The organism is Halomonas sp. ATBC28, from assembly GCF_005937175.1.
GTDB lineage: Bacteria > Pseudomonadota > Gammaproteobacteria > Pseudomonadales > Halomonadaceae > Vreelandella > Vreelandella titanicae.
Genome location: NZ_VCQL01000014.1, coordinates 1 through 57,519, shown reverse-complemented (window position 1 = coordinate 57,519; position 57,519 = coordinate 1). Strand labels below are relative to the sequence as shown.

General features: G+C 53.1%; 54 protein-coding genes (1 of these 54 only partly in view). 32 read left to right on the top strand and 22 right to left on the bottom strand.

Annotated elements, in window-relative coordinates; genetic code table 11:
- Together E0L35_RS16365 and E0L35_RS16360 are read right to left on the bottom strand one after the other, a co-directional pair.
- Positions 1–1,348 carry the 5' portion of a sugar ABC transporter ATP-binding protein gene (locus E0L35_RS16365; RefSeq protein ID WP_212751695.1) on the bottom strand. The gene continues 140 nt to the left of window position 1, outside the view, so only the first 1,348 of its 1,488 coding nucleotides appear in the window; it begins with the start codon at positions 1,346–1,348; its stop codon lies beyond the left edge, outside the window.
- A gap of 76 nt (positions 1,349–1,424) precedes the next feature.
- Complete coding sequence (locus E0L35_RS16360) at positions 1,425–2,408, bottom strand: substrate-binding domain-containing protein (protein WP_039857817.1); 984 nt, start codon at positions 2,406–2,408, stop codon at positions 1,425–1,427.
- 300 nt (positions 2,409–2,708) lie between these two features.
- Between E0L35_RS16360 and E0L35_RS16355 the strand changes: the two genes are divergently transcribed.
- The 3 genes from E0L35_RS16355 to E0L35_RS16345 all read left to right on the top strand — a co-directional run bounded on the left by E0L35_RS16355 (position 2,709) and on the right by E0L35_RS16345 (position 6,182).
- Complete coding sequence (locus E0L35_RS16355) at positions 2,709–3,725, top strand: substrate-binding domain-containing protein (RefSeq protein WP_009286319.1); 1,017 nt, start codon at positions 2,709–2,711, stop codon at positions 3,723–3,725.
- A gap of 105 nt (positions 3,726–3,830) precedes the next feature.
- Positions 3,831–4,709, top strand: coding sequence for a YicC/YloC family endoribonuclease (locus E0L35_RS16350; RefSeq protein WP_138800879.1), 879 nt, complete (start codon positions 3,831–3,833; stop codon positions 4,707–4,709).
- Positions 4,710–4,838: 129 nt separating this feature from the next.
- Positions 4,839–6,182 (top strand): site-specific integrase, encoded by a 1,344-nt coding sequence (locus E0L35_RS16345; RefSeq protein ID WP_283241542.1) that lies wholly within the window; start codon positions 4,839–4,841, stop codon positions 6,180–6,182.
- Between the two features lie 103 nt (positions 6,183–6,285).
- On the opposite strand, the gene E0L35_RS16340 is transcribed toward E0L35_RS16345, so the two are convergent.
- The 4 genes from E0L35_RS16340 to umuD form a co-directional block, all read right to left on the bottom strand.
- A complete protein-coding gene (locus tag E0L35_RS16340; RefSeq protein ID WP_138800878.1) occupies positions 6,286–7,197 on the bottom strand; it encodes a Kiwa anti-phage protein KwaB-like domain-containing protein in 912 nt (303 codons plus the stop codon).
- A 1-nt stretch (position 7,198) separates the two neighbouring features.
- Complete coding sequence (locus E0L35_RS16335) at positions 7,199–7,735, bottom strand: hypothetical protein (RefSeq protein ID WP_138800877.1); 537 nt, start codon at positions 7,733–7,735, stop codon at positions 7,199–7,201.
- A 143-nt stretch (positions 7,736–7,878) separates the two neighbouring features.
- Positions 7,879–9,177, bottom strand: a complete 1,299-nt coding sequence (locus tag E0L35_RS16330; RefSeq protein WP_138800876.1) for a Y-family DNA polymerase — start codon at positions 9,175–9,177, stop codon at positions 7,879–7,881.
- Positions 9,174–9,620: a translesion error-prone DNA polymerase V autoproteolytic subunit gene (gene umuD / locus E0L35_RS16325; protein ID WP_138800875.1), complete on the bottom strand. Its 447-nt coding sequence runs from the start codon at positions 9,618–9,620 to the stop codon at positions 9,174–9,176. The genes E0L35_RS16330 and umuD overlap by 4 nt, the downstream gene beginning before the upstream one ends.
- 155 nt (positions 9,621–9,775) lie before the next feature.
- Here umuD and E0L35_RS16320 point away from each other — a divergent pair, with 155 nt between their 5' ends.
- The 5 genes from E0L35_RS16320 to E0L35_RS16305 all read left to right on the top strand — a co-directional run bounded on the left by E0L35_RS16320 (position 9,776) and on the right by E0L35_RS16305 (position 12,884).
- The gene (locus E0L35_RS16320) at positions 9,776–10,114 is read left to right on the top strand and encodes a hypothetical protein (RefSeq protein ID WP_138800874.1); all 339 of its coding nucleotides are present in this window, start codon (positions 9,776–9,778) and stop codon (positions 10,112–10,114) included.
- A gap of 81 nt (positions 10,115–10,195) precedes the next feature.
- Positions 10,196–11,164, top strand: coding sequence for a DUF932 domain-containing protein (locus E0L35_RS16315; RefSeq protein ID WP_138800873.1), 969 nt, complete (start codon positions 10,196–10,198; stop codon positions 11,162–11,164).
- Positions 11,165–11,285: 121 nt separating this feature from the next.
- Positions 11,286–11,456 (top strand): hypothetical protein, encoded by a 171-nt coding sequence (locus E0L35_RS26300; protein WP_171051175.1) that lies wholly within the window; start codon positions 11,286–11,288, stop codon positions 11,454–11,456.
- Positions 11,457–11,479: 23 nt separating this feature from the next.
- On the top strand, positions 11,480–12,235 hold the full coding sequence (locus E0L35_RS16310; RefSeq protein ID WP_138800872.1) for an ERF family protein: 756 nt from the start codon (positions 11,480–11,482) through the stop codon (positions 12,233–12,235).
- A gap of 37 nt (positions 12,236–12,272) precedes the next feature.
- The gene (locus E0L35_RS16305; RefSeq protein WP_138800871.1) at positions 12,273–12,884 is read left to right on the top strand and encodes a lambda exonuclease family protein; all 612 of its coding nucleotides are present in this window, start codon (positions 12,273–12,275) and stop codon (positions 12,882–12,884) included.
- 381 nt (positions 12,885–13,265) lie between these two features.
- On the opposite strand, the gene E0L35_RS16300 is transcribed toward E0L35_RS16305, so the two are convergent.
- The 8 genes from E0L35_RS16300 to E0L35_RS16265 all read right to left on the bottom strand — a co-directional run bounded on the left by E0L35_RS16300 (position 13,266) and on the right by E0L35_RS16265 (position 25,703).
- The gene (locus E0L35_RS16300) at positions 13,266–14,783 is read right to left on the bottom strand and encodes a DNA cytosine methyltransferase (RefSeq protein WP_138800870.1); all 1,518 of its coding nucleotides are present in this window, start codon (positions 14,781–14,783) and stop codon (positions 13,266–13,268) included.
- A gap of 368 nt (positions 14,784–15,151) precedes the next feature.
- Complete coding sequence (locus E0L35_RS16295; RefSeq protein ID WP_138800869.1) at positions 15,152–17,254, bottom strand: AIPR family protein; 2,103 nt, start codon at positions 17,252–17,254, stop codon at positions 15,152–15,154.
- Positions 17,255–17,266: 12 nt separating this feature from the next.
- Positions 17,267–18,241, bottom strand: coding sequence for a PD-(D/E)XK motif protein (locus E0L35_RS16290; RefSeq protein WP_138800868.1), 975 nt, complete (start codon positions 18,239–18,241; stop codon positions 17,267–17,269).
- The gene (locus E0L35_RS16285; protein ID WP_138800867.1) at positions 18,234–20,996 is read right to left on the bottom strand and encodes a Z1 domain-containing protein; all 2,763 of its coding nucleotides are present in this window, start codon (positions 20,994–20,996) and stop codon (positions 18,234–18,236) included. Before E0L35_RS16285 ends, E0L35_RS16290 begins: the two co-directional genes overlap by 8 nt.
- Positions 20,993–22,489 carry an ATP-binding protein gene (locus E0L35_RS16280; RefSeq protein WP_212751694.1) on the bottom strand — a complete coding sequence of 499 codons (1,497 nt, stop codon included), beginning with the start codon at positions 22,487–22,489 and terminating at the stop codon, positions 20,993–20,995. Before E0L35_RS16280 ends, E0L35_RS16285 begins: the two co-directional genes overlap by 4 nt.
- 351 nt (positions 22,490–22,840) lie before the next feature.
- Positions 22,841–23,500 (bottom strand): inovirus Gp2 family protein, encoded by a 660-nt coding sequence (locus E0L35_RS16275; protein ID WP_171051174.1) that lies wholly within the window; start codon positions 23,498–23,500, stop codon positions 22,841–22,843.
- Positions 23,501–23,810: 310 nt separating this feature from the next.
- Complete coding sequence (locus E0L35_RS16270; protein ID WP_138800864.1) at positions 23,811–24,008, bottom strand: AlpA family transcriptional regulator; 198 nt, start codon at positions 24,006–24,008, stop codon at positions 23,811–23,813.
- A 78-nt stretch (positions 24,009–24,086) separates the two neighbouring features.
- Positions 24,087–25,703: a hypothetical protein gene (locus tag E0L35_RS16265; RefSeq protein ID WP_171051173.1), complete on the bottom strand. Its 1,617-nt coding sequence runs from the start codon at positions 25,701–25,703 to the stop codon at positions 24,087–24,089.
- Between the two features lie 176 nt (positions 25,704–25,879).
- Between E0L35_RS16265 and E0L35_RS16260 the strand changes: the two genes are divergently transcribed.
- The 4 genes from E0L35_RS16260 to E0L35_RS16245 all read left to right on the top strand — a co-directional run bounded on the left by E0L35_RS16260 (position 25,880) and on the right by E0L35_RS16245 (position 29,497).
- Entirely contained in the window at positions 25,880–26,596 is a 717-nt protein-coding gene (locus tag E0L35_RS16260; RefSeq protein WP_138800862.1) for a hypothetical protein, read from the top strand.
- A 655-nt stretch (positions 26,597–27,251) separates the two neighbouring features.
- The gene (locus E0L35_RS16255) at positions 27,252–27,404 is read left to right on the top strand and encodes a hypothetical protein (protein ID WP_249362154.1); all 153 of its coding nucleotides are present in this window, start codon (positions 27,252–27,254) and stop codon (positions 27,402–27,404) included.
- A 64-nt stretch (positions 27,405–27,468) separates the two neighbouring features.
- Positions 27,469–28,509 carry a zinc-dependent alcohol dehydrogenase family protein gene (locus E0L35_RS16250; RefSeq protein WP_138800861.1) on the top strand — a complete coding sequence of 347 codons (1,041 nt, stop codon included), beginning with the start codon at positions 27,469–27,471 and terminating at the stop codon, positions 28,507–28,509.
- Between the two features lie 112 nt (positions 28,510–28,621).
- Positions 28,622–29,497: a pirin family protein gene (locus E0L35_RS16245; RefSeq protein ID WP_138800860.1), complete on the top strand. Its 876-nt coding sequence runs from the start codon at positions 28,622–28,624 to the stop codon at positions 29,495–29,497.
- A 3-nt stretch (positions 29,498–29,500) separates the two neighbouring features.
- Here E0L35_RS16245 and E0L35_RS16240 read toward each other — a convergent pair whose 3' ends face one another.
- On the bottom strand, positions 29,501–30,127 hold the full coding sequence (locus E0L35_RS16240) for a DNA-3-methyladenine glycosylase (protein WP_138800859.1): 627 nt from the start codon (positions 30,125–30,127) through the stop codon (positions 29,501–29,503).
- A 150-nt stretch (positions 30,128–30,277) separates the two neighbouring features.
- Here E0L35_RS16240 and E0L35_RS16235 point away from each other — a divergent pair, with 150 nt between their 5' ends.
- From E0L35_RS16235 to E0L35_RS16220, 4 genes are all read left to right on the top strand, one after another.
- The gene (locus E0L35_RS16235; RefSeq protein WP_138800858.1) at positions 30,278–31,621 is read left to right on the top strand and encodes a HipA domain-containing protein; all 1,344 of its coding nucleotides are present in this window, start codon (positions 30,278–30,280) and stop codon (positions 31,619–31,621) included.
- Positions 31,618–31,938 carry a helix-turn-helix domain-containing protein gene (locus E0L35_RS16230; protein ID WP_022521088.1) on the top strand — a complete coding sequence of 107 codons (321 nt, stop codon included), beginning with the start codon at positions 31,618–31,620 and terminating at the stop codon, positions 31,936–31,938. The genes E0L35_RS16235 and E0L35_RS16230 overlap by 4 nt, the downstream gene beginning before the upstream one ends.
- A gap of 158 nt (positions 31,939–32,096) precedes the next feature.
- Positions 32,097–33,308: an MFS transporter gene (locus tag E0L35_RS16225; RefSeq protein ID WP_022521089.1), complete on the top strand. Its 1,212-nt coding sequence runs from the start codon at positions 32,097–32,099 to the stop codon at positions 33,306–33,308.
- A 121-nt stretch (positions 33,309–33,429) separates the two neighbouring features.
- A complete protein-coding gene (locus E0L35_RS16220; protein ID WP_022521090.1) occupies positions 33,430–33,681 on the top strand; it encodes a hypothetical protein in 252 nt (83 codons plus the stop codon).
- 15 nt (positions 33,682–33,696) lie between these two features.
- Here the strand turns inward: E0L35_RS16220 and E0L35_RS16215 are convergent, their stop codons facing one another.
- A complete protein-coding gene (locus E0L35_RS16215) occupies positions 33,697–34,392 on the bottom strand; it encodes an extensin family protein (RefSeq protein ID WP_022521091.1) in 696 nt (231 codons plus the stop codon).
- A gap of 148 nt (positions 34,393–34,540) precedes the next feature.
- Between E0L35_RS16215 and gmk the strand changes: the two genes are divergently transcribed.
- From gmk to E0L35_RS16195, 4 genes are all read left to right on the top strand, one after another.
- The gene (gene gmk / locus E0L35_RS16210) at positions 34,541–35,173 is read left to right on the top strand and encodes a guanylate kinase (protein WP_022521092.1); all 633 of its coding nucleotides are present in this window, start codon (positions 34,541–34,543) and stop codon (positions 35,171–35,173) included.
- Between the two features lie 118 nt (positions 35,174–35,291).
- Positions 35,292–35,549 (top strand): DNA-directed RNA polymerase subunit omega, encoded by a 258-nt coding sequence (gene rpoZ / locus E0L35_RS16205; protein ID WP_007112267.1) that lies wholly within the window; start codon positions 35,292–35,294, stop codon positions 35,547–35,549.
- A 32-nt stretch (positions 35,550–35,581) separates the two neighbouring features.
- The gene (locus E0L35_RS16200) at positions 35,582–37,726 is read left to right on the top strand and encodes a RelA/SpoT family protein (protein ID WP_041157433.1); all 2,145 of its coding nucleotides are present in this window, start codon (positions 35,582–35,584) and stop codon (positions 37,724–37,726) included.
- 97 nt (positions 37,727–37,823) lie between these two features.
- Entirely contained in the window at positions 37,824–38,213 is a 390-nt protein-coding gene (locus E0L35_RS16195; RefSeq protein WP_022521094.1) for a RidA family protein, read from the top strand.
- On the opposite strand, the gene E0L35_RS16190 is transcribed toward E0L35_RS16195, so the two are convergent.
- Positions 38,210–39,091, bottom strand: coding sequence for an SDR family oxidoreductase (locus E0L35_RS16190; protein ID WP_022521095.1), 882 nt, complete (start codon positions 39,089–39,091; stop codon positions 38,210–38,212). The two genes, E0L35_RS16195 and E0L35_RS16190, sit on opposite strands and share 4 nt — an antisense overlap.
- 217 nt (positions 39,092–39,308) lie before the next feature.
- On the opposite strand from E0L35_RS16190, the gene E0L35_RS16185 reads away from it, so the two are divergent.
- Together E0L35_RS16185 and recG are read left to right on the top strand one after the other, a co-directional pair.
- Positions 39,309–40,238 carry a hydrogen peroxide-inducible genes activator gene (locus E0L35_RS16185; RefSeq protein ID WP_022521096.1) on the top strand — a complete coding sequence of 310 codons (930 nt, stop codon included), beginning with the start codon at positions 39,309–39,311 and terminating at the stop codon, positions 40,236–40,238.
- Entirely contained in the window at positions 40,235–42,313 is a 2,079-nt protein-coding gene (recG, locus tag E0L35_RS16180) for an ATP-dependent DNA helicase RecG (protein ID WP_027958725.1), read from the top strand. The genes E0L35_RS16185 and recG overlap by 4 nt, the downstream gene beginning before the upstream one ends.
- A gap of 9 nt (positions 42,314–42,322) precedes the next feature.
- On the opposite strand, the gene yccS is transcribed toward recG, so the two are convergent.
- On the bottom strand, positions 42,323–44,527 hold the full coding sequence (yccS, locus tag E0L35_RS16175) for a YccS family putative transporter (RefSeq protein ID WP_089691108.1): 2,205 nt from the start codon (positions 44,525–44,527) through the stop codon (positions 42,323–42,325).
- Between the two features lie 171 nt (positions 44,528–44,698).
- Here yccS and E0L35_RS16170 point away from each other — a divergent pair, with 171 nt between their 5' ends.
- The 5 genes from E0L35_RS16170 (at position 44,699) to E0L35_RS16150 (ending at position 49,720) form a co-directional block, all read left to right on the top strand.
- Positions 44,699–45,517 carry a DUF3100 domain-containing protein gene (locus E0L35_RS16170; protein ID WP_027958724.1) on the top strand — a complete coding sequence of 273 codons (819 nt, stop codon included), beginning with the start codon at positions 44,699–44,701 and terminating at the stop codon, positions 45,515–45,517.
- Entirely contained in the window at positions 45,504–45,998 is a 495-nt protein-coding gene (locus E0L35_RS16165; RefSeq protein ID WP_027958723.1) for an ABC transporter ATP-binding protein, read from the top strand. The genes E0L35_RS16170 and E0L35_RS16165 overlap by 14 nt, the downstream gene beginning before the upstream one ends.
- Positions 45,999–46,008: 10 nt before the next feature.
- Entirely contained in the window at positions 46,009–47,166 is a 1,158-nt protein-coding gene (locus E0L35_RS16160) for a M20 aminoacylase family protein (RefSeq protein WP_027958722.1), read from the top strand.
- Positions 47,167–47,267: 101 nt separating this feature from the next.
- Complete coding sequence (locus E0L35_RS16155) at positions 47,268–48,170, top strand: NAD(P)-dependent oxidoreductase (RefSeq protein WP_009286303.1); 903 nt, start codon at positions 47,268–47,270, stop codon at positions 48,168–48,170.
- Positions 48,170–49,720 carry an aldehyde dehydrogenase family protein gene (locus tag E0L35_RS16150; protein WP_022521102.1) on the top strand — a complete coding sequence of 517 codons (1,551 nt, stop codon included), beginning with the start codon at positions 48,170–48,172 and terminating at the stop codon, positions 49,718–49,720. The genes E0L35_RS16155 and E0L35_RS16150 overlap by 1 nt, the downstream gene beginning before the upstream one ends.
- Here E0L35_RS16150 and E0L35_RS16145 read toward each other — a convergent pair.
- From E0L35_RS16145 to E0L35_RS16130, 4 genes are all read right to left on the bottom strand, one after another.
- The gene (locus tag E0L35_RS16145; RefSeq protein ID WP_009286301.1) at positions 49,699–50,643 is read right to left on the bottom strand and encodes a LysR family transcriptional regulator; all 945 of its coding nucleotides are present in this window, start codon (positions 50,641–50,643) and stop codon (positions 49,699–49,701) included. The two genes, E0L35_RS16150 and E0L35_RS16145, sit on opposite strands and share 22 nt — an antisense overlap.
- A 78-nt stretch (positions 50,644–50,721) precedes the next feature.
- On the bottom strand, positions 50,722–51,078 hold the full coding sequence (locus E0L35_RS16140; RefSeq protein ID WP_022521104.1) for a hypothetical protein: 357 nt from the start codon (positions 51,076–51,078) through the stop codon (positions 50,722–50,724).
- Positions 51,078–51,350, bottom strand: a complete 273-nt coding sequence (locus E0L35_RS16135; RefSeq protein ID WP_007112276.1) for an HU family DNA-binding protein — start codon at positions 51,348–51,350, stop codon at positions 51,078–51,080. The genes E0L35_RS16140 and E0L35_RS16135 overlap by 1 nt, the downstream gene beginning before the upstream one ends.
- 108 nt (positions 51,351–51,458) lie before the next feature.
- A complete protein-coding gene (locus E0L35_RS16130; protein WP_138800857.1) occupies positions 51,459–52,649 on the bottom strand; it encodes an FAD-dependent oxidoreductase in 1,191 nt (396 codons plus the stop codon).
- A gap of 137 nt (positions 52,650–52,786) precedes the next feature.
- Here E0L35_RS16130 and E0L35_RS16125 point away from each other — a divergent pair, with 137 nt between their 5' ends.
- The 5 genes from E0L35_RS16125 (at position 52,787) to E0L35_RS16105 (ending at position 57,018) form a co-directional block, all read left to right on the top strand.
- Positions 52,787–53,362 (top strand): chorismate lyase, encoded by a 576-nt coding sequence (locus E0L35_RS16125; RefSeq protein WP_171051172.1) that lies wholly within the window; start codon positions 52,787–52,789, stop codon positions 53,360–53,362.
- Positions 53,363–53,397: 35 nt separating this feature from the next.
- The gene (ubiA, locus tag E0L35_RS16120) at positions 53,398–54,288 is read left to right on the top strand and encodes a 4-hydroxybenzoate octaprenyltransferase (protein ID WP_138800855.1); all 891 of its coding nucleotides are present in this window, start codon (positions 53,398–53,400) and stop codon (positions 54,286–54,288) included.
- A 125-nt stretch (positions 54,289–54,413) separates the two neighbouring features.
- Positions 54,414–55,103 (top strand): phosphate regulon transcriptional regulator PhoB, encoded by a 690-nt coding sequence (gene phoB, locus E0L35_RS16115; RefSeq protein ID WP_009286297.1) that lies wholly within the window; start codon positions 54,414–54,416, stop codon positions 55,101–55,103.
- 2 nt (positions 55,104–55,105) lie between these two features.
- Positions 55,106–56,392: a phosphate regulon sensor histidine kinase PhoR gene (gene phoR, locus E0L35_RS16110; protein WP_022521109.1), complete on the top strand. Its 1,287-nt coding sequence runs from the start codon at positions 55,106–55,108 to the stop codon at positions 56,390–56,392.
- Between the two features lie 311 nt (positions 56,393–56,703).
- Positions 56,704–57,018 (top strand): hypothetical protein, encoded by a 315-nt coding sequence (locus tag E0L35_RS16105; protein ID WP_138800854.1) that lies wholly within the window; start codon positions 56,704–56,706, stop codon positions 57,016–57,018.
- Positions 57,019–57,519: the final 501 nt, after the last annotated feature.

The following is a 57,519-nucleotide window of genomic DNA, read 5'->3' as shown; positions in this document are numbered from 1 at the left end:
TGGCCATGCCCTGGTCGGCAAGATTTCTGATGATGTCGAAAATACCGGCTTTGGCGCCTACATCGACGCCAATCGTCGGGCAGTCAAGAATGAGAACGTCGGGTTCAGTGGCTAGCCATTTGGCGAGTGCAATGCGTTGCTGGTTACCACCGGATAATGAGGATACCGCAAGCTCGGCATCACTCACCTTGGTTTTAAGCTGCTCAATCCAGTGGGCGGTCAGTACCTTGATGCGCTGAGGGGAGAGAAAGAAGCGCGGTTTTTCCAGTTTTGGTAGTACTGTCACTGCGGTATTCATATTGATGGATTGGTTTTGCACCAGGCCAAGATTGAGTCGGTCTTCAGAGAGGTAGGCAATGCGATGGCGCACGGCATCGCGGTTGGAGCGAAGCGTCAGCGGTTGACCCTCTTTTAGCAGCTGCCCTGAAGTGGGCTGGGTCATCCCAAAAATCGTGTGGGCTATTTCGGTACGCCCTGCGCCCAGCAAACCCGTCAGGCCAAGAATTTCACCGCGATGCAGGGTGAAAGAGACATTTTCAAATTCCCCTTCACGGCTTAAGTTTTTAAGCTCCAGTACCGGGGCTCCTTGGTGTGTTTCAGCACGAGGGGTAAACTCAAGTTCAAGCCCGGTCATCAGGGTTGAAAGTCGTGCCTGGGTCATCCCCTCGGTGGGGTAGGTGCCGACCAACTTCCCGTTGCGGAGCACGGTGACCCGTTGACACACCTCCAACACTTCCACCAGCCGGTGGCTGACCAAGACAATGGAAATGCCTTTCGCCGCCAGTGAGCGGGTAATGCCCAGCAGTGTCTGCACCTCTTTATAGGTAAGCGAGGCGGTGGGCTCATCCATAAAAATGATACTGGCCCCTGCACGCAGCACGCGGCAAATCGCAACGAGTTGACGATGGGCAATCGAAAGGTCTTCAACACGGGCCATCGGATCCAGGTCGAGGCCAAACTGCTGAATGATCTCGCGGGATTGCGTCAGCGCATCTTTGTAGGAAATAGGCCGCCAAGGCTTGGCAACGTAGTCATCGAAGACGATATTTTCCGCAACGGTCAGGTGCGGGAACAGCGCGAGATCTTGCCAGATCACATGGATGCCCCGGTTGCGCGCCTCTATCGGGCTAATGGCAGAGAGCGTTTCATCGCCAAACGAAAGCTCTACCCCCTCTTCAGGCGTGTATACGCCGTTAATAATTTTAATGAGCGTGCTTTTGCCACAACCGTTTTCACCTGCAAGGCAAAGCACCTCACCCCGGCGAAGTTCGAATTCGACATCATCGAGCACCCGGCTTTGACCGAAAATCTTGCTAACGTGACGCGCTCGAATCGCGATATCGCCCATTGGAGGCTCCTCTCTCAACATCACTGCCGCGCTCATCAGGAGCGCGGCAGCCTTTACACGATCAATAAGCGCAGTCTTACAGGCCGAGCTCTGCCAGCTCATCCACGGTATCTTTGCTCAGCTTGAGTGGCTGTGAGGCAAAGATCGTTTTGCCATCCAGGGTAATTTCACCCAGTACCGGCAATTCGGCGCCATCGGTAATCTCTTCGCCGTTATAGAGCATCTCACCCAGGGCAACGAACGCTTTGCCCGCGTCCAGAGGGCTCCACTGGAAACCACCGGTAATCACACCTTCGTGCACCAGACGGCGCCCCTGGCCAGGAGAGAACAGGCCCATAACGGCCACATCCCCTTCCAGCCCCCGCTCTTTCACGGCCCGAGCAGCGCCGATGGTTCCCTGGCTACCAAATGACATGATGCCGGCCAAATCTTCGTGGGCACGCAGCAAGTCCAGGGTGGTGTTGCGGCTGTCATCGACGCTTTCGGCCACGCCAAAACGATCAGCGGCCTGGGTCAAGCCCGAGCAGTTATCATCGAGCCAGCTCACGGCAGCATCTGCCCAGGCGTTATGAGCGGGCACGCTGAGGCCGCCAACGTAAACGGCATAAGAGCCTTCGCAGCCGGTGGTGTCAGCCAATAGCTTGGCGTGCTCTTCACCTAACTGCTGCGCTGAAATCATTTCAAAGTCGTAGTCGATGTTGACCGATTCGGGGCTTTCATGGGTCAGTACGATAATTCCCTGATCACGTGCTCGTTCCAATACCGGCTCAAGAACCTCGCGATCATTCGGGACAACACCAATGACATCAACGCCACGGCTGATCAGATCCTCTATCGCACGTACCTGCAGGGCAGGGTCAGCGCTGGTGGGGCCTACCATATAGGCTTCTACTCCAAGCTCTTCACCCATTTGTTCGATGCCCATTTCCATGGCATTGAACCAGGGGATGCCACCCACCTTGGCGACCACGGCAATCGTAGGAGACTCCTGAGCCATTGCGCCGGTGCTGCCGATAATGCCTGTTAGCGTAGCTGCGGTAAGAAGTGCTTTGTATTTCATTGTGATTTCCTGCTTGCTGTTGGCTGACCCAGTCAGTGGAATAGAGTGCATTGAAGCGCTTTAATAGTGCTGCTGTACGTTGCGTCATGGTCAAATAAAATGGCGCAGACGCTTCCGAGCCTCACAATGCATAGGAGCTTTACACAGTGCTGGATACGTTGAGTGGTGCCTAAGCGATGCGTCATCGCTATCGTTATTGTCATTTAGTCGAGAATGCACAATCGGTTGTGCATAGCGTAGGATTGATCTATTGCATCATCACGTCAATGCTACTTTTATCTAATCGCAAGGAGCTGCCACGTGGTTAGCGACTCTTCATCCAAGCGGCTGACTATTTACGACCTGGCGAGGTTGGCAGAAACATCGCCCAGTACCGTCAGTGCCGTGCTCAACGGCACTTGGCAGCGCCGTCGCATCAGCAAGAAACTTGCCAGCAAAATTCTTTCGCTCGCCCAGTCGGAAGGCTACTCGGCCAACATGCAGGCCCGTGCCTTGCGGCGCGAACGCTCAGGTATCATCGGCATGATCCTGCCGTTGTACGACAACCGCTATTTCAGTTCGATAGCCCAACACTTCGAATCAGAAGCACGTCGACGGGGGCTGTTTGCGATTGTTTCGTGTACGAATCGAGATCCCAAGCAAGAGTGCGAAGCAGCCCGTATGATGCTGGCTTACCGTGTCGAGTGCCTGGTATGCACCGGCGCAACGGATCCAGATACGATTGCGCAGATGTGTGCAGAGAGCGGCGTGCAAAGCATTAATCTCGACCTTCCTGGCAGTAAGGCCCCGTCGGTGATTTCCAATAACCGTGATGGCGCGCGACAGCTTACCCATGCCATCCTCAACCGCCTTGCTGAAGAGAAGCGCAGTGATGACCCTGTGCTATTTATTGGCGGCCGTGATGAGGATCACAATACCCGCGAGCGTATTGCCGGCTTCAAGCAAGCGAGAGAGGAAGTGGGACTGGCGACGGCGGAAGAGAATATCCTCCCCTGCGATTATGCTGCCGATAAGGCTCAGGCTGCGTTGGCAACATACATGCGTAATCGGTCTACTCTGCCCAGCGCTATGTTCGTCAACTCCACGATTTCTCTTGAGGGCATCGTTCGTGGGTTACAGCTAAATGGCTATTATCTAGATGACATTATTTTTGGTTGTTTTGACTGGGATCCCCTGGCCGCTGCCTTTCATCCGCGTTTGATGATGGTTCGGCAAAATGTGATCGAGATGATCGACCGCGTCTTCGAGCTGATTGATACGCCACCGCGGGATTCCCGTCTGCTCATAGAGGTTCAGCCAGAAATAATGGGTGTTTGATACGCTCTTTCGCACAGCATTTACTGAATCGAATGAATAGGCTAGCCATTTAGACACGACTGTTGGCAATGCTTTATACACCGTTATTCACTATCAGGATGAAACATGGTCACTTCCAGCCGCGTACACAGCATGACCGCCTTTGCCCGCACCGAGCAGGCTGCCCCGTTTGGCACGCTGCAGGTGGAAATTCGCTCGGTGAATCAGCGCTATTTAGAGCCTCACTTCCGCCTGCATGAAAGCCTGCGTGATTTAGAGCCAGTGCTGCGTGAAGCGCTGCGCACCCGTTTAGCCCGTGGCAAAGTCGAATGCAGTGTTCGCTTTGAGAGCGCCGAAACCGCCCAAGCCCCCGCCGTTAACAGCGTCCGCTTAGCCGCCATTGCTGATGCGCTAACCGCCATACAGCAGCAAGTGCCCAGCGCCGTGCCGCCCACCACACTTGCGCTACTCAACCAGCCCGGCGTGATGGAAACCCAACATCTCGATCAGGATGCCATCAAAGCCGCTACCAAAGCGTTGTTTGACCAAGCGCTGGATGAGCTGATTGACGCCCGTGCCCGTGAAGGGGAAAAGCTCGCCGAGATGATCACCACCCGCCTGACCGCCGTAAGCGAACAGGTCGCCACCGTGCGCAGCCTGCTACCGCAGATTCTGGAACGCCAACGCGCCCAACTGCTGGAACGCCTGGAAGTTGCCAAAACTGAACTCGACCCGCAGCGCCTGGAAGCCGAACTGGTACTGGTGGCGCAAAAAGCTGATGTGGATGAAGAGCTAGACCGCCTGACCGCGCATATAGAAGAAGTGAGCCACCAGCTCGCCCAGAAAGGCCCCAAAGGCCGCCGCCTGGATTTCCTAATGCAGGAACTCAACCGCGAAGCCAACACGCTCTCGTCAAAATCCGTGGTGGCTGAGACGACACGCTGTGCGGTGGAGTTGAAGGTGCTGATTGAGCAGATGCGGGAGCAGATTCAGAATATTGAGTAGTGTCTATAGTGGGCCGTGGTGTTATATAAAATATTGTTTTAAAATGTTTTTTAATTATTATTTGTCTATGCTGGTCTCCTTGGATCCGGCTTAAGCCACCTGTAAGTGGGTAGTTTATTGGGTAGTAAAATGCATACTGCCCATCAAAATGAACGGTATTTTGTAAAAGTACTACCCACTCAAAACGCTATTGCTCTATTCTCCTCCTTATACGTTGAAAATTTTTTGAAGCGCTGCCGGGGAAGGAGAATGGTGAGTTTTACTGCTAAGAAAGTCCAGTCGCTGATCAGGGAAGGTAAGCCGGGGCGCTATGGTGACGGAAACGGCCTGTATTTGATGATTCCTAGAGCAGGGGCTGCCTATTGGATGTACCGTTACACCTTCGCGCGTAAACGCCGTGGTATGACGCTTGGTAAGTACTCCCAACTCTCTTTGGCTGAAGCCCGTGAACAAGTAGTCGAGACCCAGAAAACTATCCGAAGCGGTACCGATCCCCTTGCAGAGCGCAGGCGTGATGAGCAAAAAACGATCAACACGGTGCAGAACCTGTTCGATGATTGGTACCAAGATTTAGAAAAGCGCCTCAAGCATCCCAACATCCCGAAACGCGTATTTGAAAGAGATATTGCTCCCACCATCGGTTCTCTAACACTGGATAGCGTTACGCCAATGGATGTACGTGCCATCGTCAGAAGCGTGACCAGCAGCGGTCGGCCCACCATTGCAAATGATGCCTTGATGTATTTGAAGCAGCTATTTAACCACGGCATCAAGCTAGGTCTGATTACATATAACCCTGCTTCAGCTTTTAACGTCAACGATGCGGGTGGGGTCGAGAAAAGCCGTGATAGGGCACTAAGTACGGATGAACTCAGTAATGTCTTTGTTGTTTTCAGAGAAAATCGTACTAGCTTTACCCGTGATAACTATCTCGCATGCGCTTTGCTAGTCGTTTTAGGGGTACGCAAAACAGAGCTTACAGAGGCCAAGTGGTCAGAATTCGACTTAAGTGATGCAAAATGGGATTTACCAGGCGAACGCAGCAAGTCAGGGGTTGGAATTGCGATACCCCTCCCTCCACAAGCTATCGTTTGGCTGGAGGAGCTGAAGGTGCGTGCTTGTGGCTCGCCTTATGTGTTTCCTAGCCGCCGTAGCAGTAAGCAGCCCCATATGGGCAAGGACACACTGAACCGAGCTATCGCCAAGCTATTTGGTAAGGAACCAGGCAAGCAGAAGCAGCCTGAGAACAAAATGGGCGACCTCACCGAGTTTACCGTTCATGACTTACGTCGTACCTGTCGCAGCTTGTTGGCTGCTTCAAGTGTACCGGGCCATGTTGCTGAGCGCTGCTTAAATCACAAGCTCAAGGGAGTAGAAGGTATTTATGACCGTTATGACTATTACGAAGAGCGGAAGCAGGCCCTTATAAAGGTGGCAGATCTGATAGCACCCATTATTGAAAACTATAGTTAATTCCATTTTTTTTGATTATGACTTGTTAAATATAAAAATGCTCTGGCATAGCCAGAGCACCTTTTTTAATATTTCAGTAAAAAGAAGCTAAGCTAGGACTGCCTTATCTTCTTTTTCGGCTGTATGCTCTGTAAGATTCTGTTTCTCCTTCTATAAACTCTACATTATAGATACGTCTGTCCAGCATTTCTAAAAAATCAATTTCTTGACCATCTTTAGGAGTGATAACCCCAGATTCATCTACATCTATTCCTACATTTGAGCTACCTGCATAATAAACGACTTTCTCTTTATCAATACTGTCTATGTCTGTCCTTTGTGATACTGCAAAAACCAGACGAGCTGCACGTTTATAGCTATTAACAGCATTTTTAATTGATTCAAAATTTACATAACCCAAGCTATCCTCTAATAAATATAGTTTTGCTAAAGCTGAATTAGTTACTTCGTCATCAGGCAAAACCATAGACTCAAAAACTCTGGGTCTTAAAACATAAACTATCTCACCATGCGATATAAAATCAAAGTCATTATCAAGTTTAAAAAATTCATCTTTTACTGCACATAGAGAATCATCATAAAATCGTACTAATCTATTTCTATTCTTTAATAACGATTTAAAATACGATGCTCTTCTAATACCTGAAATCCTATGTCCATTAGAGTCAGTGTAATCTACACGGTAGTATTGAATAGATTCTTTAGGTATGTGTGACATAAATATATTGCCACTAGGATCTTCTTCGAATATTTCTTTAGCTCTCAGATGGCTAATTAGATGTGTCTTAAAGCGATCTTTTTCAGAATACTTTTCTGATATTTCAAATTCATCTATACCTTCTATTGGAGAAGGAAAAGCTTTAAGAGTGGTTTCTAGGCACTCTTTTAACATTATTTTTACTTGCCTATCTGTTGATATTCTATAAAATTCTTCAACAATTTTCCCGTCGTCATTCCTATGTTCAGTTTTTATCGAAAATTCAATAGAAGTTATGTTTTTAATATCGAATATCATTTTATTCCCCCACGCTTGTGTATAAGAAGTCTGTAATTCTTGTAGCGGTTACCCTGCTAGTCTCTATCTTTTCTCTTTTGCTTAAAAGAGCTACACGTCTCCCGTTACTTAATGTTAGTGTGTATACTTTATAGCCTAGCGCAGCAAAAAAAACGTTGGCATAGTAAAGTCTAAGATGTACGAATAGAAATAAAACAAAAGAAAAAACTGAAATAAGAAGAAAAATACTTCTTACAGAATTTAGGTCAGCTTGAAAAAGAGGGACTAATACAGCAAACAGATATATTAATAAATGATCCCTACTGTTTTCAACATGATTTACTTCTAGAACAACTCTGTCTTCATTTTTGGATGATATATAAAATCTTAAAACTAAGAAAAAAGTTGGAAGTGTGGTTAGAGTTAAGCAAGCAGGAAAAAGAATTATATCCTTTATTAATTCAGATCCTTTTGCAGCTATCAATATAAAAAGTGGTGACAAACTGCTTACAGCCATCATAATTCTTAAGAAAAGGAAGGGCTCCTTTGGTCGCTTCATTGCTATGCCCTCCTAGATAGTTTTTAGTTAATATTAAGGCTGAATAAATTAAAATAAATATTATTAGCTTATTAATTAATTACCTTAATATGCTGTAAATTTTTTTAAAATTCAACCCGGTTAAGAAAATTTTTAGTGTTACCCTATTTAATAAATAGCTGGTCTGTCTTAACTACTAATAGTTCTTTCCAATTTGTAGTGTATCGCGGTGTCCGTCGCTCACTGCGCAGCGCCCATGCATTGCCTTTACGGGGTAGGCCCAGCTGTACCGTCCCCTTACCCAACTCGCGATTTAGCTTGTCTACTGTCGCCATCAGGCGTTCGCTGCGCTTGGCCTCTTCATCAGTTTGCGGGGTTTCGGTGAGAGTTAGCTGCCGGTTGGCCTTGGGGGAAAGGTCGAGCAGCATGAGGCCTGCTTTGTGGTAAGCATATCCTTTGCGCCAGAGACGCCGTAGACCTTGGATCGCCGCTGCGATGATGTCGCGGCTATCATCGGTGGGCCTCTCTAGTGAGACAACCACACGCTGTTGGTATTGCGGTAAATCGGTACGGAATGGGTTGGTACGCACAAACACCATCACGGCGCTGGTGACGCTGTTCTGTTTACGTAGCTTTTCAGCTGCCCTGGCGGCATGCTGTCTTAAGGCTTCGCGTAAGTCATGGGGGTTGCCGGTTAGCCTGCCGAATGAACGCGACACCATAATCTGTTGCTTGGGTAGGCTCATGTCATCGAGCTGTATGGCGGACTGCCCGCGTAGCTCCCATACGATGCGTTCCTGCACCACACTAAATCGCCCCCTAATACGCTTAGGGTCTGCCTCGCGTAGTTCCCATGCGGTCTCAATACCCATCACTCTTAAACGTTCACCGGTGCGGCGTGCCACCCCCCACAGCTCTGTCACCGGCAACTGCTTTAACAATGCTTTGGTCGCTTCACTATCAGCGGTCAGCTTACACACCCCGTTCTGATTGTAGGCGGGATGTTTTTTAGCCGCTTGGTTCGCCACTTTGGCCAATACGCGGGTAGGTGCAAACCCCACGCATACGGGTATGCCCGTCCACTGCCGAACGGTATCGCGCATGGCTTGGCCCCGTGCCTCCAGCGTATCGGGGTCGAAGCCCTGAAACCCGACAAAACTTTCATCAATGGAATACACCTCCACATGCGGTGAAAACTCGCCTAGCACCTCGGTCACCCGCTGGGACATATCGCCATACAACGCATAGTTACTGGACAGCAGCACGGCTTGGCGGCGTATCGCGGGCGGTAACAAGTGCATGGCAGTCCCCATCTCAACCCCCAGGGCTTTGAGTTCATTGCTGCGGGCAACGACACAACCATCATTATTCGATAGCACCCCCACTGGGCGCCCTTCCAGCGCTGGATCAAAGACGCGCTCGCAACTGACATAAAAGTTGTTGCAGTCAACGAGTGCAATCACGGCAGCGACCTCAGCAGATTGTGAATCACATCGGTCACTACGCCCCAGACTTGGGATTCGCGACCATCTAGGGGAATCGGCTTGAAATTAGGATTGCTTGCTTTGAGGTAAGTACGCTGGCCAACGCGCTCCAGACGCTTAACGGTCATTTCCCCATCCACGCAGATAACGACAATCCGACCAGGCAGCGCTTCCAGGCTGCGATCTACCACCAGTAAATCCCCAGGGTGAATGCTGTCCCCAACCATTGAATACCCTTCCGCACGCGCAAAATAGGTTGAAGCAGGTCGTTTAACGACGTAGCGGTGCAGATCAAGTTCGGTATCCAAGTGATCATCGGCGGGCGAAGGAAATCCGGCGCGCACGGCGGTTGAATAGAGCGGTAATGGTAGTGACGAGGCCACGGCATCTGCCCGACCCAGCAGTGAAACGTTCAATGACATGAAAGGCTTCTCCTTTTTACTGTATGCATAAACAGTATCAGTAAAGAGGGCTAGCCAAGCAACCCTTTAAGAGTCAACGCTAAAAACTTTCAGAACTATATCACTCCTATGAATCCACCCCATGAATCGCTTTGTGTCACCTAGGAGTGTTGCTAATGCCCCCAAAATGTAAACGCTGTGCCGCTACACGCCTGATCAATCTTGATACCGCCCAACGCATAGGCGTTGTCAGCGGGGGCCTTGTGGGCGGCGCGATAGGTGCCTTACGCGCTACTGCGGCTACCCAAACGTTATCACTCGCAACGGCGCGTTTTCCGCTCGCTAAACTGCCGGCCGCCATGATAGGTGCGGTTACCGGTGGCCAGTCAGGCGTTCGGATTACGACGTCACTCTTTATGCAGTGGCTGCCACCTAGCCCCGGCACTCCCTGGCTGTGTCTCGCCTGTGGGCATTCGTTTCGACAGTCCCATCCACCGCTGGCCGCCGTTCACTGATTGCGACTGGCTCTGCCTTTACTACCTCAACCCATAGCGCTGGCGATTCGTCAGCGTTTTTTTATGTTTGGAGACTTACCCATGGCTCATCTCGTTGAACAAATGGCCTACGTCGGCGCTACCCCTTGGCACGGCCTGGGGCAACAGCTATCACCTCAACAACCGTTAGAAGTCTGGCAGCAGCAGGCCGGAATGAACTGGCATATTGAAGAAGCTCCGGTGCGTTTTATTGCCGAGGGAGCCAGTCACTTGGGTAGCATTCACTCGTTCCCCGAGCAGAAGGTACTTTATCGTTCGGATACCAAGGCGCCGCTATCGGTCGTATCCCAGCGCTATAAGGTGGTGCAGCCCGAGGAGATACTGGAGTTTTACCGCGACCTGACGGAATACGCCGGGTATGAACTGGAAACCGCTGGCGTGCTGAAAGGTGGGCGTAAGTTCTGGGCCTTGGCACGCAGTGGCTTAAGCACATCGCTGAAAGGCCAGGATGAGATCAACGACTACCTGCTGTTGGCCACCTCCTGCGATGGCACCTTAGCGACTATGGCGACACCGACTACTGTGCGGGTGGTGTGTAACAACACGCTGCAGATCGCCGTCGATGGTACGTCGCAGGCGGTGAAAGTGCCCCATCGATCAGAGTTCGATCCCCGTGCAGTAAAAAGCCAGCTGGGTATTTCTGTTTCCCAGTGGAACGACTTCATGTACCGCATGAAGGCCTTAGCTGAACGCAAGATCGACCACCGCGAGGCACAACAGTATTTCCAGTCGGTGCTCTGCGGTATCGATAAGCCAATAGATGACCCTTCCAAGCTACCTAACTACCGGGCACTTAACAAGGTACAGAAGCTCTACCACGGCGAAGGCCGCGGTTCCCACCTCGACACGGCCAAAGACACCGCTTGGGGCTTGCTCAATGCGGTCACCGAGTACGTGGATCACGACAAGCGGGCGCGTAGCAACGATACCCGACTGGATTCAGCGTGGTTCGGCCAAGGGGCTCAGTTGAAGCAGGAGGCATTGCAAACAGCCCTTGCCCTGGTGAGCTGACATGCTGTTTCTCATTATTTTACTGCTGTTTTTCTTAGTTTTTATCTTACCCCTCATTGAATAGTGCGATAAGCCTAGCCCCTACAAGGCTGGGCTTTTTGCTTTTTACATGGAGCACACCATGGCCTCTATTAGCCCCGATTTAGATATCGCATTAACCCAACTGACGGAACGACTGCTTACCCAGGAACAAACCTATGCCGAGACCTACGTGATGGCAAAAGGACAGCTGTATCGCACCGAGCTGCACCTATGTCCCGTTCCTCCCAGCGAGCTTCCCGCCGATTTGTAACCCTCTATTGAAGGAGCCTAGTCATGGCCACCAAAACTAATGTGGTAAATCACGAGACGTCTGCATCCTCTTTACAAGCCGTTCCTGCAGCACCCACCACCCATCATGCGGAGAGCACGGCCATTATCCAGGTGATTGAGCGTGCGGCGCTCAACCCGGACGTCGATATCGACAAAATGGAGCGCTTGCTACAAATGCAGGAGCGGGTCATGGATCGCCAGGCCATGATGGCCTATAGCGCGGCCATGGCAGCCATGCAGACCGAACTCCCCAGCATTGAAGAGCGTGGGCAAACCAATAACGGCTGCTACGCCACGCTGGAAGATATCGTCGATACCGTGCGCCCCATTATGCAAAAGCATGGCTTTGCAGTGAGCTTTCGTATTCAAACCCAGGAACGCGGTATTCAGATCACCGGTGTACTGATGCATAAGGATGGCCACCGTGAAGAAACCAGTATGCTGCTTCCCGCCGATTTAAGCGGTAACAAGAACGCGGTGCAGGCGTTTGGCTCTTCCACCAGCTATGGCAAGCGCTACGTGCTCTGCGCCCTACTCAACATCACGACGCGAGGCCAGGATGACAATGGCAAGACCAGTACCAAAGCGAGCATCAAGCTAGTCACGCCCTTTCAGGCGGGACAGATCCAGCGACTGATTAGCCAGTGCCCCGTCACAACCCAGGAGTGGTTCAGCGGCAAGTACGGCTCAGCTGTGCAAGTACCACAGTCCGACTTCGACAAGCTCCGGGCATCCCTCTCCAAGCGAGCCGTTAAGTAAACGGCGTACCAACCCTATCTGAGTAAAGGAGGCATTCATGCAGATGCTCAATATGCCCCAAGGCTCCCCTGAGTGGCTGGCGGCGCGCTTAGGGCGCGTCACCATGTCGGAGCTAAAGTCACTACTGGTTAAGGGCAAAGGCCCTGGTGGGTTGGGCACCGGGGCCATTACCTACATGCACCAGTTAATAGGCGAGCGCATAACCGGCGAACTGGCCGAGCCGTTTCAAGGCAACGCGCATACCCGTCGTGGGCATACGCTGGAAGGCGTTGCCCGTGCGCTCTACTGCGATACCACTGGTGAACCCAAGCCGCACGAAGTGGGCATTATCCTGAACCACAACGTGGGTTATTCCCCCGATAGCTTAGTAGGCGCTAACGGCCTGCTGGAAATCAAAACAAAGCTACCCAAGTTCCAGATTGAGGTGCTGCTCAACGGTGAAATACCCGATGAGCACGTGCCCCAGTGCCAGGGCGGGCTGTGGGTCAGCGAACGGGAGTGGATCGACTTTGTGAGCTACTGGCCGGGCATGCCGCTGTTTATCAAGCGCGCTTATCGTGATGACATCATGATTCGCACCATCGCCGAGCGAGTCGAAGCATTTCATGAAGAGATGGAGCGGCGCATGAGTCAAGTGATGGCGGCGTGAACTGCCCACTTAACCACAACACCCATTCACCATTAACGACATAAATGCTGGGGCCACCACCCCGGCATTTTTTATTTTTTTGAGGAAAAATGACTCCTTCCAAACTTAAAACTGGAGAAGTGGCGGGCACCTATCACATGACAGGGCCGGTCACTGAAACTGGCATAATGGCCATGACCAAGAGCTTTTCGCTATGTACTTTAATTGATGGTTCGTGCCTTAGAGTCTAATGGATCCTGTAGTAAGGCCCAAAATCGCTTTCACCACCTTTGAATGTCGCCGATCTTAATACCCGGTTTGATTATGGCGCTGTTAGAATCACCAAATATTTTATGATAGTGAGTTTCTTAGGTGCAGAGAGGTTCACTCTTAATTTCCTGCTCAAATAACTGCCGTTGCTGCTGCAAGACCAATGTTGGTCCTTCGTATATTCAATGCTTGAGTTAGAGTCGACCGGATTTGCTCTGCTAAAGCCTTAGCCATGAGAGGAGGTACAGCATTACCAATTTGGCGAAATGCCGCATTCATTGGCCCTTGAAATACGAAACTATCAGGGAACGACTGCAGCCGTGCAGCTTCTCGAACCGAGATGGTACGTGCTTGACGACTATCATAATGGATATGTGAATAGCTATCTTTGCCAAGGTGGGCCATAAGCGTTCTGGCAGGCTTGTCAGCTTCCATTTTGCGCCACTTGTTTGGAAATTTTCCCGTATCATAAGGAGGCACAAATGCTTTTTTGACTTCATAATAGCGAGGCATATTTTCCTTTAGCTCTACACCTTCTTTAACTTTGATTCGTTCTAGCTCTTCCTCAAACATGATAGTGGCCAATTGAAACGCCTCAGGGTATTGATCTCCTGGCTGCATGCGGGCAAAGATTTTATAGTCTCTCGGCAGGTAGCGAATAACGTGATCCGCAATGGTTTCTCGAGTTCCCAAGCCTTCCCAAAAACGCATCTGTTGCTGAAATCTATTGCGTGGTGCACAAGAGTAATTATCAGCTCTATCAAAACGTCTGGTGGCTTTCCCAAGCTTGAGTGGAGAGTCATCATTAATGAAAGGCAAATCGGAAAGGGCTTGCTCAGCAGTTACCGCCAACGATAAGTCGCTCTGCTCAGGTTCAGGTGGATCAACGAAAAACTGTTTTTGATCGTCTTGAAGGTTTCTCTTAACTGTCTTCATCGCAACTTGGCGTGAACCATGATATCCAGGGGGGAGGTCTATCCAATGGCTCGGCTCAGGGAACCAGTCAGAGCACTCTAGCTCGTCCTGGTACGCAATAAGAAACATGCGTTCACGCATTTCGGGAACACCATAGAAAACAGCATTCAGCATCGTGTATCGCGCGTTATAACCTAAATCTCTAAGGGCCTCGCAAACTTCTTCAGCAATATTATGGCCACCGTAATTGAGTACATCTGGAACGTTCTCCATCAAGATCGCCAAAGGCTTGAGCTCGTTTAAATAATGCAGATAGCGAAGATAAAGATTTCCACGTGGGTCATTCAGGAATGCTTCTGGATGCTTAGCTATTTCACGAAGCTTAGCTCGGCCAACACGTGCAAATGACTGGCAAGGTGGACCACCAACAATCACATCAACATGACTGCGAGCATCTCCCTGAAGTCCAAAATCCTGCAACAGGTCTGCTGGTTCAATTTCTGTGATGTCACGCGCTTTAGTATGAATCTGCTTCAGCTCATCCGAAGCACCGGTATGGAAATTCATAGCATGTGATTTTGCGGCGGGTGGATCAAGTTCTACGGCACCAATATTCTCAAACCCAGCGGCCTGGAAGCCCAAAGAAATGCCACCGCAACCGGCAAACAGATCCAAAACACGCGGCGACTGCCCCTGTCGGAGCCTTTCGATTTTTTGCTGTATAAACAAACACATTAAATTTCACCAACTTAGCAATGACTCTGGCTCCGACAATTACAGCGATGCCACATCATTATCTGAGCATCCATGCACTGATTAACACGCGATATTAACACCCAGCGCGTTAAATCACATAAATTGGGTCGCAAGGCACCATAATTGGAGAAAATGGCGAAGAAAGCCAACCGATAGCTGTCAGGGTATCTCAACATTTGACTGTAGCTTACGTCATCTAAATAACTGTATAAATAAACATTTTTAATAAAGAAGGCAATTTAAGGAAACTACTCCTTTCTATCCTCGGGTCCTTCGGCAAAACAGCTCAACGCTGAAGATAATCCAGGTCGCTGGTTGAGGCACTCCGGCATCCCAACCCCTGCTGATTACTCAGCTTCGTCCGGAGCGAGATTTGTAAAACCATTCTCTTTCAATTTTTCGAAAGTCTTCATAGCAATGGAGCACTGCCTCTCGGATGGAAGGGAGTTCGGTATCTTGCTACATCTTTCCAGAACACCGGCTTCTATTGGCGTCAGAAGCTTAGATCTCATCCCCCACTCAAGAGCCTTCTTCCAGAATAAGCCTCCGCACTCAACCACAAATATATAATTATTAACCTCTGAAATTTCAGACCGCTCCCTACGTTCCTCATGAATCACTGACGCGGCTTCGCTAGGTGTTGCAAGATACTCTTTCAGTTCTGGTGGATATGCTAATTTCCGCTGTTGCACCTGAGCCCAGCAGGCCTGCTTCTTGGCCCATTCGCTAATGTTCCTAATTCCTTCTGGAGGATGAGTGATGACATCATGAGCACTTTCCGCTGCTACGAGGAGCGCGTGCTCAATGGGCTCGGGGATCGATTGCTGACGCCAGACTTTGTCAAGATCAACAAATTTTCCTTGTTTATTGATGTCGTAAGCAATCTTGGCCATAGAATAGGTGACGATGTTTGCTCTGTAACCACCTTCATACCAAGGCTGTTGCGGGACAGACTTTTCTAGGCGGCGAAACATGATCGCCTTCGCGATCATCCGCTTGAACCATGTATCGTCAAAGCGTGTATCAGACCTTTTCCACTCTTTGGCAATTTCCTTTTGAAAAGCGACGAAGTTCTTCTGCGCGCCTTGGCTAACAATGTATGGCAATCCGATCCATGAATTCTCAAACTTGGCAAAATCCGTTTTGTTGAAATACTGCGAGCGAGGATACTCGAGGTCGAATTTTCTACGCTCTGCTTCGGTGCGCCGGCTACGTTCATCTGGATATTGTCCGCGAGCTCTCTCATAAAACCACTTTGTTTCCTGATATGAGCTGCCGCCTTTTGGTGCCAGTATCCGCCGGGAAAATTCCTGCAAGCGCATCTGAAACGGATGATTTGACGCAAGATCAGCATCATTCACCTTGTTTTGACTGTTTGCATATAGAGATATGTTTGGAATGATTTCTTCTGCCGCATCCGGTGGTACGACGTTCAGCTTCATCTGAACATAAACTTTGTCGAGGCGTGCCTTAGGACGATTGGTACGTTGTTTGCGCGTTGAATGAATCGAGGCCGTTGTCTGACCTCCATTCACGATCTGAAGATTGTCTGCGCGGACGAGAACCGGGCCATTTTCCGTCTGCCGAATCTCAACATTATCCGCGGTTGCCGTTATGCCATTATTATAGGCAAAGAACATTTCTGGCTGACTTTCAAGTGTATCGCGGATCCCCTGGTTCACCTTTCCGCGTGCCTGAAGGAAGCTGCGCACATTCGCTTCGAGAAGACGTGGTCCCCATTTTTCGTAAATATCGCCTAGCTGGCTTCCACGAATGACTGCTATGTAACTTTCAAGCGATGCATCACCCAGCGATGCACTCAGAACCGGTATTGCACCACCAAAATCCTTCTCGAAGTCGATGAGAAGATCTTCCCGGGTTTGGCCAGAACGAATGAATTTTTCAATCCGAGCCAAATCCCAAACGCTGTATGTGACTGGTTTTTCATCAATTGATCCGGCCGGCAGACCATCCACTTTTACCCGCTTTTCTGCGTTCGTAACCAAGATTAGTTTGATTTTTGTGACACTATGCCATGTCGTTGCAATGAGCTCAGCCAGCATGAAGCCAAAGCTTGATTCTTCAAGTTTTTCCCTAAAATCCTCTCTAAGGGCATGTCGAAGAAAGACAGCCATGCGATTGAAGCGTGATTTGAGCTGTTCACCATGGAAACGGCGGATCTCATCAGTGACTTCGTAGTCGCAGAGTACCAAGCTCAGAACACCCTGCGCATCTCGTGGATCACCTCCATAGCCATCCACCTGCATTACGACTCCGTTTTGGCCAGTTCCCTCGTAATACGCATAGTCAGCGCCATCCAGTTCACCCGCCTCGGTAAGAATGTCGCTCATTCTCTCGAAGAAGGCCTCCTTAGTGTAGGTTCTACCAACATCTGCCTCACCTTGGAGATCGGCAATAAGTTCCCTGTGAAATTCTTTAAGCTCCGACATACATCACATCCCTTACGTATCAATGGCGGATTGTGTCTTCGCGATTTCGGTCAGAAGATCCTTATCCTCGACCGTGAACGCGGCACAGGCATCGAGTGCGACCGCATACTTCACATTGAGCACACCCATGGGCACGGGTAGAGGGATGCGGGGAAATCCGTCTTCGACGCGGAACGCAGTGCGCTTACCTATGATCCATCGTCGATCACTAAAGTCGTGCGACCAGTCGAATCCAGTCGCTGTCAGCAATCGCTCCCAAGTCCCGTAGGCAGTCAGGGAAGCGAACTTAAAGATATCCTCAACGACCTGCACATGATCCGAAAGTGTCATGCCCTCCGGCTTGATTGCGGCATCAACATCATGAACTAGCAGAAAGACTTCGGCGCCAGCTACATCTGCGAGTTGATCCGCAGATGAGATCTGTACCTGTGGTTTTGATGCACCTCGGCGTGCCTTCACCTCCATGCACATGCCATTAAGCTCGAAGTCCTTAGCGCCATCTTCGGGGCCGCGCCAAGCCTCAATTGCCGCCTCTTCCCCGATCACAGTACACAGGAGTTGGAGAACCTGGAGCTCCCCGAGTAAGCCTCTTTGTTCCTCGACACTTAAGCGTTCTGAAGATCCGCCTCGCAGTAGATGGTGCCAACGAAGGGTGCGGCGTACGGTTCGATCGAGGGCGTCCGACGGAGTTTCACCTTGCTCACCTGCCGAGACGATGTCCATGCATAAGCTGGCGAAAAGTTCGATTTGTTCCTGATCGCGAAGCGCTAGGAATAACGCGTCTCGCGCTCCCAGCTTACGATATCTGATATCGAGGCTCTTTATCTGAGGAAGAGGCAGAACCCTATTGGCCCCATCTGGCAGAACGAGTGCGAGCGCCACGCAATTGTTTTCAACAACTGCCCAGAAAAAATCGTGGTGACCTCGTTTGTCGACGCGGCGCGCCTCATTAAATCCCAGCCCATCCCACAGTTGTACTTTAGACATCTACCATCTCCGGATCTTCATCTTGGTCTTCCTCGCCGAACACTTCGCGGAGCATGGTAGTGTTCATGACGTACTCGACTTTTTCATCCGGGCGTGACGAGAATGGAAAGCTGATGCCGAAAGCAACAACCGGTTCCACCGGTAGGAGGTGATCATACCTCTCTCTGTGCTTGGTCTTTTCAGGAAGCTTGACCGCAATTAGGTAAATAATTAATAGGGGTTTCTTTCGTACTTCCCTATAAATACGATCTGGAAAATTTACATTTTTATTGCCGTTGAGCCTTTCTTTGACTAGAAATTCAGCTTCGGCTCGTGCTGCATCTTCTGGCGCTACTCCAATCTTTTCAACTCCCCTCGAGGCAACTCTTGCACGTGATCCGCTGACCGATAATATTTTATCCTCGAGTCTTTCGACACCTACGCTCCTACGAATTGGTCCGATCGGCCAGCCGATGATATTGTTGCTGGCCTCGTTATCTCTAACACTCGCAAAGAACACGTCCCATTTATTGAGCTCATCATGGGCACGCAGATCGATATATCTGCGCAGCGGCTCGATGGTGGTTCCAACACTTTCTGGTGCATTCTGAAAGTGAAGTAGAAAGTCATCTATACGCGCCACATCGACCCCCTGCAGGAGAAAGCCACCGCTTTCGCGCTTATCATCTGTAAAATCGTAGCCGTCTGCTCTCAAAGCTGAGGCAAAAGAATGAGCCGCGCTCCTGTTACTCTCCAGAACATCTGGCACGTTTCTAAGTTTGTGCGTCTCGACATACCCGTTCGAAAGGCCGATTTTTACATGTTTCTCCCCTGAGCCGAGCTTGTTTCGCGCGGTTACCAATAGAGACGAAGGATGGCTACGCACCGCCAATCCAAATTGTAGAGGTGTCGCACGATCTCGCTGCATACGACGAAGCTCTTCATGAAGTTCTTCGGTCGCCTCGGCTATATGGGCATACCAGCCAATTGCCTGGGGCGGCATCCAGACCCGGCAAAGATCCTCATAGTTGCCCCGGTAACCAAACCAGCGTCCCATCTGCATGAGAGTGTCATACATCATCGAGTTGCGCAGAAAGTAGGAGACAGTTAGTCCTTCAAGAGTGAGTCCTCGAGACAGCGAGAACCCCCCGACTGCAATCACGGTTAGCCCGCGCTCACCTGCTGCAGAGTAGTCGAGATCATTGACCCGGCTATTCACTTCTACGACCTTTGCGGCACCTATCGAGCTGAGCATCTGCATCTGAATCTCGTCCCAGTCCGGCCATGCCTCATAGAACTCGGCGGCCCATATTTCGCGCAGTGCCGCAATCTCCGGATCCTGAATTCCTCTCTCACCCAGAGAGGCGTTGATGCGGATGGAATCTCGGATTGTATTGAGCGCATCCTGTAACCTGTTGCGAATCAGGCCTTGCATTCGGGTGAAACGACTGGCGTTGACTAACATCGATGCGTGCTGATCGCGCTGCCCTCGCAAGTCGCGGATAGTCCGCGCAACAAGAAATGTACGAAGCGCCTCAATCATGCTGTAGGGAACCGAAACAAGGTCATCCTCTTTTTTGTGTCGGACCGGCAGTACATCACCGTTGTCGATGATGTTACGCAGATAAAGCGGCTTTTCCTCATCTGGTATACCGTCAAGGAAAACTTTGCGTGGCCCAAAATAGTTGTCTGGGGCATCGAGACCGATGATGAAATCCCGAGGAAAAAGGTCTTCCTCCTCCATCTTCTCTTCCTGTTCGGGATCAATGAAGATGTTCGCGAACGGAGTCGCGGTATAACCTACATAGCAACTACGACGGAAAAGTCCGAGCAGTTCCCGAATCTGTCCATTGATCCGAGAGACCTCATTCTTCCCATATTTTACATTGATAGATGCATTGTCTGCCTCGTCATCGATCATCAGCATCGGCTGGTCGACCATTTCGGACGAATGATTCGCACTGTGCTCTCGCAGCCACTCGGTCAGATTGCGCAGAGTATGCATGTTCTTCTTAATTACGAGTACAACAGGGACTGCGTAGGAGGCGATCTGGCTCGTGTTCGAAGTTGCTGTGGATTTGTTAAAATCCCGTATTGTGTTGGTGAGGCTTACAGGGGTGAATCTGTCATCAAACTCGGCAACCCCAATGAGCTTGGGCCTTACGCGGGTATCCATTTGGGCTAGACGGGCGGTGTCGCGCCCAATAAAGCCCTCGTCTATCCGGCTTTGCGTTTGGTTTCGCAAATTGTTGTGAAGCCCGGCGATCACTATAATCAATCGATACCCTACGTCTGCTGCCTTACAGACCAAACCGGTATAATTGGCAGTCTTGCCACTCTGAACGTGGCCTACGACCATGCCCTTACGATCCCACGTCCGTTTATCGCGAGGATTTCCGAGCCGCCCAAGAATTTTATCCGTTACTTGGTCCGTCCCGTAAATGACGTCCTGAGGTAGTTTTTTCTTGATAAGAAGCTTTTTGTAGCGAGACCAGTAGTACCAAGGGTCAGACCCGCTCTCAATTTCAGGTCTGACTGATTCGAGCCACTGTTCAAAGTCATCACCGTCGACCACAGCACCAAGCCCCATGCTGACGCCAATCCGCTCCTCGATCTCGCGTGCCAGCATTTCTGCGTCATCATCGGATACATTCGGAAAAATCGGCGCTTGGCGTACAGATGCGATAAGTTTTCTGATGCCTTCAGGGGTACGCCGAGTACTATCGACGAGTCCGTGAGAGACCATGTTATCTAACATGTCGAGCTGGCCTGTCATTCCATTCCCTCCTGTTCGAGAATCTTGGCGAGCACGGGTTCAACCCGCTCCCACTCGTTGCGGAACATATCTGTCGTCTTCATCATTGAGTGCACGGCCTCTTTAGAGACACCCTGACCGAGTAAATGCGGAACCATCGAGACTAGGGCCTGCTCCAGCGCATCCAATTCGGCATTTGTCGCCTTGACGGTCTCGGCCTGACCTAGCATGTCAGCGTGCAATGAGTCTACAGGTAGGCCAGCGCCGACAAGCGCGATGCAATTCCTGAAATCTCGCCGTTGATCTTCGGGCAGGCGCTTCTCGAACTCGGCAAGAGCTGGATGGTCGATGTTCGGCTGGTATACAATTTCCCCATTCTTCAGTATCCGTTGCCACAACGGCACCCGGGTCTCGTCAGTCAGCTTCTGCCCTCGCTTTCTATAAGTCCGCTTGGATGTCTGCACAAAGCGTTCGATGATGTTTTTGAGTCGCTCACGCACCGCCGGTGGGAGCTGGGCAGATGCTTTCTTGACATCGATTTTCCAGTCGGAATCCATCGTGTTCGGGATGTCCACTCGAATACGACACAGTTTGGTTAGCTCAGTCTGGCGCGCGAGGCCAAGCCAGCCTCCTCTAATAATTAGGCGATCACCCCGATAAATGTAGAACCCCTGTGATCGGAGGTGCCCTTCAGGCCCACCGAGTTCATCCCACTCGTCCTGCCTCAGGGCCTTGTGGTGGGGAATAGTGAAGCTACGAATATGTACGACACCTTGCGCGAGGGTCAGTGTTTCTTCAGGATCAATTTGAGTTGCGGGGTGTTTCGTTGCAAAAGGATCAATCGGATCCAATATGCGGCTGTTGATGGATATCGAAAGCTTGCCCTTGCCCTTGCGTTCCATGAACCGATGAAAAACAACCCGCAGATGCCTCTCCGCGCCTGCCAGTGCATGATTGATGTTCTGTGTGCGTTTGCGGACATCATGCCGATAGCCGCCATCGACACGATCAAGTTTTTCCCAAAGAACGAGGGTTCCATCTTCGTGCAACAGGTCGGCTTGGGGGATATTGTTGTCTTCTTTGATCAGTGAGATCTCCCATCGATCGGACTTGGCAATCTCATCCAAATCCCATCGTGCACCTGACATCACGCCATTACGCCGCGATAGGACAGTCAACCTGCGACATTGAGAAAAACTGGCGCTCTTAAGGCCAAGACCAAATCGCCCGAGATCAGTTGAAGGCCTTTCCAAGCGAGGGTTTTTGCTGCCAAGGCGCAATGCCTCAATCAATTCCGCCTGATCCATTCCACTGCCATTGTCTATGATGGCAACCGATGGGGCATCAGTAAGGGTATCTGCAAAAATGTGGACGGAGGATGCGCCTGCAGTTATGGAATTGTCGATAATGTCAGCAAGCGCAGTGGACAGCGTATACCCTATATCCCTCAAGCTCTCTATCAGTGCCGAGGCATGAGGTGTTGTATCTGCCTTTTTTAAATTCTCATCAATCAAGTAAATAGCCTTACTACTGAGTCCAGGGTGAGCTAAACCGCATCATACTTTATGCATCGAGCCGCTAGGATGAGTGATAAAGCTGGCCTTCATATTGCCAGTATCCCGAATTATTCATCAGACTAACCTAAAAATATAAAAAAATACGTATGTTATTCTCTTACGGAGTTAGTCATTTTCGTCAAGAGCATGACTACAAGAAGCCAACTGCTATGTTTGAAAGCGTAATCTCTTGAATCCCTTAGGGGAATGGCAAATTATTGGATCATATAATCCTTTTATGTACGCCATTCCCACGGTCACTTCTGCTGCCCAGGTTCACTCCACACGCCACGTCGTCATCAAGATTGCTTAACTCCGGCTGGTACCGAAAGTGCGCACCCCTAGCCCATACTGCTTCGTCTCCGCTTTGCAAAGATAAGAGGCGCGGTAGAATGCCTCCTGAAAGCTGTTCGCATCACCCCGGTCGATCCAATAAAACGGATTAGCAGGCACATGAACCCATGGATCTTGAGGATTCCAAACAATCCCTAGCGCGCTGTACCAAGCGCGTGACACGCGGCTGATAAGGTTTTCATTGGGAGAGCATGCCCTGCCAAGCATGTGATAAGCATCGCGGTTGAATAGGAAAAAGAAGTGGTAGTGCGGCTTACCATTGCTGCCGATCTCTCGGCTCCATACGTATCGCACTTTGGTATCTGGTACCCAGCCATTCTGGCGCTTCCGTTCTCGGTCGTGTTTGATGATGGCTTTCAGGGAAGCAATGAACCGTTTAATCAATCGCTTGTGGTCTTCTATCGTCAATCTTTCGCTTATTTCCGTAGGGATAACGGGGTCAACCCGGAAGGCTAATACGCGTGGATACTCATTCAGGGCTTTATGTACTGTGTCGTAAAGCGCCTGGAGGTATTCACTTGCCATCGGCAGGTATTTCTCTTGGGTGCTTAGCCCGTTGAACATTGGGGTATAGGCAAAGTTTAGGTTAGCGTTTGAGTAACGTGGTGGTAGCATTTTAATCTCCTTGATAGGTGTAGTAGCCCATGACTTCCGCGGCATGGGCGTTTATGTCAGGCACGACGAATCCTCCAGCGATTGCTGGATTCATTACGAGGGTGGTGTATCGGTTATTAGCCTTTCGGTGGCTACTTAGGTACGGGGCTTGAGGCCCCTCCCATTACCCTTTGGTTAGATTAATAATAATTAAACAAGGGTCAGGAAGGCTGATGGTAGTTCGATAGATGTAGGTGGGTGCTAGCTGAAGGGATGGAAAGCCAGTGGATAATCAACTCTTAAGTTAAATTATCGAAAGCTGGTTTAATCTCTATAGCGCTTTTTCATCTCTGCGCTCAATGCTTTCACAAATCCAGGTTTCAATTTCACTTTCGACCCAGGCAACCGCTCGGGTACCCAGTTTAATAGGCTGGGGGAATTGTCCCAGGTTGATGTACTTGTAGACCGTCGATCTGGCCAGCCCAGTACGATCCATGACGTCTTTGATGCGGATCAGTTTCATGCTCATGACGAACTCCTGTTATTCGTTCATGAGATGAGGCGGCTGAGTATTTTTAATTGAAGAGTGACAAGAATATCCACAGCGCTACTTACTGGAGGGAGTAGGAGAATCAGATGTGGGGTCACCCAGCCCATCACTGAATGTTGAGAGGCAATCCTGATAATGTTTTCGCCAATACGATTTTAAATCCACAAACACCGCGGTAGTGAGGTGGCTATCATTCAGCTTATGCTCAACATAGTGGGTGCTATAACCACGTAGCTGAAACATGGGCAGGCGTTGCTTATCAGGTGTATCGGAAAATACAGGAATCAGCATGAACGATGTCGCCTCGTAGTCGATATCACTATGTTGGCCGGTATAGTCCTGCAGCGTATGTTGAAGTTGTTTGGCTAGGTGATGAGATAAGGCGTAGAACAATATAACAAGAGGCGAATAGCCGGCTGGCTTGTCCGATAGAGCTGCTTCGGTGTCGCTATATGCTTTCCCTCCATCTTCTTTTGTTACGTTTTCAGGTATGTGGCCTAACCGATGCGCAATCCCCGCAATGATATCAGGGTGTGGTTCGTCAGGGCCTAGCTGCCCCTCTTCTACAGCTACCCAAGACGTAGAAAGTAACCACATGGCATCAGCATGAACAATCGTTAGCAGCCAGTCAGCGTCATCTTCATCGTAGCTACGGAGCAGCAGTTTGGTACCGTGCTCTAGGTAGCAAATGCTTGGCAGTAATGCCTGGGCACAATCCATCACTCTTTTAATCTTATCGTATTCAGCTTGGCGAGCATTGGCAGTGTCAAACGCCTTTATGGCAGCCTCATAAGTTTGGAATCCGCTTGAGGTGATGTCTTTGGGCGTATCGCTCTTGGCAGCATCGGTAATGCCGTATTGTTCCAGCAATGTCTTGAGCTGTAGATCACAAACTCCTGCAGTCATTACCGCATCAATAATCCCATCAGTTATACGCGTTTGCTTAAGATCAGGTCTTGAAGGTAATAAATTAATAACTACTGCTTTGCTGTCACCGTTGCCCATAAGCGGGTGTGCTAGATCAAGCAAATAGATGGATGTTTTACGAGCGTTTGCTTTTGGGGCGTATCGCCCCGACTGATGATGCGCAATGATCTCTAAATCGACCAGCTTCTTTAACTGACTAGTAATTCTGTAACGCGACATACCGGTTAGGCGGTGCATCGCGGATAAGCTAAGCCTGGTCACAATTCCTGGCGAATCAACATGAGCCAATAACACCATCAACAGCCAGCGATTAGGTAGCGTCAAGCCTGTACGGCGAAGACGTCCTTTGTCCATTAAATCCGATTTTTTATCCGTAGCAGACAACCGGGTTGTTTTTGCCAATGTGGCGATTTCTTCAGCGTGGTGTTCACAACTAGGTTTCGGGATCGCTTCAATTGCCTTCACCAACTTGGCAGATAAGCAATAACGCGATGCGGGCCTTCCTGGACCATTATTCGGTAGGAGCTCTATCTCAACAAATAGCTCCTGCTTATCGCCCTGTTTGCTGGTGAGTACATCCCAAGCACGACGACCCTGCGCATAGGTTAGGCCTAGGTGGGTAAAGAGGTTTTGCAGAGGGAGTTTTGTGCTCTGATCAAGACCAATAACTGTAGCCCATCGCATCAGAAACCAGCGCGCTTCAGGTGTCAATCGAGAGTTGTGGTAGGTAAGTAGCACATTGTTCATATCAAGCAATATACGCTATTTTTCGAATAATAAAAATCCGATTTCACTACTGTGATATGGAAAGATTAATACAGTGTATTATGATGCTGTATTTAAGTAATGTATTTTTACATTGTGAAAGAATAGTGTAGTAATGCAATGTGAACTAAATTAGTTATCACGAGTAGGGGCTGCTGATGGCACGACCGTTTGATTGGATAGAAACGAAGAATCATGACCAGCTGGCTTGGATTGATGCTTACGTAGCGCGTAGAGCGTCGACTGGTGGGATGCCCGTTTCACTAATCCAGAGTCTGAGTTCACACAGTCACGGCACTGTGGTTGAAAAATTAAAGGCACCTAATGAAGATGCAGAGATTCGTGAGGTAAGCCGACAGATGAAAGGCGCTTGGCAAACGCACCTATACCGAAAAAAACATGGCAACCCGGTTTCCCTTCAGATGCCAAATGACACTCTGAAGAAGCTGAACGCCTTGGCTAAAAAACGCGGACAGACCCAAGGAGATACCCTTAGTCAAATCATCACCGATGCGATGAATGATCAAAAGTTCGCTACTGCGCAAGGCAGCAAAGAGCGGGAATTACTTAAAGCGAAGTTAAAAAAACAGCAGGAAACTGCCCATCAAGCCGAGCAATTCTACAAAGACGTTGTGAATAGGTTGCGGGATGCCTTGCCGGTAGAGATAAGACAACGCTTCTGTTTTGAGGCGATAGTAGGAGAATTAAGTAGTTCACTGATGGTTCATGTTGATAAAAAAAAGAATAACGACTCAGTAGAAAAAGGTGTTTCAGCTTTAGAGCCTGTTGCTCCCAAGACAAAAGTGGAAAGCTCTAATATAGGAGCTACCTTAGAAAAGCTCATGCAAGAGAGCCCAGAACAGAATGGTCATTAAGACTCTGGTGACGAGACGGTTACCTAAATTCTTTGAAGACATGTCGTATGGTTCCTGTGTGCTATCACTTTCCTTCCGAACTTAGCGTGAATCCACATCGGCACGTAGCTTACACAAAATGGGTAGTATAGAGGGTAGTATCTCTAATGTTTCTCAATCATTTTGAATATAAACGTATAATTTTTATACGTTTTATAATTTTATTCTATTTTAAGATTCAGAATATTGAGTGAAGTTATCTAGCACCTGAGGAGCATGATTAGCGACTAGGTAGGGGAATCAGCTAGGCGAAAATCAGCATGTAGGTGTTGTCAATGCTCGCGCTGGGCCTGTTTGTGGGGGGCGTGCATGGGCAACTCCACCAGAGCCTGCGGCCATAGGGTGCGGGCTTTATCAAGGGTGTTATCCAAATTAGGTTTGATTGAGCGCCAGGGAGTATCGGCTTTTTTGGCCTGCTAAATTGAACGCGGTGGTGCGCTCGTTTTCCATACACACTGGTAGCCACAATGTCGTAAGCTGGTGATTGCCGCAGAATGCTCAATCGATCCATTTACCCCGCCTTTCCATTGTTAGTCTTCATCCCCTAGCAAGCCCTTCCACGGGTCATCAATGACGCTATCGCTGCCACTCAAGCCGCTCAAGAGCAAATCGCTGCATGGCACAGGAACCGGGGGATTTGCGGCTGGTTACCCACCAGGTCAATATCACCGCACTGATGGGTGGCGGCGTTGGTTCGGGGGAGATGATCGTGGCGCGTCCAGTGGATGAATCGTTGCAGGTCGTGGGGCGGTTAAGCGTTAGCGGCTAATAATTTGCTTCTTATCCACATGAGACTTTATAAAGTAAAAACCGATATAGATTAGGAACTCTTTATGAAAGCCGTTGTTTTTGAGCAATTTTCCGCCCCTCCCCGCGTCCAGCAATTACCTGATCCCACTCTTGAGCCGCATGGCGTTGTGGTGAAAGTGATGGCGACAGGAGTTTGTCGCAGCGACTGGCATGGCTGGGTGGGGCATGACACCGATATCCAGCTTCCCCATGTGCCGGGCCATGAGCTGGCAGGCGTAGTCGAAGCCGTTGGTAAAGATGTAAAGCAATGGCGCCTTGGCGACCGCGTCACGGTGCCGTTCGTGGGTGGCTGTGGCACTTGCCCAGAGTGTCACTCGGGCAACCATCAGGTGTGCGATAGCCAGTTTCAGCCCGGCTTCACTCACTGGGGCTCATTTGCCGAGTATGTGAGTATTCACTATGCCGATGTGAACTTGGTTGCGCTGCCAGAGACACTCGACTTCGCGACGGCGGCCAGCCTGGGCTGTCGGTTTGTCACTTCCTTTCGGGCGGTCGTCGATCAGGGCCAAACATCGGCTGGGCAGTGGGTGGCCATTCACGGTTGCGGAGGTGTTGGTCTATCCGCCGTAATGATTGCCAACGCCATCGGTGCCAACGTCGTTGCCATCGATATTTCGGAGGAGGCGCTTACTCTGGCCCGTCAACTGGGCGCCGTTGCCACTGTGAATGCCGCCAAGGTGGCCAATGTGGTTGAAGCAGTTGCGGAAATAACCCGAGGTGGTGCTCACGTATCGTTGGATGCGCTAGGGCACCCGACGACCTGCTTTAACTCGATCAGCAATCTGCGTAAACGCGGCAAGCATATTCAGGTCGGGTTGATGTTGGCCGAGAACAGTACGCCTGCCATTCCCATGAGCAAGGTCATAGCCCATGAGCTTGAAATACTGGGTAGTCACGGCATGCAGGCCCACCGTTATGACGCCATGCTGGCGATGATCGAGTCAGGAAAGCTGGCGCCTGAAAAGCTGATCGGCAAACGAATCAATCTTGAACAGTCCATTGATGCGCTAATGAACATGGATAAGTTCGAAGGGGCGGGCGTGACGGTGGTGACCGAGTTTTGAGGAAACCGCTGAGACGTTTAATAACAATTTCCTTCAATGAAACGAGGCAAATTATTCGCTCCTCATCGGCGGGTTGAGGTTTTACGCTGGGCGTATTGATAAGGAGTAAGTTATGCCATCAGACACTATTCAATCAGCACGCCGCGTGATCGCCCAGCATCCAGCCAAGCGCGATGATATCGGCGATTTAGTTACCCGGCGCCCGCTGCCGGGGCCGCAGCTTGAACAGCTCGATCCGTTTCTGTTTCTTAACCATCACGGCCCGCAGACGTATCCGGCCAATAATCGTGGCCTGCCGTTCGGCCCGCATCCGCACCGGGGCTTTGAAACGGTCACCTTTATACTGGAAGGCTCCCTGGCCCATGCCGATAGCGCCAAGCATCAAAGCGTGATCAATGCGGGCGGCGTGCAGTGGATGACCGCGGGCAGCGGCATTGTGCATGCGGAAATTTCGCCGGAGGAGTTTCTGCGCGACGGCGGCCCGTTGGAAATTCTGCAGCTATGGATCAACCTGCCGTCGCGCTTGAAAATGAGCGAGCCGCGCTATGTGGGGCTGCAGCAAGAATCCATTCCCGCTATTAAGTTGCCGGGTGGCGGTGAGCTGAACCTGATCTCAGGCGAGTGGCAGGGTAATGCTGGTCCCATCGCCACGCTAACCGGCGTGTTTATGTCAACGCTGCGGCTGCCTACCGGTAGCCAAGAACAGTTACCCGTGGCGCCAGGGCGGCAGGTGTTTCTCTACGTGGTGGATGGCGATGTCACGGTGGGAGGCGAGCCAGTCAAGCCGCATCACCTAATTGAAGTAGATCGCACAGGTGACAGCCTCGATATCGAAGCCAGTAGCGATGCGCGGCTGCTGTTTGGTCATGGCGATGTGATCGATGAGCCGGTCTACTCCCACGGCCCTTTTGTAATGAATACCCGTGAAGAGATCGTTCAGGCGGTCGAGGACTACCAGAACGGTAAGTTCGGCGGTCTGGATGCTTAGTATTTAAAGCGGCTCGCCGCGATAGTAGTGCCACAGAAACAGCGAACCCACGCTGCGCCAGGGCGCCCAGTGTTCCACCAACTGGCGGGCCTGTTTAGGCGTGGGTTTATCGTCCATGCCTTTTAAGCGGCCCAGCGCCACCCGCAGGGCAAGGTCATCAGCGGGGAAAATATCTGGGCGTTGCAGCGAGAACATCAGGTAGATCTCGGCACTCCAACGGCCAAAACCGCGTAGCTCGGTAATCGCGGCAATCGCCTCGTAGTCGCTTAGTTGTTCCAGCCCCTCGGCGCTAAAAGTGCCTGCCAACTCTGCTTCTGCCAGCCCTTTAGCGTACTCGATCTTGCGCCAGGAAAGCCCCGCATCGCGCAGCGCTTGGCCCTCTATCTCTATTACCGCTTTAGCGTGAAGCTCGGGCAGCAGTGTATTTACACGACCCATAATCGCGCGAGCCGCTTCGGTAGATAGTTGCTGGCTAACGATAGTCGAGAAGAACGTCGCAAAGCCTTTATCACGCTCGCGAGGCGAGGGCGCTCCGACTAGCGGTAGGGCGCGGGCGATATCGGGGTCAGCCTTGGCGAGTTCAGCCATGGCGTGTTCGATCGTGTTAAAAGATGGGGTATCAGCTGGCATTATTACTCCTGGTTATAATGAGTATTATATTGCTCACTAATTGAGTTTTTATATATTTATGAGTATTAAAATGCACATTCCGGAGCCTTAGGCTACACTATTGAGCATTAAACTGCTCAGTTATTAACTGCTCAATTAAGGTGTCCCACGTTGCTAACCATCCAGACATTTCATCATGGCCAGTGGCACGATGCCGCTGAGCTGGTGATTGAGCACCCAGAGCAAGGTCGTCGAGGACCTGCGCGTTTGGGCTATATCACCGATTATGCCCTTGAATGGCTGGATCGCGATGATGAGCATGCTTGCAGCCTGCTTTTGCCGATTGAACTCATGAATACTCATCAATCGCCACGCTGGTTCGCTTTTTTAGACGATATCATGCCTTCTGGGGCCAGCCGCCGTTACTGGGTCACGCAGTTGGGGATATCGGCGCTTACTGAGGCTGAACAAGATTACGCCCTATTGGCTAAAGGGACGATTGCTCCGGTGGGTAATTTACGTATTAAAGAGGCCCTTCCCGAGCGCCCAGTAGGTAGCACGCTAGAGCAGCAGCGCTTTGCCTTACGTGATGTTGTGGATCGAGATAGCGATTTTCTTGCTTATGCGCAGCAAATGGGAGCCGCTGGGGGTGGTGCGACCGGCGCTGGCGGTGAAGCGCCTAAGCTACTGCTACGCTGTTCGCCAAACGATCAGGTCTGGATCGATACCTATCAGGATGACCCGGCGAATACCGACCAGCACTATCTGGTGAAATTTCCTCGCGGCCAGCGCACCGAGCTTGATAACAATATCCTTCGCGCCGAATACCATTTCTATCATGAGCTGGCGTCACTCGGCATAGCGACGATCGACACTCAAAGGATGCGGCTACTGGAAGGCGAGCGCTATCCATCGTTGTGGTTGCCCCGCTTTGATGTTGATTACCCCGCTGGGAAGCGAACGCTGTATGGGCTGGAGTCGGTTTATTCCGCGATGAAGCGTCAGCCGGGAAGCTTCTTAAACCATTTTGACGTGATTGAGGCACTGGTTGGCCTGTTGAGCCAGCAATACCGCGTTCGCGAGTTAGGAGGTCATTTTGATACGGCGCGTTTCGTGAGCGAGTGGGTGAAACGTGATCTGCTTAATGTCGCTTTTGCTAATAGCGATAACCATGGCCGCAATACGGCGCTGTTGAAAACGCCTCAGGGAATCTGGCTGGCGCCAGTCTACGATTTTGCGCCCATGAAGGCTGACCCAGAAGGTATTATTCGCACCACCACTTGGGGCGCGCCGTTTGAAGAGGGTCCTGAATTCAGCTGGGTAGCCATTACGGAGAATTTAAATGCCTATGTGCCAGCCGAGCAGTTGATGGCAGAGCTAAAAGCGCTGGGGAGTCAGTTAGCCGGGCTAAAAGAACGACTTGCTGCGCGGGGAGTGCCGGAAGCGTTGCTAGTATCGAATGCGGTGGGGTTAAATTATCTGGATGCTAAGCTGCGCCGCTGGGGGCTGGTATGAAACGCAAAGAACTCTCTAGCATTGAGCGCGAGGCACTACTTATGGCGCTATTGTCCCAGCTGCTGCGGGAAGAGATCAGCTCAGGGCAGGTGCTGCGTCAACTACGCCGCGAAGTATTGGGAATGTCGCAGACACAATATGCCGAGCTGGTGGGTATCAGTCGCCGCACCTTGTCTGATCTGGAAGCCGATAAAGCAAGCCCTACACTGGCGCTGCTAAACCAAGTATTCCGCCCCTTGGGCCTGCAAACCGGCTTGGTGCCGCGTAACCGTCATCTGCGTGAGCGGTTGCTTTCAGTGGAATCCCCTAGCGCCTGACCGCCAAACACCTTATCCAAACATTTCCTATTCAACCCAACTTAACGATTGTGTTCGCCCGCTAACTTTTTAAACGCAGCATGTTTCTACTTTCGTCTAATCCTGCGATCATTTGCGCCATCGTGATACCAACCGGGCGGTATCCCAAGGAGTTAAGCATGCAGGATTCGACAGCATCGTCGTCTCAAGGGCTGGCGCGCAACCCGCGTTTGGCCGAATTTGTGTTGGCGCTGGGCGGCTTTGGAATCGGCACCAGCGAGTTCGTCATTATGGGCCTGATGAACCGTGTGGCGGGTGATTTAGCGGTAACGGTGCCGCAAGTGGGTTACGCAATAAGCAGCTACGCCTTGGGCGTGGTAGTCGGTGCGCCGCTGATTTCGGCGCTGGCCGCGCGAGTACCTAGGCGGTCGCTGTTGATTATGCTGATGCTGGTATTTGCGGTGGGCAATATTGCCAGTGCCATGGCACCAGGGTTCTGGTCATTCGTAGGGTTGCGTTTTCTGGCTGGCTTGCCTCACGGCGCCTATTTTGGCATCGCCGCACTGGTGGCCGCGGGAGCCGTGCCGATAGACCAACGGGCGCGGGCTGTTTCCCGGGTGATGATGGGTTTAACCGTGGCGATTCTGATCGGTGCGCCGCTGGGTACCTGGGCGGGTAACCTGTTGGGTTGGCAGATCGCCTTTGCGGGTGTCGGTGGTATTGCGTTGCTCACCGCCCTGTTGATCCGCTTCTATGTACCGGTGCAGCCCGTCGATACTCTAGCAAGCCCGGTGCGTGAGCTTTCAGCGCTGCTTAAGCAGCGGGTGTTGGTTACCCTGGCGCTTGCCTGCATCGGCTGCGGCGGCATGTTCGCCATTTTTAGCTATGTGATGCCGACATTAACCCAGCAGGCGGGTATGAGCGAAGCGCTGGGGCCGTTGGTGCTGGTCATTTTCGGCCTGGGCTCTATTGCCGGTAACTTAATCGGCGGGCGCATGGCGGATAAAAACCTGATGCGTGCCATACCTACCATTCTGCTCTGGTGTGGCGTGGTACAAGGGTTGTTTTACTTTGCGGCGAATAACGTTTGGACGGGGCTGCTGTTTGTTGGCCTGGTGGGCACCAGTATGGCACTAGCGCCTTCATTACAAACCCGCTTGATGGATGTGGCGGAAGATGCCCAAACCATGGCGGCCTCACTCAACCACGCGGCCTTTAACGGTGCCAATGCCCTAGGGGCGTGGCTTGCTGGCTTGGCAATCAGCGCTGGCTTTAGCTGGTCGAGCACGGGCTTGGTCGGTGCGGGATTGGCACTCTGTGGCTTGGTGATTTTTGCCGCTGGGCGATGGTTGGAAAAGCGCACCTACGGCGCCGTGGCCCAGCGAGCCTAGCGTTGGCTAACGTTGCATTGTGATTGGCCAGCTGCCTAGTTATCGAACAGTGATAATTAACATGGCTAAAAAGTCGAATTCTCTCTACTGTGTAAGAGTAGTAACCCATAAGGAGATGACCATGCACATTCAGGTATTGAATTTGACACGCATATTGACCCTCGGCGCGGTGGTGGCGTTAACCATTGGCTTGGTGGGTTGTGGTACCACTACCGGAGAGCGCGCTACTAGCGGCGCGGGTGTCGGTGCTGCCATTGGCGCGGGTGCCGCAGCCGTAACCGGTGGTAGCGTCGTTCAAGGTGCCGTTATCGGCGGTGGCGTTGGTGCTGCCACCGGTGCCGCCACCGATGCAGATGACATCAATCTCGAATAAGTAATGGTTGATCTCTTAGCGACACAGCCTAAATCCGCGCATGCCCATATGAAAGTGATCCGCATGCGCGGCGTTGTAATCGGGCCCCAATACATTACCGAAGGTATGGCAGGCGCCATCCCGCGCAGCGCGTAAAAACTCACCTACCTCGCCTTCATCATCCCAGTCATTGATCAGCGTAATACGCTGGCCGTTCTCAAACTGAAATCCCACTACATCCAGCGCTTCGGCGGTGGCGTGTTCGCTGCGCCTGCCGGCTTCGCGGCCATAAACGTTACGGCAGGCAAAGCTACCTACGTGGTTAACCTGGCTCACTCGGCTACCCAGAATCTCCTCGGCGACAGGCTGTAACGCGTGGCGTTCATACATGACCCACGCCAGCGCCATCGGGCAGGAGGCCACGAAACTCTGATTGAACGCGACGCCGCTAGAGTGCATGCGCACGATATTGGCAAGCGGGCAGCTCGCCGTGGGGGCGTAATCGGCCAATGGCGTATAGCGCAGCTCGCCCTCGGGGACGGTATCTAACGCAGCTAAACAGCCTGCGCGGTCGTCTGCCAAGCGGCTTAACTTAAGCTGTGTGACCGGCGTAATGGGGTCGTCAATATGCAGCGGAGCCCATGGCGCCCAGTGGCGGGGAATCTCAATGATGCCTTTTTGCAGGGCTACGCCCAGCGCAATCAGGGCTAAAATAAATAGCGTACTGCGCATGCCTACCTCCCTGTATGTCACCACCAACGCTACAGTCGTCACGCTGGGTGTGCGATACTGCGCAGCCTTGCTGCTCTGCTGCAGTCGCTTTACTTGCGTTTACTACGTTTTTCGCTACTTATTTTGCTAACTGAAGGGAAAGTACTTCATGTCCCAAGGTACGCTGTTTATCGTTTCTGCCCCCTCAGGTGCTGGCAAGACTAGCTTGGTGCGCGAGCTAATCGAAAGCCTGGATGGGATTCAAGTGTCGGTGTCGCACACTACGCGTGCCAAGCGCGAGGGTGAGGTGAATGGCGTCAATTATCATTTCACCGATGTAGCCGAGTTTGAAGCGATGATCGCGCAGGGTGAGTTCTTCGAGTATGCCAAAGTATTTGATAATTACTACGGCACCTCGCGCCAGGCAGTAGAGGTATTGCTAGCGGCAGGTCAGGACGTCATTCTGGAAATCGACTGGCAGGGCGCTCAGCAGGTACGCACACAAATGCCTGATGCAGTGTCGATTTTTATTCTACCGCCCTCCCGCGAGGAGCTGGAGCGACGTCTTGCTAGCCGTGGCACCGATGAGCATGCGGTGATTGCCCGGCGGATGCGCGATGCGGTGAGTGAAATGTCCCATTACCACGAATATGATTACCTCGTCGTTAATGATGACTTCACCACGGCGCTGCAGGAGTTACAGTCACTGGTGATCAGCCGTCGCTTAAGTCGCCCGGTAATGACCGAGCGCCACGCGCCGCTGTTGGCTGCGCTCTTGTCACAGACGCCTACGGTCGAGTAATCTATACGGTTCTACTACTTTCTATTGCGTTGCACTATTTTTGTCGCACCATTTTTTCACTGGGTCGGCGCCGTTCTCTACGGTGTCGGCCCGGTTCCGTCATAACAGGAAGGCTCCCATGGCTCGCGTAACCGTTGAAGATTGTCTTGAAAATGTTGAAAACCGTTTCAAGCTGGTGATGATTTCCACTCAGCGCGCTCGCCAGCTGGCGCGCGGCTCCCGCGATGCTCTGCTACCTTGGGAAAATGATAAACCTACGGTGATGGCGCTGCGTGAAATTGCCGCAGGCCTGGTCGATCACACTGTACTGGACGAGCCCGTTGAAGCTGCTGTTCGTCCGCGCCCGGCTATGGCGCCTACTCATATCGACGACTAACGTTTTCAACGAAACCGATAGAGGCGCGGTAGATGTTCACCATTGATGACCTGGCCGATAGACTCGGCGGCTATTTACCCTCGGATGAGATCCAGCAGGTCAAACGCGCCTTTTACTATGCTGAGCAGGCCCACGACGGCCAGCGGCGGCGTTCCGGCGAGCCGTACGTTACCCACCCACTGGCGGTAGCGAATATTCTTGCCAATATGCACATGGATCATCAAAGCCTGATGGCCGCCATGCTGCACGACGTTATCGAAGACACCGGGGTATCCAAAAAAGCCCTGGAGGCTCAGTTTGGCAAGCCGGTAGCAGAGCTGGTAGATGGGGTATCCAAACTTACCCAAATCACCTTTGAAGACAAAGCCGTCGCCCAGGCGGAAAATTTTCAGAAGATGGTGCTGGCGATGTCGCGGGATATTCGCGTTATCATCGTCAAGCTGGCTGACCGGTTGCATAACATGCGCACCCTGGGCGCCCTACGCCCAGATAAAAAGCGTCGCATCGCCCGTGAAACGTTGGAAATTTACGCGCGAATTGCCGGGCGGCTGGGTATCAATACGATTCGTATCGAGCTTGAGGATCTCTCCTTTCAGGCGATTCACCCCATGCGCTCGGAGCGCATCAAGCGTGCGGTTGCCAAAGCGCGGGGGCACCGGCGTAGTGCCATGCGCGAAATACAGTCCTCCCTGCAAAAAAGCCTGGACGATGACGGGCTTAATGGCACCGTCATTGGACGCCAAAAGCATCTGCTGTCGATCTATAAAAAAATGCGCGACCAGCGTAAGCCCTTTGTCGAAATTATGGATGTGTTTGGCTTTCGCATCATTACCGAAGATGTGGCCAGCTGCTACCGTATTCTAGGCGTGGTGCATAACCTCTATAAGCCGGTACCGGGGCGCTTTAAAGACTACATTGCGATTCCCAAAGCTAACGGTTACCAGAGCCTGCATACCACCTTGTTTGGTTCCCGCGGTATGCCCATTGAGGTGCAGATACGCACCCGTGAAATGGAGGCCATGGCCAATAACGGTATCGCTGCCCACTGGCTTTATAAAGCGGGGCAGACTTCCCATCCGATTGCCGAGGGCAGCCATGCACGTGCTCGCGCCTGGGTTAAGGGCCTGCTGGAAATGCAGCGCCACGCCGGCGACTCGCTGGAGTTTATCGAGCACGTTAAAAATGACCTGTTCCCCGACGACATCTACGTTTTCACGCCTAAAGGCGATATTATGGAGTTGCCCCAGGGCGCTACCGTAATCGACTTCGCCTACACCGTGCACACGGATATCGGCAATAACTGTATCGCTTGCCGCATTGATCGCCATTTGGCGCCGCTCTCGACGCGCTTAGAAAGTGGTCAGACGTTGGAAATTATCACCGCCCCCGGTGCGAAGCCCAATATTACCTGGCTCAATTTTGTGACCACCGCAAAGGCGCGTTCGGCAATCCGTCACGCGCTTAAATATCAGCAGCAGACCGAAGCGGTCATGCTGGGACGACGGTTGCTCAATAAAGCCCTGGCGCCGTTCGATACCAGCCTGGAAGAACTGGATGAGAGCGCCCTTAAGCGCGCCTTCAAAGAGTTGGATGTCTCTTCTGAAGATGCTCTGTTGGAGTCGCTCGGAATGGGCAACCGCATGACCCACGTGGTGGCACGCCGCCTAGTGGCTGCGGCGCATGGCGAAAGCTATGAGCACCCTGTAGGCGGGGAGGGCAGCAAAGCCGTCATGATCAGCGGCAGCGAAGGTATGGTGATTAATTTTGCGCGCTGCTGTCATCCGCTACCAGGCGACCCCGTGGTGGGCCACCTTTCCACAGGCAAAGGGTTGGTGGTGCATCGCGCTGAGTGTAAAAACGTAGTGGATAAGAACTTCGCCGATAAAAACGACCCTGATAAGCTCTTCGCGCTGGAGTGGTCGGACACCATTGATGAAGATTTCCCGGTCGCGCTGCGTATCGAAATTGAGAGCCGTCGTGGGCTAGTCGCAGAGCTTGCCGGGCTGGTCACCGATGCCGATGCCAATATTGAGCGGATTGGTATTGAAGAGCGCGATGCCCACCTTTCCACCGTCAATCTGACGCTGTCGGTGAAAGGTCGTGTGCATTTGGCACGCATCATTAAACGCATCCGTAACCTTCCCAACGTTGGCAAAATTACCCGACTCGCTAATTAATACTATATATAACAACATGCTGATATAAATCGGCAGCGATCGTTATTTTTCAGTATCAAATAATTAAGTGTTACCCATTACAGGAGAGAAACAACGTATGAGCAATAAGGCCGTTATCAACACCAGCAAAGCCCCCGCGGCTATTGGCCCTTACTCCCAGGCTATTAAAGCGGGCAACACGGTTTATCTCTCTGGTCAGATCCCGTTGGATCCTGCGACCATGGCGATTGTGTCAGAGGATTTTGAAGCTCAGGCACGCCAAGTCTTCACTAACCTTCAGGCAGTGTGCGAAGAAGCGGCGGGTTCGCTAAGCGATATCGTGAAGCTGAATCTGTACCTGGTGGACTTGGATAACTTTGCGATTGTTAACCAAGTCATGGAGGAGTTCTTCACCGCTCCTTTCCCCGCCCGCGCCGCCGTTGGCGTCAAAGCACTACCCAAAGGCAGCCAGGTGGAAGCGGAAGCGGTGATGGTTATCGGTGACTAGGCTTTGTTTAGCTCTAGAAAGCCGCCCTCTTTGAGTACCTGTGCATAGCCTTCGCGGTAGCTGGGAAAGCGGAACTGATAACCAGTGCTCAATATGCGCTGGTTATCGCAGCGTTTGCTCGTTCGCCGGCGTAAAGGGGACTGCATGGTCTCTGTGGCCTCTACTTTTAACTGCTCGGCCAGCCACATCATTACGTTATGCATGGTGACCGGTTCGCAGTCGCTGCCCAGGTAGATATCATCCAGCGTCTCACCGCGCTCCTGATAGCGAATCAGGTGGGCAATAATACCTGTGCAGTCGTCGCGGTGGATGCGATTGGAGTAGACCACAGGAGTGATCGCAGCCACGCGGCCTTCAGCAACCTGATGAATCAGTCGATCGCGGCCAGGGCCGTAAATGCCGGAAAAGCGAATCACCGTGCCCGGCAGGGGGTGATTGATCAGCGCCTGCTCAGCCTCGCACATTAGGGTGCCAGAGAAGCTAGTGGGGTCGGTGGGGCTCTCTTCGTTAACGACCTCACCCTCCTGCTGGCCATGCACGCTAGTTGAAGAGACGAAAAACACCCTACGTGGAGGCGTTTTGTGCTGCTCCATCACGCTCAGCACGCGCTTTAAACCTTCCGGATAGGCGCTTTGATACGCGCTCTCTTCGAAACGGTCAGCGCTGACGGTATAAACCACATAGTCAGCCTGGGGCAGGCTTTTGGCATCGGCCTCTTCAAGGCTATCCAGATCTAACGCCAGCGGTGTAATGCCGGTGTCTTTTAAGGCTTCCACGTTGCGGCGTAGGCCAATCACTTGGTGCCCTTCTTCAAGCAGCTCGCGCCCAAGGTTGATCCCTAAATCGCCACAGCCGATAATCAGTACGGTTAGCTTCACCGTGCTCACTCCTCTTGATTAATATTCCCTATTAGATGCAAAGTCTCTACCAACGATGACATTGAACCGAGATATTGTCGGTTGAAAAGACCGACGGCAGAGCTTGCTTGTCCTTTTCCGTCTCGCTGACTGTCATGATGCAAGGCCTTGCATACATCACTTTTTTCATACAAGCCCTAGTCACGAGCTGCTACGAGAGGATGCCACTGGCACCGCTATGACTTTAACAGAACTTCGCTACATCGTAACCCTTGCCCAGGAGCGTCACTTTGGCCGTGCGGCGGAACGCTGCCACGTTTCACAGCCCACGCTCTCGGTGGCGGTGAAAAAGCTGGAAGAAGAGCTCGAAACGCCGCTCTTTGAGCGTTCCAAGTCCACCGTCCAAGTTACCCCGCTGGGTGAAAAAATCGTCGCCCAGGCCCAGCGTGTGCTGGAGCAGAGTAGCCTGATTTTTGAGCTCGCCAGTGCGGGTAAAGATCAGTTGGCCAACCCGCTGCGCATTGGGGCGATTTACACCATTGGGCCCTACCTGTTTCCTCATCTAGTGCCTGCCCTGGCGAACGCGGCCCCGCAAATGCCTCTTTATATTGAAGAGGGCATGACCGGTACGCTGCGCGCCAAGCTAAGAAGCGGTGAGCTGGATGTGATTATTGTGGCATTGCCGTTTACTGAAACCGATGTGGTCACCAAGCCAATCTACGACGAAGCCTTTGAAGTTCTCATTCCCGCTAACCACCCATGGGTCGAGCGGGAAGCGATCAATAAAGAGGACTTACTCGAAGAGCGCCTGCTGCTGCTCGGCGAAGGACACTGTTTTCGCGATCAAATTCTGGAAGCCTGCCCGGCGATTACCCAAAAACTCAACAGCCCCAACAATACGCTGATCGCCGAAGGCGGGTCGCTGGAAACCATTCGCCATATGGTGGCCTCTCGATTAGGTATTACGGTGCTGCCGCAGTCTGCGCTGGGCACCGACCAGTATGAAAATGCCATGCTGGCCAGTCGGCCATTTGTGGAGCCAGCGCCGTCGCGCACCGTGGCGATCGCCTGGCGGGCGAGCTTTCCCCGTCCTAAGGCTATTGAGGCGCTGATTCAAGCGATCAGCCACTGCCGCCAACCTACTAAAGCCGTGAAAAGCGCCCTATGAGTGATCTTTCCGCGCCCATCACCGCGCTGAAGGGCGTAGGCGAAGCGCTGGCGCTGAAACTGGGTCGATTGGGTATCGAGCAGGTAAGCGACCTGTTGTTCCACCTGCCGCTGCGCTATCAGGATCGCACGCGGCTTACGCCTATTGGCCTGCTGCGTGCAGGTCAGGAGGCGGTGATAGAGGGCGAAGTGACCGCTTGCGACGTAGTCAAAGGGCGCCGCCGCAGCCTGCTGGTGCGCCTGCGTGATGCTAGCGGTATTTTGAGCCTGCGGTTTTTTCACTTCTCACCGGCCCAGCAGCAACAGATGCGCCCAGGTGCGACCGTGCGCGCCTTTGGCGAAGCGCGGGCTGGGGCGACCGGTTTAGAGATCTACCACCCGGAATACCGGCTCAGTGGCGGTAGTGAGACCCCGGTGGAGGAGTATTTCACGCCTATTTATCCCACCACCGAAGGGTTGAACCAGCCGCGGCTGCGTGCTCTGGCTCAGCAGGCGCTCGGTTTACTGGACAGCGCCCCCGAGGCCTTGCCCGATGTAATACCCGATGCCCTGCTTCAACGCTTTCAGTTGCCAGGCCTACACGCCAGCCTGCACTTGCTGCACCAGCCGCCTCCCGATGTGAATATAGAGCAGTTGACCAGTGGCCAGCACCCGGCCACTCGGCGGCTGGCGCTGGAAGAGCTGCTCGCCCACCAACTAAGCTTGCGCGAAGTTCGCCTGCGTATTCAGGCGGATGGCGCACCGACGCTACCCTCTGGGCGCAGTCTGCAGGCGCGCTTTTTGGCCCAATTACCGTTTGCCTTAACCGGTGCCCAGCGCCGCGTTCTGGAGGAGATCAGCCACGATTTAAGTCGCCCGGCACCGATGCTGCGGCTGATCCAGGGCGATGTCGGCTCGGGAAAAACCGTGGTCGCCGCCATGGCCGCGCTGAGCGCCCTGGCGGGCAACTGCCAGGCGGCGATCATGGCGCCGACTGAAATCCTCGCTGAGCAGCACTACCGCTCGTTTAAAGCCTGGTTTGAGCCGCTGGGGATCGAAGTGGCATGGCTGGCGGGCAAGCTCAAAGGCAAGGCGCGGCTGGATGCTAAAGCGGCGATTGCCGATGGGCGTGCGCGTATGGTGGTGGGCACTCACGCACTGTTTCAGGACGACGTGCACTTCCAGTGCCTGGGATTGGCGATCATTGACGAGCAGCACCGCTTTGGCGTGCATCAGCGCCTGGCGTTACGCGAGAAGGGCGAGGCGGGCGGGCTAACCCCACACCAGTTGATCATGACTGCCACGCCGATTCCGCGCACTTTGGCCATGAGCGCCTACGCGGATCTGGATGTTTCGGTGATCGACGAGCTACCCCCCGGCCGTACACCGGTAAAAACCGTGGTGGTGCCCGACGAACGCCGCCCTGAAGTGGTTGAGCGTATTCGGCTGGCCTGCAGCGAAGGTCGTCAGGCGTATTGGGTGTGCACGTTGATTGATGAATCCGAGGCGTTGCAGTGCCAGGCGGCCGAGGTTACCCGCGATGAGCTAACCATAGCGCTGCCCGAGTTGGCGGTGGGCTTGGTTCACGGGCGCATGAAGTCGAGCGAGAAAGCCGAGGTGATGACCGCCTTCAAAGCGGGGGAGCTGGATTTGCTGGTGGCTACCACGGTGATCGAGGTGGGAGTGGATGTACCCAACGCCAGCCTGATGATTATCGAAAACCCCGAGCGTCTGGGGCTTTCCCAACTGCACCAGCTGCGCGGCCGGGTAGGGCGTGGCAGCACGGAAAGCTTCTGTGTGCTGCTCTACCACCCGCCGCTGTCGAAAAGCTCCCGCCAGCGCTTGGCGGTCATGCGCGAAACCACCGATGGCTTCCGCATCGCCGAGAAAGACTTGGAAATCCGCGGCCCCGGCGAAGTGCTCGGCACCCGCCAAACCGGCCTTGCGCAGATGAAAATTGCCGACCTGGAACGCGATGCCGACCTGCTAGAGCGGGTAACGGCCATGGCCCAAACGCTGCAGGGCAGCCCAGACGTTACCGCTGTCTTGGTGCGCCGCTGGCTTGGCGAGGCGGCAGGGCGCTATGGGCAGGTGTAGTTAGCTTGGTTAGACGCTAGCGGTGCTTGGCGTATGCTCTTCACTTCCCACCAGACGATTCGCAGCTTCACCCAGCGGGGCGAGCTGCTCGGTAATAAGGCGTAGCTGGCTTTGGATAGGGCGGTAGAGCGTGACGGCTTTTTCATCTGCTGATAGCGCACTTTTCTCTTCTAGCTGGGCTAATAACTCGGCAGCTTGATCCGCTAGTGGCTCAACCGGCTGGCGCTGGTTTAATCGCTCGGCGATTTGTCCCAGCAGCTCACCAATACGTTTTGCTACCGGCACTAGCGTGGCATCGTCTTCATCGTCTGCCAACTGGTGGCGATGGGCGCCCAGTGCAGAGAGGTGGCTGAGTAGGGTATTGGAGAGCACCAGAAAGCGCAGCCCGTTGTCCGCGTCCAGTTTCCGGTAATGCCCCGGCTCATGGAGCATATTGGTGAGCAGGGTGGAGAGCGCTGCATCGGCGTTATGGGCATTGCGCCGCGCCAGGCGATAGGCCAAGTCATCCTGCTTGCCCTCCTCGTACTGGTGGATAATCTCCTCCAGGTAGCGGCGGTGGTTATTGAGCGCGTTGGCGGCTTCGCGATAAAGCCTGCGACCCTGCCAGTCGGGCAGAATAAAAAACACCGCTAAGCCAGCGATGAGTGAGCCAAGCAGGGTATCGAGCAGCCGCGGTAGGATCAGGTTATAGCCGTCGCCTACCTGGTTGAAGCTGCACAGCACGAGCAGGGTGATAGAGGCAGTAGCGATTACATAGTGTTTTTCGCGGTTAGCGAAGAACGAGACCCCGGCGGCCACGGCTATCATGCTCTGCACCAGCGGGTGCGGAAAGAGGCTGATCGAAGCCCAGCCCACTACCAAGCCAAGTACCGTGCCCATTATCCGTTGGGACAAAAACCGCCGTGTGGTGGCAAAGTTGGGCCGGCAAACAAACAGCGTGGTCAACAGAATCCAAAAGCCCTGCTCGGGGTCGATCCACTGCATCAGCCCATAGCCGGTCGTGAGGGCAATGGAGAGCCGCACTGCATGGCGAAAAGTGGGGGAGCCGAGAGTAAAGTTTAGGCGCACCCGCTTCCACGCTTCCTGCAGACTCGACGGCGAGCGGTCATACAGCGAACTGTCGCGCCGCTCATCGCTGACGCCGGGGTTGTGGGCGCTGGCGAGCTGATTTTCCAGGGTGGCCAGGTTCTCTGCCAGCGCGCTCAATGGGTAAAGCAGTGGGCGCCACTCGGGCTTGCCACGGCCGCGCAGGTTCTCAATCGAGGCGTGCAGGTCAGCCAGCGCCTCTTCACTCTGCTGATGATCAAACGGTCTATTGAGTAGCAGCGATTTGGCTAGCTGACGGCAGGAGCGCCCTTGTTGATCCAGCAGCCGCTGGCAGCGAAACAGCACATCGTGGTGGAAAAAGGCTTTGCTGAGCGCGCTGTAGGGGTAATGGGTGGAGCTGGCGCGTTCGTGAATATCCTGGGCAATAAAGTAGATACGCAGGTAGCGGTTGAGTTTTTGGTCGCCGCGCTGGCCTTCAAGCCGCCTAAAAATCATCTCTTTGGCTTGATTGAGCGCAGCGACGACTTTGCCGTTCTGGCGCGCCAAGGCCACCCGGCGGGCTTCCACATCCACACCGCGCACCGGTTCAAACAGCGCCGATTTCAGTATCAGAAACTCACCCAGCGCTTTGTACACCCGTGCCATGCTCTGCTTGACCGGTTGGCGCGAAAACAGTGCGCACCACACCACCGAAATTAGCCCATACCACACCGCTCCAGCCAACAGCAGCAGTTGGCGCGCCGCCACGTCTTCATCCACCCCGCCGTGCTGCTCGATGTTGATCATCGAGTAGATCGAGAGTATTAGCGTGCCGGAAGCGATGGTGGCATAACGCTGTCCGATTGCTCCGAGCATAATCAGGCAAAAGGTCGAAAGCCCCAGGCCCACTACAAATAGCCACGGCCAGGGAAATAGCCACTGCACGATAAAGGAAGCTGACGTAAAACACACCAGCGTTACCAGCAGTGCCTGAAGACGGCCTTGCCAGCTGTCGTCAGTTTCAGACAGCGCGCAGGCGATAATGCCGAGAAAAAGCGGAATGACCAGCGCTACATCGCCCATTAAGCCGCTAAATAGCAACGCACCGCTGAACGCTATAAAAACGCGCAGACTGTAGGCGAATTTATCAAGAGTCCAAAGGCGCCGTAGCGGCAAAGATATGGGCATAAAAGCTCTTATAGATGGTTGTTAGACTTTAGTATAAATGCGTAGGCGTTGGATGTCGCTACTCAGCACTCAACGTTTGGGTGTTCTAAAAAATAGCGCACTAAAGCCCTATGATTGAAACAGTAACCTTTCGATACTCGGAGTGACTCTAAAAAAAACAGGGACACTCCTATGGATATCAAACTGCTGCTGGACTGGCGTCTTCACCTTACGGTGATTGTGACGTCGATGTTTGCCGAGTGGGTCGGCATCGTACGCATCCCCCTCGGGCCTGGAACACTGTTGTTATTACCGCTGCTCTATGCCTTTGTGATTGGCGTTCTGTTCAACCCTCATCTTTTTTCGGCAATGGGCAAAGTCATTCCCAAGCCGGTCAGCAATGCGGCGGGCCCGATTATTCTAATCGCCATCCTGCCGTTTATCGCCAAATTCGGTTCCACCATTGGCCCAGCGATCGAGCAGATCATCGCCGCCGGCCCTGCACTGATTCTCCAGGAATTGGGTAATCTGGGCACCATGCTCATAGCGCTCCCCTTTGCAGTATTAGTCCTCAAAATGGGACGTGAAGCGATCGGTGCCACTTACTCTATCGCCCGTGAGCCCAATATTGCCATTATTTCAGATCGTTACGGGCTGAGAAGCCCTGAAGGTATCGGTATTATGGGCGTTTACGTAGTGGGCACCATGTTCGGTACGCTCTATTTCGCCTTAATGGCGGGCTATATCGCCTCGCTGGATATTCTCGATATTCGTGCTTTGGCCATGGCCTGCGGGGTGGGCAGTGGCAGTATGGTGGCGGCGTGTTCAGCAGCTTTAGCTGAAGCGGTACCCGCATCCAAAGACGAACTACTCGCCTTTGCCGGGGCAAGCAACCTGCTTACCTACGCCACCGGTCTGTATATCTCGCTATTTATCGCGCTACCGATCACTGAGTGGATGTACAAGCGCTTAAAAGGCTCGCGCCAGGAGGTTAGCCATGAAAACTCATGAGAGCCCAATCGATCAGTTCGATGCTGAGGCGTTAAAAGAGCTACGTCCCGAAAATCAGCTAGGCAAAACCGCGTTGGTACTGGCGGCAGTGTGTGTGGCGGCGTGGTTTAGCAATATCGTCAACGGTTCACCTTTATTAGATGCGCTGCCCGGCATGTTGATTCTGTATGCCATGGTCATTATCGGCTTGGTGGTTGGGCGGTTTTGCCCTTTTTACCTGCCCAGCGTGGCCTGGGTGTCGCTGGTGAGTATTATCGCGACGCTGCCGTTCTTCCCGGGTAATGGGTGGATCATCGCACGGTTGGCCGAGGTGGATTTCCTGGCAGTGGTCACGCCGGTATTGGCCTACGCAGGGCTGGCGCTTACCGGTCGTGAGTTTGCCATGTTCAAGCAGACTGGCTGGAAGCTGGTGATTGTGGCCCTGCTGGTCTTTACCGGTACCTTTATTGGCTCTGCCGTTGTCGCCCACTTGATGCTTTAAGGACAAGACGATGACTGCTTCAGTGGACTTACCGGATTGCGCAGAACTAAAAACGTGGCGCCATGATTTCCACCAGCACCCGGAAACGGCTTTTGAAGAGCACCGCACCAGCGCACGCATTGCCGAGCTGCTGACTGAGTGGGGCTTTGAGGTAACCACCGGGATTGCCGGAACGGGTGTGGTAGCCGCTCTGGATGGTCAACAAGGTGAAGGTAAAACCATCGGCCTGCGGGCCGATATCGACGCCTTGGATATTCGCGAAGAGACTGCGCTTGCCTACGCGTCGCAAACGCCGGGCAAGATGCATGCCTGTGGCCACGATGGACACACTACCATGCTGTTGGGCGCTGCCTGGGCGTTAAAGCAGCAGCCGGATTTCAAAGGCCGGGTGGTGTTCATCTTTCAACCCGCCGAAGAGAACGCAGGCGGCGGGCGGGTGATGGTTGAAGAGGGGCTGTTTGAGCGCTTTCCCATGGATGCCGTGTACGGCTTGCATAACTGGCCGGGTCTGCCCGTAGGCGTGGCAGCGGTGCACGATACCGACGTCATGGCCGCCTTCGATGTCTTTAGCCTGACGCTGACTGGCAAGGGCTGCCATGCGGCGATGCCCCATTTAGGTACTGATACGGTGTTGGCGAGCTGCCAACTGATCAGCCAACTGCAAGGGCTGGTGAGCCGCGAAACGCCGCCAGACAAATCTGCCGTGCTGAGTATTACCAGTATTAACGCGGGGGATACCTTCAATGTGATTCCCGAACAGGTGGCGCTTCGCGGCACGCTGCGCTGTTTTGATATGGCGCTTAAAGAGCACTTGGAGGCACGCTTTAAGCAGGCGATTGCCAGCTTGGCGGAGTTTCACGGCTTAACCGTTGAGCTGGATTACCAGCGCTGCTATCCCGCCACTATCAATACCCCTGAACATGCCCAGCACTGCGCCTCGGTGCTGGAAAGCTTACTCGGCAGCGACAATGTGGTGCGCAACCCGCCGCCCAGTATGGCCTCTGAGGATTTCTCGTTCCTGCTGGCCGAGCGCCCAGGTGCCTATATCTGGATGGGCAATGGCGAGGAGTCCGCTTCGCTGCATAACCCCCGCTATGACTTTAACGACGCGTTGCTGCCGCTGGGCACGCGCTACTGGGTGGAGCTGGTAAGGGCGTTACTCGTCTAAATTCCTGACTTAATACACGTTATTCGCTCTCTGATGCCCTCTGGGTAGGGGAGCGTCTACCCGGAACATAGCGTCTTCATGACGTTTAAAGGAGCTTTACTATGTCTTTAGTCACCACCCCTTTATCGATTACCGTCATTGGTTTGGGGCAGATGGGCGGCAATATGGCGCTCACCCTCAAAGCAGCAGGGTTTGAAGTAACGGGTAGCGATGTATTTGAGCAAGCGCGATCGCGTCTTGCTGCTCAAGGACTAACCGTTGTGGCTCCCGAAGAATTACCCGCTAGCGACGTTTACCTGCTGTCGTTGCCCACCTCTGCCCATGTGCGTGAGGTGATCGAGCAATCGCCAGGCCTGCTTGACCTTGCGCCGAAAGGTAGCGTGATTGTCGATACCTCCACCAGTGACCCCGCCGTGACGCGTGAACTGGCCGAAAAAGTAACCGCAGCGGGCCTTCTATGGTTGGATGCCCCGGTCAGCGGCGGCCCGAAAGGAGCTGCCAGCGGCAAGCTAGGGATGCTGTTAGGAGGCGATGTCGCCACCATTGAGCGGGTATTGCCGATGCTGGAAGCCATGTCGGCCAAGCGTACCCATGTGGGCGGCCCGGGCAGCGGCCATGTGGTCAAGCTTGCCAATAACTACCTGTGTGCCGCGCACTTGTTAACCACCGCCGAAGCCGTTGCTATGGCAGTCAAGGCGGGCGTTGACCCCGCGGCCTGCTTGGCGGGCCTTAACAGTGGCTCGGGGCGCAGCGCGGTCAGCGAGGTGAACTTCCCAGAGTGGGTGTTGAGTGAGCGTTTTGACTCAGGCTTTACCACCGGTTTGATGCGTAAGGATTTACGTTTGGCCCGGGATGCCGCTGAGCAACTGGATATCCCCTCGCCGCTGTTACAAGCCGTGGTCGATGCCTGGCACGCGAACCCCGAACAACCAACCGATAGCGATGACTTTAACCATATCACCACGCCGATATTAGCGCGTGCCAGCCAGGCGGAGGAGCAGTAATGAACGCACTTAGCCAACATGCCCAAGATCACCTTGCCACGCTACTCGAAGGTTTTGGATTAACGGCCACCACGCTGCTGAGCAACTGGGTTGATGGCGGTTTAGTGGCGGGAGAGGGGGACGTGATCACCCTGACCAATCCAGCCACCGGCGAAACGCTGGTGAGCTATCGCGATGCGGGTGCTGGACTGATTAAGCGTGCTACCCAAGCGGCACAGCGAGGCCAACGCGAATGGATGGCGCTAACCGCCAGCGAGCGTGGACGGCGCATGAATGCCGCCATACGCGGCCTGGCGGGCCATGAAGAGGCGCTGGCTCAGCTGGAAAGTGTGGTGGCCGGTAAGCCGATTCGTGACTGCCGGGCTGAAGTAGGCAAAGTACGCGAGATGTTCGAGTACTACGCGGGGTGGTGCGACAAGCAGCATGGCGAAGTGATTCCAGTGCCTACCTCGCATCTTAACTATGTGCGCCATGTACCTTACGGCGTGGTGGGGCAGATTACCCCCTGGAATGCCCCGATGTTCACCTGTGCCTGGCAGTTAGCCCCTGCCATTGCGGCGGGCAATGGTGTGGTGCTAAAGCCTTCCGAACTGACGCCCTTTTCATCGGTGGTGATTGCCAAGCTACTTGAAAGCGGCGGACTTCCTAAAGGGCTGATCAATATCGTCAACGGGCTGGGCAAGTCGACCGGCGCAGCGCTGACCGACCACCCTGCCATCAGCAAACTGGTGTTCGTGGGCTCTCCCCAGAGTGGTCGCATGATTGCTGAAGCGGGCGCGAGGAGGTTGGTGCCCAGCGTGTTAGAGCTGGGGGGCAAATCCGCCAATATTGTGTTTGCCGATGCCAAGCTGGATGAAGCTGTCGCGGGTGCCCAGGCGGCCATTTTTGCCGCCGCCGGCCAGAGCTGTGTGGCGGGCTCGCGGCTGTTGATCGAGCGCCCGGTGTTTGAGCAAGTCACCAGCCGTTTGGCGCGGGCGGCGGAACAGATTTCGGTGGGCCTGCCTAACGATGAAGCGACCCGCATGGGGCCTTTGCAGAATCACCGCCAATTTGAGCAGGTCACACGCATGATCGACGCGGCGGTAGCCGCTGGCGCAACGTTGTTAACGGGCGGTAAACGGCCAGAGGGATTACCTACCGAGGCTCAGGGCTACTTTATCGCCCCTACCGTGCTGGTCGATGTCACGCCGGATATGGAGATTGCTCAACAAGAAGTGTTCGGTCCGGTGCTGGTGGCCATGGCCTTTGACAATGAAAATCAGGCCATTCAGCTCGCCAACGAGACCCGCTTTGGCTTGGCTGGCGCCGTTTGGAGCCAGGACGTAGCGCGAGCGCATCGCGTAGCTGGGCAACTGCGTGCTGGTACGGTATGGATCAATAGCTATAAGGCGATCAGCGTGATGTCACCGTTTGGTGGCTTTGGCGATAGCGGCTTCGGTCGCTCCAGCGGCTTGGATGGCCTGCGCGAATATACGGTGCCGCAAAGCGTCTGGGTGGAAACAGCCCCTGAAGCCAGTGTGGCGTTCGGTTACGGCAGTGGTGTTGGTTGATCGCTTACCGAGCCTGGGGCGCGAAACGCCTGCATCCAGCGCTGCAGGTGGCGTAGCAGCAGAATGCTGGCCTTGGGCTGTTGGCGGCCTACCCGCGTGACCATGTGGGCCTGGGAGCGCTGAAAAAGCGGATTATCTACCGGGCGCGCCACTAACGTGCCGAGCTCTAAATCGTGGGCGACGGCAAAGGCGGGTAGCAGTGTAATCCCCATACCGCTGCGCACATATTGGGCCAGAATCACCATTGAGTTGGTATTCATCGCCATGCGCGGGGCTATACGCGACTGCTGAAAGGCTTGGTCAACCATTTGACGCACCCCATGGGTAGTGTCCCACATGGCCATGGGCTGGTCGCTAAGCTGGGTAAGCGTGAGCGGCGCCGTTTGGCTGGTTAACGGGTGGTCGGGCGGCAGAATGGCCATGAGTGGCTGAGGAGTAGATGACCAGAAACGCAGCTGGGGATGGGTACGCTCATGGAACATCAAGCCGATATGACTGTGATCGCCGACAACAGCGTCAATAATGCCCGAGGTGCCTGCGGTATGGATATCGAGCTGAATGCCCGCATAGCGTTGGGTAAATTCATGCAGTGGGGAGGCTACTAGGTCACTGACAAACCCTTCTCCGACGGTAAGCGATATCTTGCCGGTTTCCATGCGTTGGTAGGATTCAAGTGACGCAATAAACCCTTCATCAAGGGCGCCGCGGCGCTCGCAGTACTCAAGCAGCATTTCGCCTACCGGAGTAGGCGAAATGCCGTCGCGCTGACGCTCCATAAGCGTCGCTCCCAAGGCTTCTTCCAGCAAAGCAATTTGCCGGCTTACCGCCGAGGGAGCAATATCCAAGCGCGCCGCTGCGCGGCGCACGGAGCCAGACTCAAGGGTAACGCGAAAGTAAACGAGGCGTTGATGAGGTATGTCCATCGATAGCTTTTATACCTCTACCTTGTTCAGCCTAAATTTATTTAATCTAAGCCGTTACCCTATGCCAATCGTAAACCGCTACAAATACTTGAGTAGTTTTTGCAGCTTATTCATATCGGCGGAATCACCCACTAAGCGCACGTCGCCGTTTATCATGCCGTCGAGAAAGGCCTGCTGTGTTGGCTTTTTGAGCACTTTCAAGGCGGTATTCTGATCACGGAAGCGTAGCTCAAGATCTAAGTCCACAGGCAGCCCTTTGCCGGTACTGATACTTTTCGGTGTCATCCGGTAGTGGCGGGCAATACTTAGATCTTCCGTGGCAATCCCCCAGTCCAGGCCGCGCATGCGTTCTAACTGTTCACGAAAGCGCGGCTTGCGGCGCAGGGCACGTTTGAGCAGTACGCCCAGTAGCCACAGCGTCAGCTTGAGCTTCATTAAGAAACGGCGTCCTTAAGTCCTTTGCCTGGCTTAAAGGCAACGTTTTTGCTGGCCGGAATCTGCAGCGGGGCACCGGTTTGCGGATTTTTGCCGGTACGTGCTGCGCGCTCACGTACCGTGAAGGTACCAAAACCAATCAAAGCGACATCTTCGCCCTTAGCAACGCTGTTGGTGATCTCATCCAGAATAACGTTCAGCACTTGGCCAGCTTTATCTTTGGATAGGTCGGCACTTTCAGCGATGGCTGCAGCGAGTTCAGGTTTGCGCATAAGGAATCTCCCCTTTTTAAAAGAAATCAAACATCAAACAAATGCATGTTGTTGGGTGCGTAGCCGATTAGGTTAGCTTCTCTAGCCTAGTCGTGAACGCGACGAAAATCAGCCTAGCAGTGCAGGTGCTGCTCTGGAAAGCTCCACTTTCCTTCTCACGCAGCCGCCTGTCAACGCAAAACCAATCAAACGACCGTCTTTATTTTCAGCCAAGGCACTGATATCACCGCCTTCGCCTTCAATTCGCCAGTGCTCAGGCGTGTTCGTTGGCGGGTAGGCCACCACTGGTAGCAGCGGCGTTTTAACCACTACCGGCCAAGCACCGAAGCTAACCGGCGTAGGCGCGCCTGAAAGGGTTGCCGCCAGCGCCTTAACGCTGGCTTGTAGTGGCTGCACGTACATGGCATTAACACCGTCTACGCAGGCTGCATCGCCTAGGGCGTGGATATTGGAGTGCGATGTACGCAACTGGCGGTCAACGACTATACCGCCAGGTGATACGTTTAAACCAGCCGATTCGGCAAGTGCTGTGCGAGGTGCAAGGCCGGTTGCCATCAACACGAGATCGGCGCTGACAGCGTCGCCGTTATCCAGACGTAATACGATATCTTCGCCGCTTTCGGCCGCTATCGAATCAATCGAACGTGCAAGGTGAAGATGGATACCTGCTTCGCTAAAGGCATCGCCTAGGGCGTTCCCTAAGGGCGGTGGCAGCAAGCGAGGAAGTAGGGTTCCTTCTGGGGCAATGAGGCTGACACGATGGCCGCCAGCGTGGAGGTCGTTGGCAAATTCACAGCCGACCAGCCCCGCGCCAACAATCGCCACCCGTGCAGGGCCCTGGCCTAGCGCCGTGTGAAAGCGGCGGTAGTCATCCAGGTCGTTAATGGTAAAGCAGTGTGGGGCTACGCTGGGTTCAATGCTGAAGGGCACCCGTGGTGCAGCGCCAGTGGCCAGTACCAGTGTGTCGTAGCCGAGCACCATGCCGCCTTCGAGCAGAATTGTTTGGTTATCCACATCCAGTGCGGTTACCTGGGTGTGGATAACCATTTGGGCATTTAGCTCTTCGCCCAGGTCAGTAGCGCTGCGCTGGGCTAATTGTTCGGGCACCAGGCCCTTGGCGAAGCCGGTGGAGAGCAATGGCTTGCTGTAATCATCGCCGCTGTCGGCGCTCACCAGCGTGATTGAGCGTTGGTCGCCCAATCGGCGCAACGCCCGGGCAAGGCCAACCCCTGCCATTCCAGTGCCAATAATCACCAGCGCAGCGTGCGAAGAGGTTTTCTGTGTTTGGGTGGCGGGCATGCAGACACCAAAAAAGTTGCTAAATAAGGTTGCGAAAAAAGAAGCGCTAAACCGAGTCGTTAAAAAAGTCGCTGAAACAAAAGCCTTTCAGTGCTCATGTTACACTAGCCAACCCGTTAATTGCCCTGGAGAACTCGGTGACGGCTGCTGCTTTTCGGCAAACTCCTCTATTTTCCCGCTGGCGCCCGATTGATGCGGCGCGCCCGGCGATGAGTGCTTCCTGGTGGCAGTGGGTTGCCTCCACCGACTCGTTAACCGCCCACTTAATGGTCGCAGGTGGCGAGAAGCCGTTTCGAGTACGACTGTTGCGCCAGGGGGTTGGTTGGCCGCGCCAGGATGAGGCTCAGGCGCTGGGCATTGGTGCCAAGCGTTACGCCTGGCTGCGGGAAGTGGCGCTGTGCTTAGATGGAACGCCATGGGTGGTGGCGCGCTCGGTCGCCCCGCTCTCTCAGGTAAAGGGCCAACGGCTAGAGTGCCTGGGCGAGCGCTCGCTAGGTAGTTGGCTATTTCGCCAGCCGGGTTTAGTGCGTGGGCCATTGGAAGTAACGACGCATTCCCCCCAGTTTGCTAGCGTCAACGGCATACAGGAAGGCTGTGCTTGGGGAAGGCGCTCTGTTTTTTATCACGGCTGTAAGCACGGCAGTCTGTCGTTATTAGTGCAAGAGTATTTTTTGGCGGCGATGGCGGATGATCTTGGCCTGCCTTCGCGCTAGGCTAGCGCCTGCATCTTATTCTTCGTGAGGTAAGCATGGATCGTTCACTGTTGCGGCCGAAGGGATGGGCTCGCGTGGCAGATTTTTTACAGCTGATGCGCTTGAATCGGCCGATAGGCACATGGCTTTTGATGTGGCCGACGCTGTGGGCATTATGGGTGGCTGCGGAAGGTGTACCAGGGCGAAATGTGCTGCTGATTTTTGTGGCCGGCGTTTATGTGATGCGCGCTGCGGGCTGCGTGGTCAATGACTATGCGGATCGCCACTTCGATGGGCATGTGAAACGCACAAAACAACGTCCGCTAGCGACGGGCCGTATCAGCGAAACCGAAGCTCAACTGCTGTTTATCGCCCTGGTGGCCGCTGCGTTTATTCTGGTATTACTGACCAACTGGTTTACGGTGCTGCTCTCGCTGGGCGGGGTGCTGCTGGCGATTATTTATCCGTTTATGAAGCGCTATACCCACTTTCCTCAGGTGGTGCTGGGCGCGGCTTTTTCCTGGGCAATTCCGATGGCTTTTGGCGCCGTGCTCGGCCACGTGCCGCTGGAAGCATGGCTGCTATTCTGCGCTAATGTGTGCTGGACAGTGGTCTACGATACCCAGTACGCCATGGTCGATCGCGACGACGATTTAAAAATTGGCATTAAATCGACGGCCGTGCTGTTTGGAAATGCGGATCGTTTGATTATCGGCTTACTCCAGCTAGCCACCCTGGGATTGCTGGCTTGGGTAGGCTGGTGGGTTGGTTTAGGTGGTTTCTTCTGGTTAGGGCTAGCGGCAATGGCAGCGACTTTTCTGCATCAGCAGCGCTTAATTCGCGACCAGGAGCGGGATGCCTGCTTCCAGGCGTTTCTCAATAATCACTGGTCGGGACTGCTGATTTTTGCCGGTATCGCGCTAAGTTGGTGGCCTGCGGCTGGCTGATCGAGGCGATTGTCATGTAATTGTCATCAAGTCATGGTGTTATCGTCACTGACATGTCATTGATCTGTTTATCTTTGAACTGTTTTTCTTTGAACTAGTTTCTTTGAATACCGTGAGGCTCTGGTATGACCGCCAAGACCGTTCTGATTGTCGATGATGAGGCGTCGATTCGCGAGATGATCGCGGTAGCGCTGGAAATGGCTGACTATCGCGTGCTCGAAGCGGATAACGCCCAGGATGCCCATGCCATGGTGGTCGACCACCAACCCGATTTACTGCTGCTGGACTGGATGATGCCCGGCACTAGCGGTATTGAGCTGGCGAGACGCCTAAAGCGTGAAGAAACCACCGCTGAAATCCCGATTATTATGCTCACCGCGAAAGGCGAAGAGGATAATAAAATTCAAGGGCTTGAAGCCGGTGCCGATGACTATATCACCAAGCCTTTTTCACCCCGGGAATTGGTGGCACGGCTAAAAGCGGTGCTGCGCCGTGCGACGCCACGTGGCGTTGAAGACCCGATTGAGATTAACGGCCTGCTGCTTGATCCGGTGAGCCACCGGGTAAGTGCCCACGGCAAAGCGCTGGAAATGGGCCCCACCGAGTACCGTTTGCTGCAGTTTTTTATGACTCACCAAGAGCGCGCTTACACACGTAGCCAGCTGCTTGACCAAGTGTGGGGCGGCAATGTTTACGTTGAAGAGCGCACGGTCGATGTGCATATCCGCCGCTTGCGTAAAGCGCTGGGCGACGTGCATCAAAACCTGATCCAAACGGTTCGGGGTACCGGTTACCGTTTCTCTGCACGGGTGTAAATGTGCGTTTATGGAGTCGTGAGCTGTGGCGAATAGCGTGGCTGGCCACGCTGGGCACTTGCTTGGGCTGGCTGTTGGGCTCGGCTGGGCTGGGGCTCGCAGCAGGGCTTGCGGGATGCCTGTTTTACCACTTACGACAGTTACGCGAACTCTATTTGTGGCTCACCCTCCACCCTAACGATGAACCGCCTGCCGCTCGCGGGATGTGGGGCGAGCTATTCGATCGTTTATACCGCTATCAAAAAAGTCAGCGCATCACCCAAAGCCGTCTGCGGGCTACTTTGGCACGTATTCAAGAGTCGTCTGAAGCAATGCGTGATAGCGTGGTCATGCTTGATCGCCACGGTGATTTGGAATGGTGGAACAGCGCCGCCACCGCCATGCTGGGGCTACAAACCGCCCATGATCGTGGTCAACACATTACCAACCTACTGCGCGACCCGGGCTTTATCAGCTATTTTAATTCGCGTAACTACAGTGAGCCGTTAACGCTCACCTCACCGATTGATGAACGGCGAATCCTGCAGTATCAAATTACCCTCTACGGTGACGACGAACGCTTAGTGATGGCTCGCGATATCACCCGCTTGCATCGTCTTGAGCAGATGCGGCGCGACTTTGTCGCCAACGTTTCCCATGAGTTACGTACGCCGCTGACCGTTCTCTCCGGCTATTTGGAAACCTACAGTGATATCTCCGACCAGCTTCCGCCGCGCTTGGGACGTAGTATTCAGCAAATGCAGGAACAGACCCAGCGGATGCAGAATCTGGTCAACGATTTATTGCTGCTCTCGCGTTTGGAAATTGACCAGGGCGGCCAAGATCATCATCCACTGCCACTCGAGCCTTTACTGCAAAGCGTTTGTGATGATGCGCTGGCCCTATCGCATCAACGTCATACCATTACCGTCGCCCTTGAGAGCGATGCCCGACTGTTAGGCAGTGAACAGGAGATTCGCAGCGCCGTCTCTAACCTTGCCTTTAATGCGGTTCGCTACACGCCTGCTGGCAGCCAAATCACCCTGCGCTGGAAAGCTAGCGCTACTGGTGGCGGCTATATCGATGTGGAAGATAACGGTGAAGGGATTGATCCCGTTCATATTCCCCGACTAACAGAACGCTTTTACCGTGTTGATAAGGGGCGCAGCACTGCGACTGGCGGCACAGGTTTAGGCTTGGCGATCGTTAAGCACGTGCTGTTGCGCCACGATGCGCAACTACAAATTGAGTCCCTTCCCGGCAAGGGTGCGTTGTTTCGCTGCGCCTTCCCCCCCTCGCGTCTTGTTTAATTTAGCAAGTCATTCCATCGCATAATATTTGTAACAATGTGCAATATTGGCATGCAAGGTTGGTAAAGCTTTACCCATGTGCCATTTTTACACAGCTCAAAGCGTTGTGTCGTGACTCAGTTGATGCCTTTTTGGCATAACTTATTTTTAAGTAAGAGTTTGATTTTGTTGTTTTTATTTATATTCTTCAGTTTTTTGGCATGCCTTCTGCAGAGTACAGATTGAAGGAAGATGACCGCAGGAATTGCTGGCTTCTCAGTAAGCCTTTCTTTCTTCATTAAGCGGTACTAAACAGCGATCGGAGGTAGGATATGACGTCCAAGGATTTTCTCAAGAAAGCTGGCATTTTAGGTGTATCTTTTGGTCTGATGGCAAGCCCATTAGCTTTTGCACAAACTGATGAAAATTCGGCGATTGGCGAAAACCAAGGTATTACCGCTGACGAGCAACCGATGGATTCCCAAGGTACCGGTAGTTCAACTGGCAGTGATACAACAGACATGACTGACGATTTAACCCATGACGAAGGTGATGGTGCCAGCGACATGGATCCGCAATCAAGCAGTCACTCAGACGATGCTGAGTATGACAAGGATGAGCTTGTAGAAGAAAATGGCGGTAGCTAATTATCAATGACCTTTTAGATATCATTAAAAGCTTTTTCAGAGAATGAATAAGCGATTAACAGGATGTTACAAAAGCAAGAATGCTTTTAAGATTCACGGATGAATCAGTAGGCAATCAGAACACTAGTCAGGGTTAATTCCAAGGTTGGAGCCCCGCACAAGGAGTGGAAGCTAGCGTTAGTTATTACCTATAGCCAATTCTGATATCGGGCCCCGCAATGCGGGGCCTAATTTTTGCTGCCTACTTTTTATCTCGCTTATCCCCCCGCTACTTTCTCCCCTATCTTTTCCGCCGATCTTTCTTTGCGCCTCTCTATCCAATGCCATGTCTTGTTTTTTATGAATTGATGCCGTAGCGCTTTGTTGGCATCGAGTGTAGTGGTCAACTAATACCGGACAGTAATTTAAGATTTTCCTCAGCCCCTACGGGAGAAATGCCACCGTTAAATGAGTGAGGTCGCTGCTGGTTGTAGTAACCCATTAGATAATCACTAACGTCTT

Bases quoted from the DNA above. Each gene is read 5' to 3' on its own strand.
- E0L35_RS16150 (WP_022521102.1), top strand. From the start codon at position 48,170: ATGAACGCACTTAGCCAACATGCCCAAGATCACCTTGCCACGCTACTC.
- E0L35_RS16275 (WP_171051174.1), bottom strand. From the start codon at position 23,500: ATGCTACCACCACGTTACTCAAACGCTAACCTAAACTTTGCCTATACC.
- E0L35_RS16220 (WP_022521090.1), top strand. From the start codon at position 33,430: ATGCACATTCAGGTATTGAATTTGACACGCATATTGACCCTCGGCGCG.
- E0L35_RS16300 (WP_138800870.1), bottom strand. From the start codon at position 14,783: ATGTGTTTGTTTATACAGCAAAAAATCGAAAGGCTCCGACAGGGGCAG.
- E0L35_RS16245 (WP_138800860.1), top strand. From the start codon at position 28,622: ATGCCATCAGACACTATTCAATCAGCACGCCGCGTGATCGCCCAGCAT.
- phoB (WP_009286297.1), top strand. From the start codon at position 54,414: ATGACCGCCAAGACCGTTCTGATTGTCGATGATGAGGCGTCGATTCGC.
- E0L35_RS16340 (WP_138800878.1), bottom strand. From the start codon at position 7,197: ATGATATTCGATATTAAAAACATAACTTCTATTGAATTTTCGATAAAA.
- E0L35_RS16270 (WP_138800864.1), bottom strand. From the start codon at position 24,008: ATGAGCATGAAACTGATCCGCATCAAAGACGTCATGGATCGTACTGGG.
- E0L35_RS16230 (WP_022521088.1), top strand. From the start codon at position 31,618: ATGAAACGCAAAGAACTCTCTAGCATTGAGCGCGAGGCACTACTTATG.
- E0L35_RS16130 (WP_138800857.1), bottom strand. From the start codon at position 52,649: ATGCCCGCCACCCAAACACAGAAAACCTCTTCGCACGCTGCGCTGGTG.
- E0L35_RS16305 (WP_138800871.1), top strand. From the start codon at position 12,273: ATGCAGATGCTCAATATGCCCCAAGGCTCCCCTGAGTGGCTGGCGGCG.
- E0L35_RS16225 (WP_022521089.1), top strand. From the start codon at position 32,097: ATGCAGGATTCGACAGCATCGTCGTCTCAAGGGCTGGCGCGCAACCCG.
- E0L35_RS16170 (WP_027958724.1), top strand. From the start codon at position 44,699: ATGGATATCAAACTGCTGCTGGACTGGCGTCTTCACCTTACGGTGATT.
- E0L35_RS16255 (WP_249362154.1), top strand. From the start codon at position 27,252: ATGGCACAGGAACCGGGGGATTTGCGGCTGGTTACCCACCAGGTCAAT.
- E0L35_RS16135 (WP_007112276.1), bottom strand. From the start codon at position 51,350: ATGCGCAAACCTGAACTCGCTGCAGCCATCGCTGAAAGTGCCGACCTA.
- E0L35_RS16145 (WP_009286301.1), bottom strand. From the start codon at position 50,643: ATGGACATACCTCATCAACGCCTCGTTTACTTTCGCGTTACCCTTGAG.
- E0L35_RS16345 (WP_283241542.1), top strand. From the start codon at position 4,839: ATGCATACTGCCCATCAAAATGAACGGTATTTTGTAAAAGTACTACCC.
- E0L35_RS16295 (WP_138800869.1), bottom strand. From the start codon at position 17,254: ATGTCGGAGCTTAAAGAATTTCACAGGGAACTTATTGCCGATCTCCAA.
- E0L35_RS16165 (WP_027958723.1), top strand. From the start codon at position 45,504: ATGAAAACTCATGAGAGCCCAATCGATCAGTTCGATGCTGAGGCGTTA.
- gmk (WP_022521092.1), top strand. From the start codon at position 34,541: ATGTCCCAAGGTACGCTGTTTATCGTTTCTGCCCCCTCAGGTGCTGGC.
- E0L35_RS16240 (WP_138800859.1), bottom strand. From the start codon at position 30,127: ATGCCAGCTGATACCCCATCTTTTAACACGATCGAACACGCCATGGCT.
- E0L35_RS16285 (WP_138800867.1), bottom strand. From the start codon at position 20,996: ATGACAGGCCAGCTCGACATGTTAGATAACATGGTCTCTCACGGACTC.
- E0L35_RS16200 (WP_041157433.1), top strand. From the start codon at position 35,582: ATGTTCACCATTGATGACCTGGCCGATAGACTCGGCGGCTATTTACCC.
- E0L35_RS16155 (WP_009286303.1), top strand. From the start codon at position 47,268: ATGTCTTTAGTCACCACCCCTTTATCGATTACCGTCATTGGTTTGGGG.
- E0L35_RS16265 (WP_171051173.1), bottom strand. From the start codon at position 25,703: ATGAACAATGTGCTACTTACCTACCACAACTCTCGATTGACACCTGAA.
- ubiA (WP_138800855.1), top strand. From the start codon at position 53,398: ATGGATCGTTCACTGTTGCGGCCGAAGGGATGGGCTCGCGTGGCAGAT.
- E0L35_RS16290 (WP_138800868.1), bottom strand. From the start codon at position 18,241: ATGTCTAAAGTACAACTGTGGGATGGGCTGGGATTTAATGAGGCGCGC.
- E0L35_RS16335 (WP_138800877.1), bottom strand. From the start codon at position 7,735: ATGAAGCGACCAAAGGAGCCCTTCCTTTTCTTAAGAATTATGATGGCT.
- E0L35_RS26300 (WP_171051175.1), top strand. From the start codon at position 11,286: ATGGCCTCTATTAGCCCCGATTTAGATATCGCATTAACCCAACTGACG.
- E0L35_RS16310 (WP_138800872.1), top strand. From the start codon at position 11,480: ATGGCCACCAAAACTAATGTGGTAAATCACGAGACGTCTGCATCCTCT.
- E0L35_RS16140 (WP_022521104.1), bottom strand. From the start codon at position 51,078: ATGAAGCTCAAGCTGACGCTGTGGCTACTGGGCGTACTGCTCAAACGT.
- E0L35_RS16185 (WP_022521096.1), top strand. From the start codon at position 39,309: ATGACTTTAACAGAACTTCGCTACATCGTAACCCTTGCCCAGGAGCGT.
- E0L35_RS16195 (WP_022521094.1), top strand. From the start codon at position 37,824: ATGAGCAATAAGGCCGTTATCAACACCAGCAAAGCCCCCGCGGCTATT.
- E0L35_RS16320 (WP_138800874.1), top strand. From the start codon at position 9,776: ATGCCCCCAAAATGTAAACGCTGTGCCGCTACACGCCTGATCAATCTT.
- E0L35_RS16315 (WP_138800873.1), top strand. From the start codon at position 10,196: ATGGCTCATCTCGTTGAACAAATGGCCTACGTCGGCGCTACCCCTTGG.
- E0L35_RS16360 (WP_039857817.1), bottom strand. From the start codon at position 2,408: ATGAAATACAAAGCACTTCTTACCGCAGCTACGCTAACAGGCATTATC.
- umuD (WP_138800875.1), bottom strand. From the start codon at position 9,620: ATGTCATTGAACGTTTCACTGCTGGGTCGGGCAGATGCCGTGGCCTCG.
- E0L35_RS16160 (WP_027958722.1), top strand. From the start codon at position 46,009: ATGACTGCTTCAGTGGACTTACCGGATTGCGCAGAACTAAAAACGTGG.
- E0L35_RS16215 (WP_022521091.1), bottom strand. From the start codon at position 34,392: ATGCGCAGTACGCTATTTATTTTAGCCCTGATTGCGCTGGGCGTAGCC.
- E0L35_RS16250 (WP_138800861.1), top strand. From the start codon at position 27,469: ATGAAAGCCGTTGTTTTTGAGCAATTTTCCGCCCCTCCCCGCGTCCAG.
- recG (WP_027958725.1), top strand. From the start codon at position 40,235: ATGAGTGATCTTTCCGCGCCCATCACCGCGCTGAAGGGCGTAGGCGAA.
- yccS (WP_089691108.1), bottom strand. From the start codon at position 44,527: ATGCCCATATCTTTGCCGCTACGGCGCCTTTGGACTCTTGATAAATTC.
- E0L35_RS16260 (WP_138800862.1), top strand. From the start codon at position 25,880: ATGGCACGACCGTTTGATTGGATAGAAACGAAGAATCATGACCAGCTG.
- E0L35_RS16350 (WP_138800879.1), top strand. From the start codon at position 3,831: ATGGTCACTTCCAGCCGCGTACACAGCATGACCGCCTTTGCCCGCACC.
- rpoZ (WP_007112267.1), top strand. From the start codon at position 35,292: ATGGCTCGCGTAACCGTTGAAGATTGTCTTGAAAATGTTGAAAACCGT.
- E0L35_RS16105 (WP_138800854.1), top strand. From the start codon at position 56,704: ATGACGTCCAAGGATTTTCTCAAGAAAGCTGGCATTTTAGGTGTATCT.